General features: G+C 66.6%; 56 protein-coding genes and 1 tRNA gene (1 of these 57 only partly in view). 26 read left to right on the forward strand and 31 right to left on the reverse strand.

Going from position 1 to position 55563, the window contains the following annotated elements; translation table 11 throughout:
• Both FHR94_RS12900 and FHR94_RS12910 read left to right on the forward strand, forming a co-directional pair.
• Positions 1–1018, forward strand: a 1018-nt coding sequence (locus tag FHR94_RS12900) for a hypothetical protein (RefSeq protein WP_425485382.1), incomplete at its 5' end; no start/stop codon positions are given.
• A gap of 575 nt (positions 1019–1593) precedes the next feature.
• The gene (locus FHR94_RS12910; protein WP_183326137.1) at positions 1594–2163 is read left to right on the forward strand and encodes a YgjV family protein; all 570 of its coding nucleotides are present in this window, start codon (positions 1594–1596) and stop codon (positions 2161–2163) included.
• Between the two features lie 13 nt (positions 2164–2176).
• Here the strand turns inward: FHR94_RS12910 and nfsA are convergent, their stop codons facing one another.
• A complete protein-coding gene (nfsA, locus tag FHR94_RS12915) occupies positions 2177–2908 on the reverse strand; it encodes an oxygen-insensitive NADPH nitroreductase (RefSeq protein ID WP_183326138.1) in 732 nt (243 codons plus the stop codon).
• A 160-nt stretch (positions 2909–3068) separates the two neighbouring features.
• On the opposite strand from nfsA, the gene FHR94_RS12920 reads away from it, so the two are divergent.
• On the forward strand, positions 3069–3845 hold the full coding sequence (locus FHR94_RS12920) for a DUF1499 domain-containing protein (RefSeq protein WP_183326139.1): 777 nt from the start codon (positions 3069–3071) through the stop codon (positions 3843–3845).
• Between the two features lie 4 nt (positions 3846–3849).
• Here the strand turns inward: FHR94_RS12920 and FHR94_RS12925 are convergent, their stop codons facing one another.
• The gene (locus FHR94_RS12925) at positions 3850–4482 is read right to left on the reverse strand and encodes an SDR family oxidoreductase (protein WP_183326140.1); all 633 of its coding nucleotides are present in this window, start codon (positions 4480–4482) and stop codon (positions 3850–3852) included.
• Between the two features lie 112 nt (positions 4483–4594).
• Complete coding sequence (locus FHR94_RS12930; RefSeq protein WP_183326141.1) at positions 4595–5179, reverse strand: GNAT family N-acetyltransferase; 585 nt, start codon at positions 5177–5179, stop codon at positions 4595–4597.
• Between the two features lie 161 nt (positions 5180–5340).
• On the opposite strand from FHR94_RS12930, the gene FHR94_RS12935 reads away from it, so the two are divergent.
• The gene (locus FHR94_RS12935) at positions 5341–6447 is read left to right on the forward strand and encodes a Glu/Leu/Phe/Val family dehydrogenase (protein ID WP_183326142.1); all 1107 of its coding nucleotides are present in this window, start codon (positions 5341–5343) and stop codon (positions 6445–6447) included.
• Positions 6448–6535: 88 nt separating this feature from the next.
• Here FHR94_RS12935 and FHR94_RS12940 read toward each other — a convergent pair whose 3' ends face one another.
• The 3 genes from FHR94_RS12940 to FHR94_RS12950 form a co-directional block, all read right to left on the reverse strand.
• Complete coding sequence (locus FHR94_RS12940) at positions 6536–6985, reverse strand: hypothetical protein (RefSeq protein ID WP_183326143.1); 450 nt, start codon at positions 6983–6985, stop codon at positions 6536–6538.
• A 100-nt stretch (positions 6986–7085) separates the two neighbouring features.
• Positions 7086–8138, reverse strand: a complete 1053-nt coding sequence (locus tag FHR94_RS12945) for a proline racemase family protein (RefSeq protein WP_183326144.1) — start codon at positions 8136–8138, stop codon at positions 7086–7088.
• A complete protein-coding gene (locus tag FHR94_RS12950) occupies positions 8138–9304 on the reverse strand; it encodes an alcohol dehydrogenase catalytic domain-containing protein (RefSeq protein WP_183326145.1) in 1167 nt (388 codons plus the stop codon). Before FHR94_RS12950 ends, FHR94_RS12945 begins: the two co-directional genes overlap by 1 nt.
• 245 nt (positions 9305–9549) lie before the next feature.
• Between FHR94_RS12950 and FHR94_RS12955 the strand changes: the two genes are divergently transcribed.
• The 3 genes from FHR94_RS12955 (at position 9550) to FHR94_RS12965 (ending at position 11528) form a co-directional block, all read left to right on the forward strand.
• Positions 9550–9957 (forward strand): phasin family protein, encoded by a 408-nt coding sequence (locus FHR94_RS12955; protein WP_183326146.1) that lies wholly within the window; start codon positions 9550–9552, stop codon positions 9955–9957.
• A gap of 153 nt (positions 9958–10110) precedes the next feature.
• Positions 10111–10524 carry an alternative ribosome rescue aminoacyl-tRNA hydrolase ArfB gene (gene arfB, locus FHR94_RS12960; protein ID WP_183326147.1) on the forward strand — a complete coding sequence of 138 codons (414 nt, stop codon included), beginning with the start codon at positions 10111–10113 and terminating at the stop codon, positions 10522–10524.
• A complete protein-coding gene (locus tag FHR94_RS12965; RefSeq protein ID WP_183326148.1) occupies positions 10521–11528 on the forward strand; it encodes an ion transporter in 1008 nt (335 codons plus the stop codon). Before arfB ends, FHR94_RS12965 begins: the two co-directional genes overlap by 4 nt.
• Before the next feature lie 74 nt (positions 11529–11602).
• On the opposite strand, the gene FHR94_RS12970 is transcribed toward FHR94_RS12965, so the two are convergent.
• The 3 genes from FHR94_RS12970 to FHR94_RS12980 form a co-directional block, all read right to left on the reverse strand.
• Positions 11603–12838 (reverse strand): DUF3422 domain-containing protein, encoded by a 1236-nt coding sequence (locus tag FHR94_RS12970; protein ID WP_183326149.1) that lies wholly within the window; start codon positions 12836–12838, stop codon positions 11603–11605.
• 86 nt (positions 12839–12924) lie between these two features.
• Positions 12925–13893: a magnesium transporter CorA family protein gene (locus FHR94_RS12975; protein ID WP_183326150.1), complete on the reverse strand. Its 969-nt coding sequence runs from the start codon at positions 13891–13893 to the stop codon at positions 12925–12927.
• An 89-nt stretch (positions 13894–13982) separates the two neighbouring features.
• Positions 13983–14696: a DUF3581 family protein gene (locus FHR94_RS12980; protein WP_183326151.1), complete on the reverse strand. Its 714-nt coding sequence runs from the start codon at positions 14694–14696 to the stop codon at positions 13983–13985.
• 265 nt (positions 14697–14961) lie between these two features.
• Here FHR94_RS12980 and nhaD point away from each other — a divergent pair, with 265 nt between their 5' ends.
• The 5 genes from nhaD (at position 14962) to FHR94_RS13005 (ending at position 22241) form a co-directional block, all read left to right on the forward strand.
• Positions 14962–16446: a sodium:proton antiporter NhaD gene (nhaD, locus tag FHR94_RS12985; protein ID WP_183326152.1), complete on the forward strand. Its 1485-nt coding sequence runs from the start codon at positions 14962–14964 to the stop codon at positions 16444–16446.
• A gap of 369 nt (positions 16447–16815) precedes the next feature.
• Entirely contained in the window at positions 16816–17271 is a 456-nt protein-coding gene (locus FHR94_RS12990; protein ID WP_343064669.1) for a hypothetical protein, read from the forward strand.
• Positions 17240–18454, forward strand: a complete 1215-nt coding sequence (locus tag FHR94_RS12995; RefSeq protein WP_246389952.1) for a porin family protein — start codon at positions 17240–17242, stop codon at positions 18452–18454. Before FHR94_RS12990 ends, FHR94_RS12995 begins: the two co-directional genes overlap by 32 nt.
• A 48-nt stretch (positions 18455–18502) precedes the next feature.
• Positions 18503–21439, forward strand: coding sequence for a bifunctional diguanylate cyclase/phosphodiesterase (locus tag FHR94_RS13000; RefSeq protein ID WP_183326153.1), 2937 nt, complete (start codon positions 18503–18505; stop codon positions 21437–21439).
• Positions 21429–22241: a PEP-CTERM/exosortase system-associated acyltransferase gene (locus tag FHR94_RS13005; protein WP_183326154.1), complete on the forward strand. Its 813-nt coding sequence runs from the start codon at positions 21429–21431 to the stop codon at positions 22239–22241. Before FHR94_RS13000 ends, FHR94_RS13005 begins: the two co-directional genes overlap by 11 nt.
• Here the strand turns inward: FHR94_RS13005 and FHR94_RS13010 are convergent.
• From FHR94_RS13010 to FHR94_RS13040, 7 genes are all read right to left on the reverse strand, one after another.
• The gene (locus tag FHR94_RS13010) at positions 22175–23305 is read right to left on the reverse strand and encodes a DUF3541 domain-containing protein (protein ID WP_183326155.1); all 1131 of its coding nucleotides are present in this window, start codon (positions 23303–23305) and stop codon (positions 22175–22177) included. The two genes, FHR94_RS13005 and FHR94_RS13010, sit on opposite strands and share 67 nt — an antisense overlap.
• On the reverse strand, positions 23302–24048 hold the full coding sequence (locus FHR94_RS13015) for a TRIC cation channel family protein (RefSeq protein ID WP_183326156.1): 747 nt from the start codon (positions 24046–24048) through the stop codon (positions 23302–23304). The genes FHR94_RS13010 and FHR94_RS13015 overlap by 4 nt, the downstream gene beginning before the upstream one ends.
• 113 nt (positions 24049–24161) lie before the next feature.
• Positions 24162–25499 (reverse strand): N-succinylarginine dihydrolase, encoded by a 1338-nt coding sequence (gene astB / locus FHR94_RS13020; protein ID WP_183326248.1) that lies wholly within the window; start codon positions 25497–25499, stop codon positions 24162–24164.
• Positions 25500–25516: 17 nt separating this feature from the next.
• On the reverse strand, positions 25517–26986 hold the full coding sequence (gene astD, locus FHR94_RS13025; RefSeq protein WP_183326157.1) for a succinylglutamate-semialdehyde dehydrogenase: 1470 nt from the start codon (positions 26984–26986) through the stop codon (positions 25517–25519).
• Entirely contained in the window at positions 26986–28032 is a 1047-nt protein-coding gene (astA, locus tag FHR94_RS13030) for an arginine N-succinyltransferase (RefSeq protein WP_183326158.1), read from the reverse strand. The genes astD and astA overlap by 1 nt, the downstream gene beginning before the upstream one ends.
• A complete protein-coding gene (locus tag FHR94_RS13035) occupies positions 28032–29102 on the reverse strand; it encodes an arginine N-succinyltransferase (protein WP_183326159.1) in 1071 nt (356 codons plus the stop codon). Before FHR94_RS13035 ends, astA begins: the two co-directional genes overlap by 1 nt.
• Positions 29103–29152: 50 nt before the next feature.
• Positions 29153–30367, reverse strand: coding sequence for an aspartate aminotransferase family protein (locus FHR94_RS13040; protein ID WP_183326160.1), 1215 nt, complete (start codon positions 30365–30367; stop codon positions 29153–29155).
• A gap of 188 nt (positions 30368–30555) precedes the next feature.
• Here FHR94_RS13040 and FHR94_RS13045 point away from each other — a divergent pair, with 188 nt between their 5' ends.
• Entirely contained in the window at positions 30556–31173 is a 618-nt protein-coding gene (locus FHR94_RS13045; RefSeq protein ID WP_183326161.1) for a class I SAM-dependent methyltransferase, read from the forward strand.
• A gap of 6 nt (positions 31174–31179) precedes the next feature.
• Here FHR94_RS13045 and FHR94_RS13050 read toward each other — a convergent pair whose 3' ends face one another.
• The 3 genes from FHR94_RS13050 to fabV all read right to left on the reverse strand — a co-directional run bounded on the left by FHR94_RS13050 (position 31180) and on the right by fabV (position 33746).
• Positions 31180–32157 carry a GlxA family transcriptional regulator gene (locus FHR94_RS13050; RefSeq protein ID WP_183326162.1) on the reverse strand — a complete coding sequence of 326 codons (978 nt, stop codon included), beginning with the start codon at positions 32155–32157 and terminating at the stop codon, positions 31180–31182.
• A 112-nt stretch (positions 32158–32269) separates the two neighbouring features.
• Entirely contained in the window at positions 32270–32479 is a 210-nt protein-coding gene (locus FHR94_RS13055; RefSeq protein ID WP_183326163.1) for a hypothetical protein, read from the reverse strand.
• Between the two features lie 55 nt (positions 32480–32534).
• The gene (fabV, locus tag FHR94_RS13060; protein WP_183326164.1) at positions 32535–33746 is read right to left on the reverse strand and encodes an enoyl-ACP reductase FabV; all 1212 of its coding nucleotides are present in this window, start codon (positions 33744–33746) and stop codon (positions 32535–32537) included.
• Positions 33747–33908: 162 nt separating this feature from the next.
• Here fabV and FHR94_RS13065 point away from each other — a divergent pair, with 162 nt between their 5' ends.
• Positions 33909–34295, forward strand: coding sequence for a DUF7079 family protein (locus FHR94_RS13065; protein ID WP_183326165.1), 387 nt, complete (start codon positions 33909–33911; stop codon positions 34293–34295).
• A 3-nt stretch (positions 34296–34298) separates the two neighbouring features.
• On the opposite strand, the gene FHR94_RS13070 is transcribed toward FHR94_RS13065, so the two are convergent.
• The 5 genes from FHR94_RS13070 to FHR94_RS13090 are packed head-to-tail and all read right to left on the reverse strand — an operon-like array spanning position 34299 to position 39362.
• The gene (locus tag FHR94_RS13070; protein WP_183326166.1) at positions 34299–34784 is read right to left on the reverse strand and encodes a glutathione peroxidase; all 486 of its coding nucleotides are present in this window, start codon (positions 34782–34784) and stop codon (positions 34299–34301) included.
• Between the two features lie 60 nt (positions 34785–34844).
• A complete protein-coding gene (locus tag FHR94_RS13075) occupies positions 34845–36950 on the reverse strand; it encodes a transglutaminase TgpA family protein (RefSeq protein ID WP_183326167.1) in 2106 nt (701 codons plus the stop codon).
• A complete protein-coding gene (locus FHR94_RS19980; RefSeq protein ID WP_183326168.1) occupies positions 36947–37894 on the reverse strand; it encodes a DUF58 domain-containing protein in 948 nt (315 codons plus the stop codon). Before FHR94_RS19980 ends, FHR94_RS13075 begins: the two co-directional genes overlap by 4 nt.
• Positions 37891–38817 carry an AAA family ATPase gene (locus tag FHR94_RS13085; protein WP_183326169.1) on the reverse strand — a complete coding sequence of 309 codons (927 nt, stop codon included), beginning with the start codon at positions 38815–38817 and terminating at the stop codon, positions 37891–37893. The genes FHR94_RS19980 and FHR94_RS13085 overlap by 4 nt, the downstream gene beginning before the upstream one ends.
• Positions 38814–39362: an NUDIX hydrolase gene (locus tag FHR94_RS13090; protein WP_183326170.1), complete on the reverse strand. Its 549-nt coding sequence runs from the start codon at positions 39360–39362 to the stop codon at positions 38814–38816. The genes FHR94_RS13085 and FHR94_RS13090 overlap by 4 nt, the downstream gene beginning before the upstream one ends.
• A gap of 118 nt (positions 39363–39480) precedes the next feature.
• Here FHR94_RS13090 and FHR94_RS13095 point away from each other — a divergent pair, with 118 nt between their 5' ends.
• Complete coding sequence (locus FHR94_RS13095) at positions 39481–41133, forward strand: acyl-CoA dehydrogenase family protein (RefSeq protein WP_183326171.1); 1653 nt, start codon at positions 39481–39483, stop codon at positions 41131–41133.
• On the opposite strand, the gene FHR94_RS13100 is transcribed toward FHR94_RS13095, so the two are convergent.
• The 3 genes from FHR94_RS13100 to rnk all read right to left on the reverse strand — a co-directional run bounded on the left by FHR94_RS13100 (position 41073) and on the right by rnk (position 43469).
• Positions 41073–42272, reverse strand: a complete 1200-nt coding sequence (locus FHR94_RS13100; protein WP_183326172.1) for an EAL domain-containing protein — start codon at positions 42270–42272, stop codon at positions 41073–41075. The two genes, FHR94_RS13095 and FHR94_RS13100, sit on opposite strands and share 61 nt — an antisense overlap.
• A 141-nt stretch (positions 42273–42413) precedes the next feature.
• Positions 42414–43031, reverse strand: coding sequence for a LysE family translocator (locus FHR94_RS13105; RefSeq protein ID WP_183326173.1), 618 nt, complete (start codon positions 43029–43031; stop codon positions 42414–42416).
• A 24-nt stretch (positions 43032–43055) separates the two neighbouring features.
• The gene (gene rnk, locus FHR94_RS13110) at positions 43056–43469 is read right to left on the reverse strand and encodes a nucleoside diphosphate kinase regulator (RefSeq protein WP_183326174.1); all 414 of its coding nucleotides are present in this window, start codon (positions 43467–43469) and stop codon (positions 43056–43058) included.
• A gap of 201 nt (positions 43470–43670) precedes the next feature.
• Here rnk and FHR94_RS13115 point away from each other — a divergent pair, with 201 nt between their 5' ends.
• The 3 genes from FHR94_RS13115 (at position 43671) to FHR94_RS13125 (ending at position 44735) form a co-directional block, all read left to right on the forward strand.
• Positions 43671–43826, forward strand: coding sequence for a hypothetical protein (locus tag FHR94_RS13115; protein ID WP_183326175.1), 156 nt, complete (start codon positions 43671–43673; stop codon positions 43824–43826).
• On the forward strand, positions 43816–44430 hold the full coding sequence (locus tag FHR94_RS13120; RefSeq protein WP_183326176.1) for an exopolysaccharide biosynthesis protein: 615 nt from the start codon (positions 43816–43818) through the stop codon (positions 44428–44430). The genes FHR94_RS13115 and FHR94_RS13120 overlap by 11 nt, the downstream gene beginning before the upstream one ends.
• Before the next feature lie 80 nt (positions 44431–44510).
• Complete coding sequence (locus tag FHR94_RS13125) at positions 44511–44735, forward strand: hypothetical protein (RefSeq protein WP_183326177.1); 225 nt, start codon at positions 44511–44513, stop codon at positions 44733–44735.
• A 243-nt stretch (positions 44736–44978) separates the two neighbouring features.
• Here FHR94_RS13125 and FHR94_RS13130 read toward each other — a convergent pair whose 3' ends face one another.
• Positions 44979–45170: a hypothetical protein gene (locus FHR94_RS13130; RefSeq protein ID WP_183326178.1), complete on the reverse strand. Its 192-nt coding sequence runs from the start codon at positions 45168–45170 to the stop codon at positions 44979–44981.
• A 712-nt stretch (positions 45171–45882) separates the two neighbouring features.
• On the opposite strand from FHR94_RS13130, the gene FHR94_RS13135 reads away from it, so the two are divergent.
• The 7 genes from FHR94_RS13135 to secF all read left to right on the forward strand — a co-directional run bounded on the left by FHR94_RS13135 (position 45883) and on the right by secF (position 52083).
• Positions 45883–46248 carry a helix-turn-helix domain-containing protein gene (locus tag FHR94_RS13135; protein WP_183326179.1) on the forward strand — a complete coding sequence of 122 codons (366 nt, stop codon included), beginning with the start codon at positions 45883–45885 and terminating at the stop codon, positions 46246–46248.
• A tRNA-Leu gene (locus FHR94_RS13140) sits at positions 46239–46323 on the forward strand. The genes FHR94_RS13135 and FHR94_RS13140 overlap by 10 nt, the downstream gene beginning before the upstream one ends.
• 234 nt (positions 46324–46557) lie before the next feature.
• On the forward strand, positions 46558–47595 hold the full coding sequence (queA, locus tag FHR94_RS13145) for a tRNA preQ1(34) S-adenosylmethionine ribosyltransferase-isomerase QueA (RefSeq protein ID WP_183326180.1): 1038 nt from the start codon (positions 46558–46560) through the stop codon (positions 47593–47595).
• Positions 47596–47634: 39 nt separating this feature from the next.
• The gene (gene tgt, locus FHR94_RS13150; protein ID WP_183326181.1) at positions 47635–48753 is read left to right on the forward strand and encodes a tRNA guanosine(34) transglycosylase Tgt; all 1119 of its coding nucleotides are present in this window, start codon (positions 47635–47637) and stop codon (positions 48751–48753) included.
• 66 nt (positions 48754–48819) lie between these two features.
• Complete coding sequence (yajC, locus tag FHR94_RS13155) at positions 48820–49155, forward strand: preprotein translocase subunit YajC (RefSeq protein ID WP_183326182.1); 336 nt, start codon at positions 48820–48822, stop codon at positions 49153–49155.
• Between the two features lie 144 nt (positions 49156–49299).
• Positions 49300–51150 carry a protein translocase subunit SecD gene (gene secD, locus FHR94_RS13160; RefSeq protein ID WP_183326183.1) on the forward strand — a complete coding sequence of 617 codons (1851 nt, stop codon included), beginning with the start codon at positions 49300–49302 and terminating at the stop codon, positions 51148–51150.
• Between the two features lie 9 nt (positions 51151–51159).
• Positions 51160–52083, forward strand: coding sequence for a protein translocase subunit SecF (gene secF, locus FHR94_RS13165; RefSeq protein WP_183326184.1), 924 nt, complete (start codon positions 51160–51162; stop codon positions 52081–52083).
• A 100-nt stretch (positions 52084–52183) separates the two neighbouring features.
• Here secF and hmpA read toward each other — a convergent pair whose 3' ends face one another.
• The 3 genes from hmpA to FHR94_RS13180 all read right to left on the reverse strand — a co-directional run bounded on the left by hmpA (position 52184) and on the right by FHR94_RS13180 (position 54901).
• Positions 52184–53383: an NO-inducible flavohemoprotein gene (hmpA, locus tag FHR94_RS13170; RefSeq protein ID WP_183326185.1), complete on the reverse strand. Its 1200-nt coding sequence runs from the start codon at positions 53381–53383 to the stop codon at positions 52184–52186.
• Positions 53384–53530: 147 nt separating this feature from the next.
• Positions 53531–53872, reverse strand: coding sequence for a hypothetical protein (locus FHR94_RS13175; protein ID WP_183326186.1), 342 nt, complete (start codon positions 53870–53872; stop codon positions 53531–53533).
• 234 nt (positions 53873–54106) lie between these two features.
• Positions 54107–54901 carry an inositol monophosphatase family protein gene (locus tag FHR94_RS13180; protein ID WP_183326187.1) on the reverse strand — a complete coding sequence of 265 codons (795 nt, stop codon included), beginning with the start codon at positions 54899–54901 and terminating at the stop codon, positions 54107–54109.
• A gap of 181 nt (positions 54902–55082) precedes the next feature.
• Here FHR94_RS13180 and FHR94_RS13185 point away from each other — a divergent pair, with 181 nt between their 5' ends.
• On the forward strand, positions 55083–55563 hold the 5' portion of the coding sequence (locus tag FHR94_RS13185) for an RNA methyltransferase (RefSeq protein WP_183326188.1). The gene runs 278 nt beyond the window's last position; only the first 481 of its 759 coding nucleotides appear in the window; it begins with the start codon at positions 55083–55085; its stop codon lies off the right edge, out of view.

The following is a 55563-nucleotide window of genomic DNA, read 5'->3' on the forward strand; positions in this document are numbered from 1 at the left end:
CGCGATACGACAAATTGGCCAGCAGCTTCAGGGCCATGGTATGCCTGGCGTGCATAGACCGTTGCCTCCGGGCAGACTTTTCGGACAAAACCTAGTGCGCTACACGCCTTCCACCGGATTGTTCGACGTTTCCTGTTCAGCCGCCTGGGAGTTGGGGCGATTGTTGGCGCTGGCCAGCAAATCGGTCTCCGTCAGCCTGTACAAATGGAAACGCACCGTTACCCAACATTGGCTGAAACAGCGTCACCGGGGTTTCCATGACCACCCCTTGGGGGACACGGGGCGATCTTCGGAGCTCCCTCCGCCGCCCGATGAAGTGCTGGGATGGTTTTCGGGGCTGGGCCTGTTGGAACAGATTCCGTTTAACTACCTGGTCCCGGACGAGGCGCTGCTGCCGATGGAGTCGATCCGCTTCTTTCGGGTCGATTCGCTCTGGATGGAGTGTCTGTTCGACGGGGCCTTCAGCATTGGCCGGGTCATCGGGCAGGATCTCGAGGTCGAGAAACAACTGGAGCACCGGTTCTTCCGCTATCGCTATTCCACCACCGGGCTCAGCGGCGTGCTGATCCGTTCCGAATTGGTGGCTGGTTGGCCGGGCCTGCACGTCGATGCCCATGATTCGGCAGCTTCGCAGACCGGCAAGCCGCCCCTGCGGCGAGAGTTGTATTCCAGCAATGTCCTGTGCTGTTTGTTTGAAGGGGACTTGAAGGCCGTGGATATCTATTTGAAGCCCGAAACCCTGCACTTTGGTTTGGATGCTTCCATGAAAAAGGCGGGTGAGTTTGCCAGAAAGCTCCGCGCAGCGGACGGCAGCAGTGTCGGCAACAACGACAAAACCATCGATCCTGTTCCACGGCGCGAGAACGCTGGCCGGGTAATCGATATCGCTGGACTGTCCGTTAAGCTGAAGGAGGCGCAGAACCTGAATCGGTCGTTGACTTCCGACATGTTCGCCCTGGAAATGATCGAAGGGTCGGTGAAAGTGCGCTTCACGCCGGCTCCAGAGGTCAGCTCGTAGCCGCCGAAACGGCTTTCAGCGCTCTTTCACGGGCCGTCTACGCTTTACTCTCCGCCCAACCATAGCCCCAATCAATATTAAGTTAACTGAACACCCCGCCGTGTCAGGTTATTTGTCGCAGATGATGGCCTGAAGCTTGGCTTCCTGAGCGGGAGACAGCAGCCGGTCCTCGCCACTTCGATGGCCACGTTTGCCCAACTGTATGCCGTTCTCACCCTGTTGTTTCCTGCACGACCAGCACGACGCGTCGCGGCGACGGCCAGGAGCCCGCCTGGTACATCAGGTCATAACACCATTTCCGGGGTTGTTCGGGAGAGCCTCGCGCAGCAGCAAGGCACGCTGTCGCTGGTGGTGCGCTGGCCATCAAGCTCAACGCGGATGGACTCGTTGCAGATCGGGACCCAGGGAGATACGCTTTCACCCATAGCGGATGGTCCTCTGGAATCAGGTTCTTGTCGGAACACACTGATTTCTCAAGAGAATACCATCCGCTATCTTAATTTTCTGGCCTACCACATGAATAAGCCGGGTCAACCGCTATGCTGGGCGCTGACCTAAGAGGGGACAAGACGCCGATGCTAGAAAGCTATAGCGCCATGGCCGGGCAGTTCTTTGGTCTGGTCTCGCTGCTGCTCTGCCTGCTGGCCTTCGCCAGCAGGCAGGACGAGCGGCTGATGGTGCTGCTGATCGGCGCCAACGTGGCGTTCGCCCTGCAGTTTTTATGCTTCGCGAGTTGGACCGCCGCCGCGCTGACGGTGCTGGTGATCGTGCGTATCGCCCTGGCCCGCCGCTATCCGGGACACCCGGGCGTGATGGTCGGCGTGCTGGCCGCCAGCGGCCTGGCGGCACTGCTGACCTGGCAGGGCTGGGCGGACCTTCCCGCCGTCGTGGCGATGGTGCTGGGCACGGTGAGCATGTTTCTGCTGCGCGGCATTCCCATGCGAATCTTTCTGGGGCTGGCGGCACTGGCGTGGATGCTCAGTCATGCGCTGGTGGGCGCCGTGGGCGGAACCGTGGCCGAGGCACTGGTGGTCATCACCAATGCCATCACCATCTGGCGTCTCGCCCGCGCCAGGCGCCGCCATGCGGAGGTGTTCGAGCCGATGTCGCCCGCGGAGTCAGCCGACTCGCGCACCGGCCCCTGACGGGGCCTGCCGCTCACTTCATCTCGAAGCCACGCTCGATCAAAAACTCGCGCATATGGGCGCGCAGCTTGGTATCGAACAGCGGCGTAAGGCTCTGCGACCAGGTGGCATCTTTGTTACCGCCCTTGCGCTGGCCGTAGTAGGTACGCATGGCCGCGTCGTAGGCCTCCACCTGTTCGCGGTCGTCGCTGTAGGTGTCCTCCTTGAGGATCGCCTCGACCGGCAGGCGCGGCTTCACGTCGGGCTCGTGGGCCGGGTAGCCGAGGCACATGCCGAACACCGGGTAGACGTGACTGGGCAGGCCCAGCAGGTCGCTGACCGCCTGGGGGTTGTTGCGGATGCCGCCGATGTAGCAGATGCCCAGTCCCTCGGATTCGGCGGCGATGGCCACGTTCTGGGCCATCAGCGCGGTGTCCACGCTGGCCACCAGCAGCTGCTCGGTCATGCCGCGCACCACCCGGCCGCCGCTGTTCTCGGCGGCCTCGGTGGGACGTTTCATGTCGGCACAGAAGACCAGGAAGGCACCGCAGGTGGCCACATAGCCCTGCCCCCCGGCCAGCTCGGCGATCTTCTTGCGGTTGTCAGGGCTTTTGACGTGAATGATGCTGTAGGCCTGAACGTGGCTGGAGCTGGCCGCGGCCTGCCCGGCCTCGATCAAGGTCACGAGCAGCTCGCGGGAGACCGGCTGGTCGGTGAACTTGCGGATCGAGCGGTGGGACTTCAGCAGTTCGATGGTGGGGTTCATGGAACCTCGCGGTAAGTGGTATCGAGACGTGAGGGCCGTCGCCGCCCCTATCGTTAACTCGCTTATTGTCCTTGATCGCGCGCGCCATTGCACGGCCCTTGTCGGGGGGGAGCGCAGCAGGTTGCTAAGCTGTAGGAAGGCACCTCGATCGGGAGATATCATGTCGACCTTACGCCTGACCCCCGGACCACGCGGCGGCCGCTGGCCACTGATTCTCGTCGGACTCGGCGTGATACTGCTCGCCCTGGCGGCACTGCTGATGGGCGGTGCGGGCCCGGCCTATCGATGGGAGTGGGTGTCGCTGTCCACGTCGTTCTCGGTGCTGCGCCAGGGTGCGCACCTGGCCGTGGCAGCCGGTGGCGTGGGGCTTCTCGCCCTGATCGTCGCCGTATTCTGCCGCCGCTGGCGCCCGGCGCTAGCCGGCGCGCTGGTGATGGTCGCGGGGGTGGCTATGGTGGCGCAGCCCTGGCAGCTGATGCAGCGCGCCCAGGTCGTGCCGCCGATCCACGATATCACCACCGACACCCAGAACCCGCCCGCCTTTGAGGCGCTGGCCGCCGCTCGCGAGGCGGCCCCCAACGCGGTGGCCTACCCTGGGGAAGCCACCGCCCGCCAGCAACGGGCCGGCTATCCGCGGCTCGGGCCGATCACCCTCGAGATGCCGCTGGACCGGGCCATGGCGGCCGCGGAAGCCACGGCGCGGGAGATGGGCTGGGAGATCGCTGCCGTGACCGAGCGCAGGCTCGAGGCCACCGCCACCACCCGCTGGTTCGGCTTCAAGGACGACGTGGCGATTCGCCTGACCGAGACCGGCAACGGCGTGCGGGTGGACGTGCGCTCCGCCTCACGGGTCGGCAGAAGCGATCTGGGCACCAACGCCGCGCGCATCCAGGCCTACCTGGAGGCGCTGGCGGCCCGGGGGGAAGGGGCCCGGTAGCCGCTCAGCGCAGGGCCTCGGCGATGGGCCGCTCGCCGTCGAGCAGCACGAACTCGCGATCGACCACCTGCGTGGCCTTCACCAGGTGCAAGAGGGCGTGGGCCACGTTGGCGCGGGACGCCGTGTTCTCGCCGCCGGTCTCCTCGAGCGAGGTGGCCACCCGCTGGGTGGCCGGCTCGTCGGTGAGCCGACCCGGCTTGAGGATCACGTGAGGCACGCCGGCCGTGCGCAGGTAGGCATCGGCGGCATGCTTGGCCACCATGTAGGGGCGCAGTTTCTCCGGGGCCTCCATGGGGTTCTCGGCACGCATGGCGCTGACCAGCAGAAAGCGCTCGAGCCCCAACTCGCTGGCGATATCCACGGCGCGCATGGCGCCGTAGAGGTCGATGAGCAGAGTCTTGTCGGGACCGGTGTGGGGGCCGGAGCCGGCGGTGAACACCACCTGGTCGCAGCCCTCGTAGGCATGGCGGAAATCACCTTCCAGGTCGGCGATGACCGTGACGATGCCGTGTTCTTCGAACCAGGGCTGCTGGTCCTCGTGGCGGATCATGGCCTTGATCGGCTCGCCCGCTTCCCGGGCGAGCTCACAGAACTGTCGGCCGATCTGGCCGTTGGCACCGATCACCAGGGTGGGCATGATTCTCTCCTTACGTGCTGGATTCAGGAATTGGCTGTCCACTGGCAGAAGTTGGCGCCGAGGACAGATGCCTTCAAGGCTCGCCCGCCGATTATCGTCCTCTCCGGTCCGGTTATCCTTCCCCCAGACGGCGGGTCATTAGCACCCAATCCTCCCCGGTCTGACAGCCCGGCCAGGGCACCACCGGCAGGGCGTCGACCTCGCGGAAGCCTCGACGCTCTTGGAACACTCGGGCCACGCGGTTCTCCGACGCGACGATCAGGCTCATCTCGTCACAGCCCTCGGCGATCGCCGAAGCCTCGGCCTGAGACATCAGCAGGCTGGCCACGCCCTTGCCGCGCGACGTCTCGTAGGTGGCGAGCGCCCGAATGTACCAGCTGCCCGGCACCCGCGCCTCGAGACGCCTGAGCGGCTGTACCACGCTCGGACTGTCGGTCAGGTCAGCGAGAGGATAGGGATCGGGCAGGCGATAATCCACGATCATCCCCATCAGGCGGCCGCGATGGGAACAGATCTGCGCGTGGCGATAGCTGAAACCGCCCTCCTCGCGCCTGGCCCGTTGCTCGCCGACATCCAGAGGAGACTCGTTGCCCTTCGCCCTCTGGCTCCAGAGGTATTCCGGCAGCCCTTCCCCTGCCAGGCTGAACAGATACGCCAGCTCTCTGGCGTTGGCCTTCACGGCTTGTCGGATCTGCATACGTCCTCCCCCACAACGGCATGTCCCGTGTTCCTTCAGCGTAGTCGCGGGCCAGGCGAACGGGAGACGGCCAGAGATGATCCCGATCACCCCCCGACCGGCGGATCCGCTGCTAGCTTGAAGATACGAGCTTGGACTTGGCAGCGGCGGGAGCGACGACCATGGGCGATGCCTTCGAGATCAGCGACGAATTGGGGCCGGAGAAGGTCATGTATCTCCACGACCCGTCGACAGGCCTGCGCGCCATCCTGGTGGTGGACAACGTTGCCACCGGCCCGGCGATCGGCGGGACGCGCATGGCACCGGACGTGAGCCTGGCGGAGTGTGCGCGCCTCGCCCGTGCCATGACCTTCAAGAATGCGGCCGCCGGGCTGCCCCATGGCGGCGCCAAGGCGGTGATCTTCGCCGATCCCCGCCTGCCCACCGCCGACAAGGAACGCCTGATCCGCGCCTATGCGTATGCGATCCGGGAGATCACCGACTACATCCCCGGCCCGGACATGGGCACCGACGAGATCGCCATGGCCTGGGTGCACGATATGATCGGGCGCTCGGTGGGCCTGCCGCGGGAACTCGGCGGCATCCCGCTGGACGAGATCGGCGCCACTGGCTACGGGCTGGCGGTGGCCATCGAGACGGCCCAGTCACATGGTGGCCTCCCCCTCGACGGCGCGCGCATCGCCATCCAGGGCTTCGGCGCCGTGGGCAGGCACGCGGCGCGCTATCTCGCCCAGCGAGGCGCCGTGCTGGTGGCGGCCAGCGACTCCCGCGGCACCCTCGTGCAGGAGGATGGCCTGGATGTGGAGGCGCTGATCGACTGGAAGCGCCGCGGCCACCCACTGGCCGACTTCGAGGGCGGCGAGGCCCGTGACCGCGACGCCATCATCGATGTCGACTGCGACGTCTGGATTCCGGCGGCGCGCCCCGACGTCATCCACGAGGGCAACGTGGACCGGCTCAAGGCCAAGGTGGTGGCCGAGGGCGCCAATATCCCGGCGACCGAGGCGGCGGAGCGCCGCCTCGCCGAGCGCGGCGTGTTGGTGCTGCCCGACTTCATCGTCAACGCCGGCGGAGTGATCTGCGCCGCCGTCGAGTACGCCGGAGGCAGCCAACGCGAGGCCCTGTCCCGCATCGAGGAGAAGGTTCGCCACAACCTGGACGAGGTGCTGACTCGTGCCAAGGCCGAGGGGACGCTGCCACGCCAGGCGGCCGTCGACATGGCCCGAGAGCGGGTCTGTACCGCCATGCGCTTCCGGCGACCCTGGTGAGGCGGGCCATCGGCGCCGTGGGCGGGGAAGGGTATCGGCCGCTGGATGGCTCGGCCCGGAGGCCTCCGGGCCGACAAGGCACGCCGCACTATTCGAAGGTGTCACAGACCGCGGTCTGGGCGGAGGGATCGTGGGTCACGACCTGAGTGACGGGGTTACCGATGCCCTCCAGCGCGACGAGCCACTGGTGATCGACGCCCACCTCGTCACAGCTGCCTTCGCTGCCCCCACCGAAGTTGGAGTCGATCCAGTAGTGCACCTCGTAGCTGTTGCCCTCCTCGAGGGCAGCGGGGAACTCGAAGGAGAAGGTCGGGTCGTTCTCCGGTAACACCGTGCCGGTGGCGGTGTCCATGACCTCGCCGCTGGTCACGTTGACCAGCGCCACCTCGATCGTCTGCCCCCCATGGGGCCCAGCGAAGCTGGCATCGCCCTGGAAGATCAGGTCCTCGTTGGCCAGGGCGGTGGTCGCCAGCAGCGGCAGGGCTAGCAGACCGGCCAGCGTAGCGCCACGCCTGGTAGGAACGGTAGGGATTGTCATGCCATACACCTCCTGAAAGGTGACAGGTGAGTCTTGAACCCGGTCGGGCACCCCTCAGCATAGTGTCCACCGGGGTGGCCTGCTGTCCTGAACCTGCCGCTCACTCCTCCGCGGGAGGATGACCACTGGTGAGGATATGATGCAGGCCGGTGCACTCCACCATGGGGTCCTCGCAGTTGACCACCACCTCCGAGCGGGCCAGCACATAGCCCTTGCCGGTGATGGTGTTCTCCAGCACCTGGTGGCTGCCCTCCTGGCGGGTCCCGATGATCGTGCCGATGAAGCCGGTCTCGCGCAGGGAGACGGTCTCCAGCCTGTCACCGGCTTTCATGCGGCCCTCATGGTGCAGCAGCGCCAGGCGCGCCGAGGTGCCGGTGCCGGTGGTGCTGCGACAAATCACCCCGGGATGCACATAGGTGGTCGAGCGTGAGCGGAAGAAGTCATCGGCCACCTGCTCTACCGGCCCCATGAAGTGCAGGAAGGGCAAGGGCCCCACGTCGCCCAGGGTATAGTGGGAGAAGCCCTGCCCGGCCTGGATCGCCTCGACGATCTTGTGGGCGCAGTTCGCCAGGTCGCGTTCCTCGTCCCGGGTCAGGTGGAAGCCCAGATCAATGGCATCCACCAAGGCGTAGAAGCCACCGCTGTAGGCGACGCTATAGGTCACGTTGCCAAGCAGCGGCACATGCACCGTGGCCCGGTAAGTGTCGATGTAGCTGGGCAGCCCCCCGCAGGTGATCGCCTCCACCACGCCGTTCTCCACCCGGGCCTCGATGTGCACCAGCCCCGCGGGTGCCTCCAGAGTGAAGTGCTGCACGCCCTCCCGTTTGGGGATGATGCCGCTCTCCAGCAGCGCCGTGGCGGTACAGATGGTGTTGGAACCCGAGTAGATGGGATAGCCCATCACCTCCATGATGATATAGCCCGCCTGCGCCTCGACATCGGTGGCCGGCACGATCAGATCCACCGACATCTCGGGAATGCCATGGGGCTCGTTGAGCAGCAACCGGCGCAAGCCGTCGGCATCGTCACGCAGGTACTCCATCTGGGCCCGCACGGTGGCCCCGGGCAAGGTGTCGATGCCCCCCAGCACGATGCGACTCACGTCACCGCCGGCATGGGTGTCCATCAGCCGAAAGCTCAGCTCGTTGCGCATCAGGCTGTCTCCAGGGCGAAGGGGGCACCATGCTCGGACCACTGGGCATCGGGGACGACGACGATCTTGCCGAGGAAGTTGCTGCCACGATTGACGAAGTAGGTCTCGGCCCGGTGAAGGTCGGAGAGCTTGAAGGCCGCATGCAGCACCGGTTTTAGCTGACCACCGCGGATCCACTCGACCAACTGCTCGGCCTCCTCGCGGGTGCCGTGGGAGACCCCGAAGATCTGCACCTGGTAGAGGTAGATGCGCGTCCACAGGATCTCGGTGATGTTGCCGCCGCTGGCGCCGGCGATTGAAAGTCGCGGGTAGGTGGTACGGCGCTTCATGTCGAAGATCATGGCGTCGATAAAGCGATCGGTCATCTCGCCACCCACCAGGTCCATCACCGCATCGATGGGGGCATCGTCGGTCGCCGTGCGCACTCGCTCGACGAAGGTGGGAAGGTCACCGCGGTCGATCACCGCCTCGGCGCCCAGCGCCAGCAAGGCATCGGCCTTGTCGGGCTGGCTGACGGCATAGGGAATGGCCCCGACGATGCGGCACAGCTGGATCAGCGCGGTGCCCACGCCACCACTGGCGCCGCTGACCAGCACCCGCTCGCCGGCGGCAACGTTCGCCGAGGTCATCATGTGATAGGCGGTCTGGTAGGAGCACATGCCCATGGCGGCGAGTTCGGCGTCATGCAGGTCCGGGTTGGGCACATGGTGGAACTGGTCGGACGGCACGGCGATGTACTCGGCAAAGCCGCCATCGGCGCCGTGACCGTAGTAGTCGGGCGTCAGATTGAGGTCGCGACGTGCATCCGGATAGAGGTTGAAGTCGAGTAACCCCCGCTCGCCGATTCGCGTGTCAGGCACGCCCTCGCCCACGGCCACCACTCGGCCGGCCACATCGGCCCCCTGGATGCGCGGAAAGGTCAGGGTCGGCTCACCGCCCATGGCGAAGGAGGCCACCTCGCCCTTCTTCGTGGGATAGAGCCCCTCGCGGGCCTTGCGGTCGGTATTGTTCTTGGCGGTGGCGGTCACCTGCACCAGCACCTCGCCGGCGCCCGGCCTCGGGGTGGGCACATCCTGGTGATACTCCAGCTTGTCGATGCCGCCATGCCCGGTCAGCAGCATGGCTGCCATGGTCTCGGGGATATCCGGATACCGTTCGGAAACCATCTGCCACCTCCTCTTGCGGCTCACTGTCAGGGACGAAGATAGCAAACCCTGGCGTTGTCACGACAAGGAAATCGGCACGCTGGCGGCCGAACCGCAAGATCATGGCCTGCGGGCAGGCATGAATAATGTTGCACTGCACAAAAAGTCCTGCTATTGTGCAACGCAGCATAAGACGAAAGGCACCGCTGGCGCCGCCAGGGCCTTCGACATGCCACCATCCAGATAGCACCCGGGGAGGGTCAATCATGCAAAAGTTCGATACCAAACAGCTTACCGATCAGTTCGAATCCATGTTCTTCGGTCCGGCACGTGCCTATGCGTCGCTGTCCGTGGACTACACCGAAAAGCTGGTCAATGCACAGCTCGAAGCCGGCAAGGCCTACACCGACACCGGCCTGGCACAGCTTCGCAACCTGCTGAGCGTCAAGGACGCCGAAGGCCTGCGTAGCTACCTGGAAGGTCAGCAGAAGGTTGCCAAGGACCTGACCGAGCGCCTGAAGGACGATGCCCAGAAGGTCGCGGCCCTGCAGCAGGACTTCGTCCAGCAGAGCCAGAAGCTGACCGAAGAAAGCGTCAAGCAGGGTCAGGAACTGACCAAGAAGAACGTCGAGCAGGTGAGCGAGACCGCCACCAAGGCCGCCAAGCAGGCCTGATCCGAGGCCGGCGCCGCCGGCCTTCCGAGACGGCCTGAACCAGGGCCGCCGATCACCGATCGGCGGCCCTGGTTTTTTTGGTAGCCTCCTCGGCGCCGAGGGCACAGCGATATGCTATGGTGCCACGCATCCACGCTTGAGCACGAGGTCGACATGCTGACCATCTCCAATACCGTGGAACTGGGCGATTGGGAAATCGACATCAGCCAGATCCGCGCCCAGGGGGCCGGTGGCCAAAACGTCAACAAGGTGGCCAGCGCCGTGCACCTGCGCTTCGACATCCCTCGCTCCAGCCTGCCGCCCTTCTACAAGGAGCGCCTGATGCGCCTGACCGATCAGCGCATCAGCAAGGAGGGGGTGGTGATCATCAAGGCACAGCGCTACCGCACCCTGGAGCAGAACAAGGAAGACGCCCTGGAACGCCTGCGGGAGCTGATCCGCCAGGCGGTAAAACAACACAAGGTGCGCAAGTCCACCCGTCCCACCCGGAGCGCCAAGCGACGCCGGGTGGACAACAAAACCCGCAAGGGACGGACCAAGGCGTTGCGCGGTAAGGTGACGCCGTGAACCGGCCATCCCCCGCCTCGCGACCGCGCCATCTGGCCCTGGAACGGCTGCACCTCGCCTGGGACCTGCTGATCCTCTGTCTGGTGGTGGTCAACCTGGCCCTGCTGCTGTTCGACAGCCTGTTCCTGCTGCCCCCGCTGAATGCCGCCTTCGAGGCCTTGTCGCCGACCCTGCACGGTGCCTACGATCGCTATATCCATGCCCACTTCATCGCCATCGACTTGGCCTTCGTCAGCGTCTTCCTGCTCGATGTGCTGCTGGGCTGGGCGGTGGCCATTGCCGAGCACCGCTATCATCGCTGGTTCTTCTACCCCTTCGTGCACTGGTACGACGTGCTCGGCTGCATTCCCCTGGGCGGCTTCCGGCTGCTGCGCATCCTGCGTGCCATCTCGTTGCTGCATCGCCTGCAGCGCATGGGACTGATCGATGTCCGCCGCTGGCGGCTGTATGCCATCTTCGCCAAGTACTACGACATCCTGCTGGAGGAACTCTCCGACCGCATCGCCATCCGGCTGCTCGACAACGTCCAGGATCAAGTGCGTTCCAGCGACTCGCTCTCCCGACGACTCATCGATGATGTGGTCATGCCTCGCAAGCAGCAGCTGATCAGTGAGGTGACCCGCCGTCTGGAGGACATGGCCGGCAGCGCCTATGCCAGCAACCGCGCCGACCTGATGCGCTACGTGAGTGCCCTGGTCGGTCGCACCCTGGCCGAGAGCCCCGAGATACGCCGCCTGAAGCGGCTACCCATGGGCAGCCAAGTGGCGAAAGGCCTGGACGAGGCGCTCCGTGATCTGGCTTGCCGACTGGTCGACGAGGCCGTGGAGGGCATGCGTGCCCTCGAGTTCACCGCCCTCATGGAGCACCTGACCGAGAGCGGCTTCGATGCCTGGGTGCGGGTCGACAAGCACACCGACCGGGTGACCGAACAGGTGCTGGTCGACATGCTCGAGATGCTCAAGGAACAGGTCGCGGTCAAGCAGTGGCGGGATCGCTACGAGTGACATATCGCGCCCGCCGGCCGTCGCCATGGGAGTGCCGTCGCTGCTCGACCCGCGACTGGCCGGATCGGCCTGGGTCAGTGGCGTTTGACCCGCCAGATTCGCCAGGCCAGGAGGCCGATGATCAGCACGGCCAGCGGGCCGAACACCGCCGTGGCCAGCCACGGCTCCAGCGGCATGCCGAGCGCCTCCAGGCTTCCCAGGGCCAGCTTGATCAGGCTGAAGAGGTAGTAGCTGATGACGATGATCGACAGGCCCTCGACGGCCTTCTGGATCTTCAGCTGGCTGCTGGTGCGCTCGTTGAGACTCTTGAGCATGGTCGCGTTCTGTTCCTCGATCTCCACCTGGGCGCGGGTCCGCAACAGATCGTTGAGGCGGGCGACACTGTGGGCAAGACGCTCCTGGCGACGATCGATGGCCGCACAGTAGCGCACCGTGGGCAGGAAACGACGCATCAGGAAGGTACCGAGCCGCTGGCAGTCGCCCACCCGGGTCTCGCGCAGTTCCTCGATCCGGGCGAAGACGATCTTGGCGTAGGCCTCGGTGGCGCCGAAGCGGTGCCGGCTGCGGGCCCCGCTGCGCTCGAGCCGCGCCGAGAGCGAGGCGATGGCCGCCAGCAGCGGGCGCGGCCCCTCGGGATGATCCTCGGCGTTGCGATCGGAGAGCTCGCCGAGCTCCGCCTCGAAGCCCGCCAGCTCACCGCCCAGGACCTTGGCCTGGGGCAGCGCCAGCGATGCCATCATGCGATAGGTCTCGATCTCCAGCAGCCGCCGGGCCATGCGTCCCAGGCGGAAGTCGTTGAGAGCCCGATTGACGATTAGCAGCCGGTTGATCCCCCGCTCGTCCAGGCGGAAGTCGCTCCATACCGTGGCGTCGCCGTCGCCGATGCGCGAGCCGGCGGGATCACGGAAGCCGTAGGGGGCGGTGTCGCCGGCCCACTTCGCCTCGGTCTCGACCAGAATCAGGGAGGCGTTGATCAGGGCCTCCCGGTGGGTCTCGGCGATCTCGGCCAGCCGTGGCGGAGGCGCGGGCCAGGTCTCGTCGCTGTCCCGCCGGGGCACCATCAGGGTAAGGGTGAAGAACTCCGTGTGACGCTCCCACTTCAGCACCTGGCCGTCCTCGAGGGTGAGGATGCCCTGCACGGCATCGGGGCCCAGGGAGGTGCCGGCCAGCTCGCAGAGACGCTGGACGATGCCGTCGCAGACGCCGTTGGTGTCGAGGAAGGCATAATGGTGAAGGTGAGCCGGCCCCGCGAAGTAGATCGAGGGCCGGGCATGGAGCTCGTTGTGCAGCTGTTCTCGCTGAGGGTGCATGTCGGTGTGCCTGGTGAAGAGAAGGAGGCCTTCGAGACTAAAGTCTGACCCTTGTCAGGCCAATCGTGAGCCGTCAACGGTATCGCCTACAGCCACTTCTTGCGCCGGAACAGCCACAGCAGGCCAAGGCCGATGGTGAGCATCACCGCCAGCACGAGGAAGTAGCCATGGCGATAGGCGAGCTCGGGCATGTGGGCGAAGTTCATGCCGTAGATGCCGGCGATGAAGGTCAGCGGCACGAAGATGGCGGTGATCACGGTGAGCACCCGCATGGTGCGGTTGAGCTGGTGCGAGGAGAGTGAGATGTAGCCGTCCACCAGGTCACCGCAGATCGCGTAGTACATCTGGGTGAGGCTGTGCAAGCGCTCGAAACGCTCGTGCACGTCGTTGATGGCGTGCAGGGTGTCCTCGTCTGCTCGGGGGAGGTGCGCGTAGTCGTAGGCGGTCAGCTCCTGGGTGATCCCGACATGGTAGTTGAAGATCCGGCGCATCTTGACCAGCCGCGAACGAAAGGCGATGACCCGACGCATCAGGGCATCGCTGCCGTCCTCCATCAGCGCATCTTCCAGGTCGCTGAGCGCGTTCTCGAACTCCAGCAGGCTATCCAGGTAGTAGCCGGCGGAGGCGTACATGACCCGCAGCGCCACGTGTTCGGGCGAGCGCTTGAGCAGGGTGCTACCTTCGTGCTCCCTGAGACGATCGATACTCATCGCCAGCCCCGGGTGCAGGCTGATCAGGAAGCATTCGCCGAGGAGGAAGGCGATCTGCTGGGGCACGTAGTTGAGCTCGGCATCGAAGGAGGAGATGCCGCGATAAAGGATCAGGGTGTGATCCTCGAACTCCTCGATCTTCGGCGGATGGCGTTCCCGCTGGGCATCGTCGATGGCCAGGGGATGGCAATCGAAGGCCTCGAGCATTGCTCGCTCCTCGGCCATGGACTCGCCCTGTAGATCGATCCAGATGTGGCTCTGCGGCGCCTCGCGCCAGCGCACGAACAGCTCCTGGCCGCCATGCGTGACCCGGCCATCGGCCTCCACCAGCAGGGTACGTATCATCGTGGGGTCATCCTTTTCCGAGGGCGTGGCCGCATGATGCGACAAGCGGGCGGCACCCGTTCAGCCTCACCGGCCCGCCAGGCTCGGGATCAGCTTTCGGCCTCATGAGCTGCACGCAGGCGATAGAACTCGGCGACCACGTCCTCCATCGCCTCGGGGTCGTAGTCGCACAGACCACTGACCACCAGCTTCTTGGAGCCGATGCCGATCTCCTCTCCCTCCGCGGTGATGCGAAACTCCAGCAGCACCTCGCCACGCTTCCCGGCCACCTCGAGCGAGGAGTCGGCCAGCTCCAGTCGGGGAGCCACGCCGTCCAAGCGCGTCAGGGAAAAACCCATGCTGTCGTAGATGACCAAGGGGCGACGCGGATTGAACATCACCCGCTGTTCTTCCATCAACGGCTTGAGATAGTGGGGGAAGTTCTTGCCGGAGAAGGCGACGTAGCAGCGGGTGAAGGCCTCCACCACGGCCTCGTCGCGGGTCATCTCACCGCGACGCTGGACCTCGAGGTAGCACTTGCCGTGATCGTCACGGACCCGGATGAGGCCGTCCTCCTCCTCCCGGAAGGCCAGCGGCGTGCCGTCCCCCACCATGCTCAGGAAACGGAAGCTCATGTGCTGCGACAGGCCGAAGCGGGCCAGCACCAAGGCGAACAGCAGATCGCCGGGAACACAGAAGCGGCGGGCGTCCGGATTGTGGATGGGATTGAAATCACCGGCGACACGCTTGGCGAAACGGCTGGCCTGATCCGCGGAAACACGGATCCAGGTCCCCGTGCGCGTGTGAAATTCATCGAGAAACATGCGTCGTGTGCCTGCCCTGAGTCGTTGCTGATCCTTAAGCCCGGAATGAGCCGGAAGGGGCAGATGATGCCATAAAAACTTCCCGGGTGGGGTTTCCCTCACCCCCTGGATGTCCGGGGTCAACCCCCGTCACCCGAGGCACTCTCCTACGAAAGGGGCATGCCAGAGAGAGGCACCCGCCATACGGCAGTGCAGCATAGCGTGGTAGAATCCGTTGGCTTTCCAACCCTTTCCCTCCACCTCCTATTTCAGGATGACTCCAGCCATGCTGACCACCTGTCGATCCACCTGCCCGCCACGGCATGCTGCCCGATGGCCGGGCATCGTCGTGCTTTTCACCCTGACATTGCTCTTCAGCGGCACCGCCCATGCGGTAACCGGCGAGCTCGACCTGACTGGCTCCTTCGTGGGCCTGTTGGCCGTTGCCGTCTTCGTGCTGGCCTATGCCCTGGTCATGGCCGAAGAGAAGATCCACATGCGCAAGTCCAAGCCGGTACTGGTCGCCGCCGGCATCATCTGGGCCCTGATCGGCTGGGTCTACGTCAAGTCGGGCATGCCGGCCGAGTCGGAGCACGCCTTCCGTGTGACCCTGCTCGAGTTCACGGAACTGATGCTATTCTTGCTGGTGGCGATGACCTACATCAACGCCATGGACGAGCGTCGGGTGTTCGATGCCCTGCGCTCATGGATGGTCCGCAAGGGCTTCAGCTACCGGCAGCTCTTCTGGATCACCGGCCTGCTAGCCTTCGTGATCTCGCCAATCGCCGACAACCTGACCACCGCCCTGCTGATGTGCGCCGTGATCACCAAGGTGGCCGAAGGCGACAAGCGCTTCATCAACCTGGCCTGCATTAACATCGTGGTAGCGGCCAACGCCGGCGGTGCCTTCAGCCCCTTCGGCGATATCACCACGCTGATGGTCTGGCAGGCCGGTCTGATCGAGTTCCAGGAGTTCTTCGAGCTGTTCGTTCCCTCTCTGGTCAACTTCCTGATCCCGGCCGTGTTGATGAGCGCCTTCATCAAGAACCGTTATCCCGACAGCGTGGAGGAGGATGTCTACCTCAAGCGCGGCGCCCGGCGCATCATCGGGCTGTTCCTGCTGACCGTGGCCACCGCCGTGGCCTGCCACGTCCTGCTGCACCTGCCGCCGGTGCTGGGCATGATGACGGGCCTTGGCTATCTGCAGTTCTTCGGCTACTACCTGCGCCAGAGCCTGCCGCGCTCGCTGGAGCGCAAGCGGAGCCGCTACACCCAGCGCGGCGACTGGAAGAAGCTCGAGCAGCTCGGCAGCGTGGTGCCCTTCGACGTCTTCAATCGTGTGGCACGGGCCGAGTGGGACACCCTGCTGTTCTTCTACGGCGTGGTGATGTGCGTCGGCGGCCTCGGGTTCATGGGCTATCTCGGCATGCTCTCCGAGTTGCTGTATACCGGCTGGAACGCCACTTGGGCCAACATCGCCCTCGGGGTGATCTCGGCCGTCGTGGACAACATCCCGGTGATGTTCGCCGTGCTGACCATGGAGCCCGACATGTCCCACGGTCACTGGCTGCTGATCACCCTGACGGCCGGCGTGGGAGGCAGCCTGCTGTCGATCGGCTCCGCGGCCGGGGTCGCGCTGATGGGCCAGGCCCGTGGCAACTATACCTTCATGGGCCACCTGCGCTGGAGCCCGGTGATCGCCCTGGGCTATGCTGCCAGCGTGGCGACCCACCTGTGGCTCAATGCCGGCAGCTTCGCTCTGCACGGCTGAGGTCCCTTGCCCGGCGGCCGATGGCCGCCGGGCCTCCCGCCTGCGTTCCCCCCGCCTGTAAATTGCCTCGAAGTGATGTAGCTTATAAGAATGACTTGTGCCGTTATGGCACAATGGCAATCTTGATGTACACCTGGTCACGGCAATACGCATCGAGAGCATAACAATATCATGCCCGCTTCGGGCCGCAGGGAGGCTACGTCATCGACTCATACACGCCTGATGTGCAGCGACCTTCTGCACCGTGCATGAACCTGACGTTCACCGGACAACGGGGGCACACGCTCCGATGTGCCTGCTTGTCATGAACCGCTCCAGCTCTCCGAGGGGGGGTGGCGACCTCTTGTGTGACGCGTGGAGGTATGACGCATGGCATGGCTGAAGGCTAGCCGACATGGGTGCTGGATGCTGCTGGCGATGCTCTATGCCGTGCTGGGCAGTGCAACGATGAGTCTGGCGCAGGAGCCGGATGTGCTGCTGGTGGCCAATGATGGCGTGGAGACCCACCACCTGACCCGGGATACCACCCGAGCCATCTTCGCCATGCGCCAGCGGACCTGGCCCGACGGGCAGGCCGTGCGCGTGTTCGTATTGAACAATGACCACCCGGTGCATGGCCGCTTCGTCAAGGAACGCCTGTCGGTCTATCCCCACCAGTTGCAGCTGGCCTGGGATCGCGTCGTGTTTTCCGGCATGGGCCAGGCCCCTAACCGGGTACGAGACCAGCAGGAGATGCTCGAGCGCATCGCCGAGACCCCCGGCGCCCTGGGATATCTGGAAAGGGAGTACCTGGATGATCGCGTCCAAGTCATATCGATGGACTGATACCCGCCTCGGTATCATGACCATCCTGCTGCTGGCCGTCGTGGGCGGTTCAGCCAGGGCCGAGGATAACGTGCTCGACTCGCTGCAGCTGCACGGCTTCTTGAGCCAGGCACTGATCCTCACCGACGACAATGACTTCTTCGGGCCCAGCAGCCGCGATGACGGCAGCTTCAAGTTCACCGAGATCGGTGCCAACGTCTCCCTGCGCCCCCATGAGGACGTGCTGGTGGCCGCGCAGGTGCTGAGCCGACGGGCGGGGGGTGACGGCAGCGAAGCCAGCCCGGAACTCGACTACGGCCTGATCGACTACCAGATCCAGTCGAGCCAACGGCGCAATTTCGGTATCCAGGTCGGCCGCTTCAAGAACCCGTTCGGCTTCTACAACCAGACCCGGGATGTGGCCTTCACCCGTCCCAGCATCCTACTGCCACAATCGATCTATTTCGATCGTACCCGTTCACTGGGTCTGGCCGGCGACGGCATCAGCCTGTATCACGAAGAACGCCTGCAGGCCGGTACGGTTCGGACACAGGTTGGCTTTGGCCGTACGCGTATCGAGGAAGACGTAGACAGAACCCTCGGACTCGACCGGTTCCCGGGCTCCCTGGAAGCCGACACCTCGGCTATCGGCCAGGTTCGTTATGAGCATGACGGTGGGCGTATCATTACAGCGCTCAGTGCCGCCAGCGCGAATGCCGACTATGACTCGCCAGGCGCCATTCCCGGCGATGGTGACTTTCACTTCCAACCCTGGGTTCTGTCTTTCCAGTATAACCAGGAGAAATGGAGCCTGACGGCGGAGTATGCCTTGCGCACACTGGAGCTTAAGGGTTTCAACAGCTTCCCCGATAAGGACAAGACGGGGGAAAGCTGGTACGTGCAATACACTCGACGCTTCCTCGATGATTGGCAGTGGCTGGTGCGCTATGACAGCTTGGTCAATGATCGTAATGACCGCGATGGTGAGGCATTCGAGGCCAGTGGCGCAGGGCCCGCTCACTCCCAGTTTGCAAAGGACGTCACCCTGGGCCTGCAGTGGACCCCGCATCCCAGATTGATGCTGGCCGGCGAATACCATAATGTCGACGGCACCGGCTGGCTTCCGACCCAGGATAACCCGGACCCGACGGAAACCAGCCGATACTGGAACATGGTGCTGTTCCAGCTCTCCCTGCGCTTCTGACACTCCTCTTTCCCCGACTCGTTCACCCTGGCCCAGGGAATCGCAGAGATGACCTCTTCACCACTCGCCGGGCATCGCCCCCGCTTCAGCCTGACCTGGCGTGTCATGACGCTCAGCAGCCTACTGCTGCTCGCGCTGGTCTCGCTGTTCACCTGGCTCGGCCACGAGAACCTGACGCGCCAGTTCCAGGAGAGCCGGACCCAGCACCACATGCGTCAGCAGCAGGCGATTCAGCTCGCCCTCAGGCGCTCGCTGGACAACCTGCGCCAGCTGGCCGGGCTGGTGGCGGCCTCACCACGGCTCGGCCCGGCGCTGGAAACCGACGAGCCGGTCCTCATCAAGGCCGCCCTGGCCTCCCAGTGGCCCACGCTGCAGCTGGAGACGGGTATCGATGAGATCCTGGTCTTCGATGCTGCCGGCGTCGGGATGGGCACCTGGGGAGAACAGATCCAGAGTCACCGCCCTCTGCAGGCCTGGGTGGATGAGGTCATGGACACGGAACGGCCATTAACCGCCCTGCGCTGCTCGACGGACTGCCGGCAGTACGCCGCCGTTCCGGTGCTGGTAGAAGGCAAGAGCGTCGGCCTGGTGATCCTCTCGCGCTCGCTGGCCGACGTGATCCGCCAGGCGCGCGCCGTATCCAACAGCGAGGTGGCGCTGCTGGTCACCAGCGGTATGCCGGCTCAAGGTCTTCCGGCCGAGCGTTACCTGCAGGACTGGAATGGCCACCTGGTGGCCCTGACCCAGCAGGAGGAGAGCCTGCCCGTACTAAAGCAGGCCTCGCCGATGAGCTCCGTTCACGGCCTGACGCAAGCCCCCCTCTACCTGAGCCATGAAGGCCGTCAACTGGAAATCGCCGCGGTGCGCATGGAGGAGGACGCGGACCAGCGCAGCACCGGCCACTTCCTGCTGGTCTCGGATATCACGGCCCAGCTCCGTGCCATCAATCAGGACACCCGCACCTTGCTCGTCGTGGGCCTGATCGGATGGCTCGCCGCTGAGCTGCTGCTGCTCGTCATCCTGCTGCGCCCCATGGCGCGACTAAGACGGATTGCCGGCGTGCTGCCGACCCTGGCGCGCGGCGGCTTCGCGGAGGTCAGATCGGCGATCCCCAGTGTCGAAAGGCGCCTGCCGGACGAAATCGATGTACTCGAGCACACGACGCTGGCGCTGTCCCGGCAGCTGGAGGAACTGGAAGGTGAAGTCCAGGCCCGCGGGGATCAGCTGGCGGAGCGTGTCGACGAGCTCGCCCGGGAGCGGGATTTCGTCGGCAGACTGCTGGATACCGCGCGGGTCTTCATCATCGCCCAAGATGCCCGGGGCCGGATCACGCTGGTCAATGACTACACCCTGACGGTACTGGAACTCGACGAACAGCTGCTGATCGGTCGCCATTTCAACGATATCTTCGAGGCCCCCGATGCCTCGCCCGTCGGTCCGCTCGAGACGGGCCCCCTGCAGGAGGAGCGCACCCTGCTGACCCAGGACTTCCGGCAGCACACCATCGCTTGGTACCACGCCCCGTTACCCGCCGGCAAGGATGGTCGCCAGGAGCGCATCTCGGTGGGCCTGGACATCACCGAGCGCAAGGCCGCGGAGGCTCGTCTGACTTGGCTGGCCGAGCGGGACCCGCTCACCGCCCTCTACAACCGCCGCTTCTTCCAGGATGCCGTGCTGCAGGCCCTGCAGCGAAGCCCCCGCGGCGCCGTGCTGATGCTCGACCTGGACCAGTTCCGGGATGTCAACGAGCTCAGCGGCCATCAGGCCGGCGATCGGCTCCTGCGCGATGTGGCCGAGACACTGTCGCGCAATCTGGCGCATGAGGGCGTGATTGCGCGCCTGGGAGGCGACGAATTTGCCGTGCTGCTGGAGGGAGCCGATGGCGACCGGGCCGTGAAGGTAGCGCAGCTGTGCAACCAGTTGCTCGACGGACTCGGCTTCATGGCGGAAGGCCGGCGACACCGGGCCATCGCCAGCATCGGCATCGCGCTGTTCCCGATGCACGGTAACAATCCGGTCGACCTGATGGCCAGTGCCGATGTTGCCATGTACAAGGCCAAGGAGAGTGGCCTGCAGCGCTGGCACCTGCTGTCCACCCTGGAGAGTGCCAAGGACGAACTGCAGGAACGGGTCTACTGGGTCGAGCGCCTGCGGCGCGCCTTGCAGGACGACGACTTTATGCTGATGGTACAACCCATCGTGCGCCTGGAAGACCGGGACGTGAAGCACTATGAGGTCCTGATCAGGATGCGCGAGGCCGATGGTCACCTGGTGTCGCCCGCCAACTTCATCCCCGTGGCTGAGCGCAATGGCATGATCGTCCAGCTCGACCGCTGGGTGCTGCACCATAGCCTGCTCGCCCTGCGGCAATTGCAGGAACAGGGGATAAGCCTGGCGGTGAACCTCTCGGGCCAGTCACTCCATGACAAGGGACTGGAGCAGTTCCTCGCCGACGAGCTGACCACCAGTGGCGCCGATCCTCACCACCTGATCCTGGAGATCACCGAGACGGCAGCCGTCACCGACTTCTCCACGGCACGTGGCGTACTTCAGGCCATTCGGGATCTGGGTTGTCGTACCGCCCTGGACGACTTCGGCGTGGGATTCAGCAGTTTCCACTACCTTGGCCAGCTGCCGGTGGACTACATCAAGATCGACGGCTCCTTCATCCGCAGCCTGAAGCTCAGCACGGATAGTCGTGTGATCGTACGTGCCATTGCGGATATTGCCGCCGGCTTCGGCAAGCAGGCGATCGCCGAATTTGTTGACCAGGAATCCTTGATTCCCATCCTGCATGAGTATGGCATCACCTATGGACAAGGCTTCCACCTTGGTCGACCAAAAAGCCTGCTTGAGACATTCGGTGAAGACGTGCCCTTCCGTTCAGATGAAAAATGCTGCAAGAAAGGCTCCATTGCAGGACCAGCCGGGGGCTTGGTTACCGCCAAGGCAATTTCGTCCCAAGGAAAGTTTCATGACAACTGAGCAGGAAAAGCACAGAAAAAAAGCCATCAGCCAAGCTCTTCTCAAACGATTCGAGCAGGACTACGAGTTTATTCTCGCCACGAAAGATGAGGATAGAAAGAAGGTCTACGCACTTCGCCATGAGGTTTTTCTTCGCGAACTGCATTACGACATGCGCGAAGATAAATCCCACCACCTAGAGCAGGATGAGTACGATAACTCGTCGATACACTGCCTGATAAAACACCGAGCGAGTGGTTTATCGGCTGGCTGCATGCGCCTGGTTATTCCCACTCCTGACGAAGACTCTCCCCTGAAGCGACTTCCTGTCGAGATCCACGGACGAAAGCATTTCGATCATCCAGATATTCACCCACGCGACCTCCCCAGCTTACAACTATGCGAAGTCTCACGTCTTGCCATTGCGCGTCCCTTTCGCGCCACCCATAATAAGGAAAGACCTTTACCCTATGACGGCGACGGCTATCGCTTTTCCCTGGCAGAAGCGAAAACTTTTCCGCTGATCTCTATCGGCTTGTTTCTTTGTACTTACTCGCTGGTCGGGCTTACTGGCCGAAGGCACGTCTTCGCCATGATGGAGCCACGCCTTCCCAGGCTGCTTGCCCTCTCAGGCTTCCATTTCACCAAAGTCAGCCAAACAATCGAGTACCACGGCACTCGGAATGCCTATTATATCGATCACCGCAAGGCGGAGCAGGAGATGCACCAGGACCTGATGCCTCTTTACCTCCATATTCAAAAGGCCCTGGCACCACAGTTGGATGCCGCCTTGCCTCCCCTGGCCGCCACACTCCTCTCTTGAAAGGACAGTTCCAGCAGAGGACCAGGATGCAGCCGCTCCGGCCAGTCGAGCAGCATGATCGCCAGCACGTTACGATGCTCCCCGGTGGCCAGGTCCGTGCCACCGTCCTCGGCCGGCACCATCCCGGCCCCTGGATCATAGGCCATCAGCAGGGCGTCGCGTAGCCGCCTCACCACCGGGTGCGCCTCCTGTCCCGCCAGCAGGAAGCTGATCCCCACCTCCGTGTAGATATCTTCCTTCGTCTCGGCCAGGATGCGTGGCAGGTCGGCGGCGAAGTCATCGAGTATCCAGTCGAACATCTCGTCACTGACCGGCTTCTGGTAGTAATCGCTGGCCGCGATCACGAAGTGAGTCATGCCGTAGATCTTGTTGCGGTACGAGGCCCGGCTCAGGTGAGCATCGCGTTCGGGGGGATAGTGCCGCTGGAAGGCGTCGATCACCGTCTCCCGCAGATCGGCCACCCCCAGGTCGTGCAGGTAGTAGACCAGGTTGGCCACCTGGGCCGCATAGACCTCCATCACGTCTGGATCGACGAGAAAGGCATGGAAGTCGACGGTGCCGAGATAGTCTAGCGCCCGCCGGTAGCCCGACAGGTGAGTGTCATCGAGCAGACCATGATAGTGCGCCTGGGTCAGCTCGAAGGCGAGATGCTTGGCATAGGCGATCTCGCCCCACTCGGCCAGCATTCGCTTGCGTCGCTGCTGCTTGGGCGTGCGCTCGGGATAGGCCGCGACGATCTGCCGTGCCCGTCGCTCGGGATAGCCAGGCGTGGCCAGATGCCCGATCTCCACGCACAGGCTGTCGACGAGCCGGCGACCGAAGGCCCGGTTGAGCGGCAGGTAGCGCGCCTCCCCGGTAATACGATAGAGCCGCTGGGCGTAGTGGCGCTGCTTGGCGGCCGGCAGGGTCGGCAAGGCTTCCTCGTAACGTTCCCGAATGGCCCCGGCCACCTCGACGTACCGTGATGACGAATCGGGAAGCGTGGCCGCACAGCCGGCCAGCCAGATGGCCACCAGACTGGCCAGCCAGCGAACTCCTGGTCGACGAGGACATGCTAGGCTCACGGTTTTTTCCCCTTGCGCCGTGAGCGCTCCGGCGGAACCAGTCTGACCCGCGCCTTGGGTCGCAGCGGGGCGCTGCGACTCGCCTTCTCCGATCCCGGGTCCGGAGTCGGCATGGAGGGTCGTTGAATCACCACCCAGGCGAATACCGGCAGCGACAGCCGCCAGTGGATGGCGGCAAGACGCAGTCCCAGGGTAGTGAACAGCGCCAGGGCGATGGTCGGCATGAAGGGCACCCCGAGCGCCTCCAGGATCACGAAGACGGTGCCTCCGGCGATGGCGGCCGTGGCGTAGATCTCCTGGCGCAGCACCATGGGCATGCGCCGCGCCAGCACGTCACGTACCATGCCGCCGGCTACCCCGGTCAGAAGCCCCATCAGTACCGCCACGATGCCGGACGAGCCCAGCAGCAGGGCCTTGTGGGTGCCGATCACGGTGAATAACGCCAGGCCGAAGGCATCGGCCACCGGCAGGAAACCCCGCGAGAGGCGGTGGATGTAATGGAACCCCAGGATCGACAGGCCGACGGTGCCCACTATCACCCACAGGTAGGTCGGATCCGTTACCCAGAACACCGGCTGCACCCCCAGCACCAGGTCGCGCAGGGTCCCGCCGCCAATACCAGTCACCGCGGCCAGCACCAGCATGCCGAACGGATCCATGCGCGAGCGGCAGGCGAGTACCACCCCGGAGAGGGCGAAGACGATCACTCCTGCCATATCCAGCCAATAGACCAGGTCCGTCACTCCCCTCCTCCCCTTTGCGTGTTGCCGCCATCATAGCAGGAGAAGAGGAATCGCCCTCATCGCAACCTGATGCAGGGCGACCCGCACCGCGCCGGTTATGCACGCGTCGCCGCTCAGGCCAGCTGGAAGGGATAGACATCGCCCAGCTTGAGGATGCGGGTCAGCTCATCCAGGGCGGTGAGCGTCTCGTGGGCCAACTGAGGATCGGCCAAGTCGGCCGGGGCCAGGCGGTCGCGATAGTGACGCTCGATCCAGGTGGTGAGATCAAAGTGCAGGGCATCGTCCAGCAGCACCCGGCCGGCGATCGCGGCCCGCTCCTCTCCGGAGAGCGCCACGCGAAGCCGCAGGCAGGCTGGCCCGCCGCCGTTGCGCATGGACTGCTTGACGTCCTTGACCACCACCTCGGCGATAGGGTTGCTGCCCGCCAGCAGGTGACCCTGCAGGCAGCGCCACACCGCCTCGCGCTCCTGGCACTCCCCGGGCACCACCAGGGTCATGGTGCCGTCCGGGTTGCTGAGCAGCTGGGAGTTGAACAGATACGAGGCCACGGCGTCGTCCAGGCTCACCGCCTCCGCCGGCACCCGTACCGGGATCAGCGGGGTGGCCATCTTGGCGCGCAGCGCGTCCAGGGTGCCCTGCTCGTCGCGGAAGGCCATCTCGTGGTAGAGCAGCACCGGGCCGTTGCCCACCGCGATGACGTCGTTGTGGAAGACCCCGGCGTCGATGGCGTCGGGATGCTGCTGGGCGAACACCGTCTGAGCCGCGCAGAGACCATGCTGGCGGGCCACCGCCTGGCTGGCTTCCAGGGTCTGGCGGGCGGGGAAGCGGCGGGGCTCAACGCCGTCGCCGCCGAAGGCCTGGCGGCCGTAGACGTAGAGATGCACCCCCGCCTCGCCATGGTCGCCGCACAGCCGGGTGTGGTTGGCCGCGCCCTCGTCGGAGAAGGCGGGAGTGGATGGCAGCACCGGATGGTGGGCGAAGTGACGCTCGTCGCGGAAGATCGCCGCCAGCACCCGGGCGGTGGTTTCCGGTTCCAGGTAGCGGTGGAAGCTCGACTGCAGGTTGGCCGGGGTGACGTGCACCCGGCGGTCGGGGGCATCCACGCTCGGCGTCACGGTGGCGGCATTGGCCGTCCACATGCTCGAGGCCGAGCACACCGCACGCAGCACCTGGGGCGCCTCCTCGGCGGCCCGGGACAGTACCCGGGCGTCGCTGCCGGTGAAGCCCAGGGCGCGCAGGGCGCCCAGGTCCGGCCGCTGCTGGGGCGGCAGCACCCCCTGGGCGTAGCCGGCATCCATCAGCGACTTCATCTTCTCGAGGCCCTGCAGGGCGGCCTCCCGGGGGTTGGCCACCAGGCCCTCGTGGGTCATGGAGGCCACGTTGCCGTGGGCCAGGCCCGAGTAGTTGTGGGTCGGGCCCACCAGGCCGTCGAAGTTGACCTCGCACACCATCGGGTTCGGTTCCTGGCTCACAGCGTCACCCCCGGCGGCAGCTTGTCGGGCAGGTGCAGGTCCTCGCTCTCCATGGAGGCCACCGGATAGGCGCAGTAGTCGGCGGCATAGTAGGCACTGGGGCGATGGTTGCCGCTCTCCCCCACCCCGCCGAAGGGCGCGTCACCGGAGGCGCCGGTGGTCTGGCGGTTCCAGTTGACGATGCCGGCGCGGATACGCAGCAGGAAGTCCTCCCAGTCGGCCTGCTCGCCGCCGATCAGACCGGCGGACAGGCCGTAGCGGGTGTCGTTGGCCAGGCGCAGCGCCTCGTCCCAGTCGCGGTAGCGATGGACCTTGAGCAGCGGACCGAAGTGCTCCTCGTCGGGAATCGCCAGGCCGGTGACATCGATCAGCGCGGGCGTGAGCAGACTGGTGCCCTCCGCCAGGCACTCCATGCGCGACAGCACGACGCCGCCCCGGGCCTCGAGGTCGTCCTGAACCGCGAGCAGGCCGTCGGCGGCCGCCACGCTCACCAAGCCGCCGTAGAAGGGGGCCGGGTCGCTGAACTGGCCGGCCACGTGCAGACGTGAGATGGCATCACTCAAGGCATCGAGCAGGTGGTCGCCCACCTGCCCCTCCGGCACGATCAGCCGACGCGCACAGGTGCAGCGCTGACCGCCGGAGAGGAACGCCGACTGCAGGATGGTCAGCACCGTGGCGTCCTGGTCGGGCACGTCCCGGACCACCAGCGGGTTGTTGCCGCCGAGCTCCAGGGCCAGGATCTTGTCGAGCTGCCCGGCGAACTGGCGATGCAGCATCCCCCCGACCCGGGCACTGCCGGTGAACAACAGGCCATCGATGCCGGAATGAGCGGACAGCGCCTGGCCCACCGGGGCCGCGCCCTGCACCAGGTTGACCACCCCCTCGGGCAAGCCGGCCTCGCGCCAGCACTGCAGGGTCAGGTCGGCGGTCAGCGGGGTCTGCTCGCTGGGCTTGAAGACCACGCTGTTGCCGGCCAGCAGCGCCGGCACGATGTGCCCGTTGGGCAGGTGGCCCGGGAAGTTGTAGGGGCCGAACACCGCCATCACCCCGTGGGGGCGGTGGCGTAGCACCGCCCGGGTCTCGCCCAGGTCGCGCTCGCGCTCGCCGGTGCGCTCCCGATAGGCGCGGATGGAAATCGCCACCTTGCCGATCATCGCCCCCACCTCGGTGCGCGCCTCCCACAGCGGCTTGCCGGTCTCGCCGGCGATCGCCGTGGCCAGGGCCTCGCGGTGGCGCTCCAGCACCTCGCGGAAGCGCTCGACCAGCGCCTGGCGCTCGGCGAAGGGCTGGCGCGCCCAGGCCGTGGAGGCCGCCCGGGCCGCCTCCACGGCGGCGCCCACCTGGGCCTCGGAGGCGGCATGGCCCTGCCACAGCGTGTCGCCCGAGACCGGGTCCTGCTTGGCGAAAGCCTCGGCCTCGCCGTCTTGCCATTGGCTGCCGATCAGCAGCCGTTGCGTCGCCTTCATCACGCCTCCTTCTCGGTATCCAGAATACGCAGGGTGTCACCGGCGCCGACCTCGAGGCACGCGGCCTCCGCCTCGTCGAGCGTCAGCACGCCGTTCGCATCGGGGCCGCGCCCCACCCAGGTGGCGCGGAAATCGACCATCGCGGTGGTGGCGGCCAGCCAGCGCGGGCGCGGGGCCTGCGCCGGCTCGCCGGCCTTGACCTCCACCCGGCAGCGCTGCGACAGCCTCACCCCGCGTACGTCATCGATGTAGGCCTCCACGGTGGGGCCGCCGTCGAAGATGTCGACATAGCCTTCCCAGCGCAGGCCCTGCTGCTTGAGCATGGCCAGCGCCGGCCGCGTATGCTCGTGGACCTGGCCGATGCAGGCGCGGGCCGCCTCGGAGAGGAAGGGGGTATAGATCGGGAACTTGGGCATCAGCTCGCCGATGAAGCTCTTTTGCCCCAGCCCGGTCAGTCGGTCGGCCTCATCGAAGTCGAGAGGAAAGAAGTGGCTGCCCAGGCATTCCCAGAAGGGGCTCTTGCCCCGTGCGTCGAAGACGCCGCGCATCTCGGCGAGCACCTTGTCGGGAAAGCGGTCGCGGAACTCGGCCATGAACAGCCAGCGCACCATCGACAGCAGCCCCCCGTTGCGCTGGTGACGCCGGTCGCCGCCGCGATACTCGGGGCGCAGGAACAGCGAGGCCACCTCGGCGTCGCCGGTATGGTCGGAACTCAGGAACAGGGTATCGATGGTGCGGTGCAGGTCGAGCTGCACCGAGGAGTGAGCCAGGGTCCCCAGCCGATAATGGTAGAAGGGCACCTCGCGGCCCACCTGGCCCTCGATGGCGCAGCAACCGGCCAGCCGGCCGGTGGCATCGTCCTCGAGCACGAAGAAGTACAGGCGCTGGTCTACGGGGGTACGCTCCTCGAAGGCGCTCACCGCCGTCTCGATCTTCTGAGCCAGGAAGTCGCGATTGTCGGGCAGCGAAGTGAAGCCCACCCCGGTCTCCCGGGCCAGGGCCTGCAGCTCGTCCAGGTCGCCCTCGGCGATCGGTCGGATGCGCATCACAGCTCTCCCTCGTCGTAGCCCGGGTCATGCTCGTCGCCCGGCAGTGTCAGCGGTGCGGCCAGCACGGCACGTCCCTCTTCCACGCCCAGCCGCTCGGCGTGCTCCGGCGAGAGCATCAGCTGGCCGGTGGGCGACAGCGCATAGCGCGCCACCATGCAGCGGAAGTCGTGGAGCCGCTGGTTGGCCACCAGGGCCGGCTCGGCATCCGGCAAGGCATGGGTGGGGCGGATACGCACGGGGTGCCAGGCGGCGCGCCGGAAGCTCTGCAGGCGATCGCGTTCGCCCTTGATCACCGGGCCGGCATCGAAGATGTCGACGTGGCGCGAGCGCAGGAAACCCTCGGCGAGCATCTCGGCGATGGCATCTTCATGGTCGGGATGCTCACGGCCGATAGCGGCCCGGGCCATGGGCGTGAGCAGCGCTAGGTAGAGCGGGAACTGCGGCATCACCTCGGCGATAAAGCTCTTCGAGCGCACCCCCGCGATGTAGTTGATCTCCTGGTAGTCACGCACGAAGAAGTGGCGCCCCACGCTGTCCCAGAACGGTGACTGGTGATCGTCGTCCAGGTAGCCGGGCAGGGCCATGGCGAGGATCTCGGCGAAGCGTTCCGGGTACTGGGCGATGAACATCAGCCGCGCCCGGCGCAGTAAGCTCTCCGCACTGGTCCCCCGATAGCGCGGATCGAGCGAGTAGGCGCATAGCAGGCTCGCCTCCGAGACCTCGTGGGACAGCGACAGGGTCGGCACCTCGCGTCGCACATCGAGTTGCTGCGAAGCGTGGATCAGGGTCTCCTGACGATAGGTATAATAGGCTTCCCGGGCACCGGCCTGGGCACGGATGGTGGCCGTGCCGACCACCTCGCCGCGCTCCAGGTCCTCGAGCACGAAGGTATAGTGCTCGTCACCGGGAAACTCTACCTCGGCCTCGAAGGCGCGCTGGGAGCGCGCGATGCGCTCCTCGAGGCGGTCCCGGTGGGCCGGTAGATTGGTCAGTCGCGGCGTGGCGCTGCCGGCCAGCCGCTCCAGGGCCGGCAGGTCCGCCGGTCGGGTGGGTCGCACGACCAGCATGGCAGGGTCTCCGGAGGTGGCACGGGGGTCCGGCATCGCGGGGCCAGGGCTCACGAATCGGCCACTAGCCGCGCCACCGCCCGCTCGAGGCGCGCCATGCCCTCGACGATATCGGCCTCGGGGATCACCAGCGACGGCGCCATGCGCAGCACGTCGGGGCCGGCGATCAGCGCCATCAGGCCCTCCTCGATGGCCAGCGGCAGAATGTCCTTGGCACGCCCCTGATAGTCGTCGCTCATCTCGGCGCCGATCAGCAGGCCCATGCCGCGAATCTCCTTGAACACGCCGTGCTGGCGATTGATCGCCTCGAGATGCTCGCGAAAGAGGTCGTGGCGCCGCTTCACGCCCTCGAGGACGTCGGGAGTGTCGATGAACTCCACCGCCGCCAGGGCCACGGCGGAGGCCAGGGCATTGCCGCCATAGGTGGAGCCGTGGGTGCCGATGCCCAGCGCCGGGGCGATGCGGTCGGTGGTGAGCATGGCGCCCACCGGGAAACCGCCGCCCAGGGACTTGGCGCTGGTCAGGATGTCCGGCGTCACGCCGTATTCCATATAGGCATAAAGGGAGCCGCTGCGGCCCACGCCGGTCTGCACCTCATCGAAGATCAGCAGGACGTCGTGCTGGTCACACAGCTCGCGCAGGCCTTGGAGGAAGGCGGGCTCGGCGGGGAGGATGCCGCCCTCCCCCTGCAGCGGCTCGACCATCACCGCGCAGGTGTCGTCGTCGATCAGCTCGCGCACGCTGTCGAGGTCATTGAACTCGCCATGGACGATGCCGCCGGGCACCGGCCCGAAGCCCTGGGCGTACTTGGGCTGACCGCCGACACTGACGGTGAAGAAGGTGCGGCCATGGAAGGACTGGGCGAAGGAGACGATGCGATGCTTGTGTTCACCATGCTGGTCATGGGCCCAGCGCCGCGCCAGCTTGAGCGCCGCTTCATTGGCCTCGCCGCCGGAAGAGCACAGATAGACCTTGTCGGCGAAGGTCCGCTCCACCAGCGAGCGGGCCAGTTTGAGAGCCGGCTCGTTGGTGTAGACGTTGGAAAGGTGCCAGAGCTTGTCGGCCTGCGCGGTGAGCGCCTCGACCAACACCGGGTGGCAATGACCCAGGGAGTTCACCGCGATGCCGCCGGCGAAATCGATATACTCGCGACCTGCCTGGTCCCACAGGCGGCTGCCCTTGCCGCGCACGGGGATCACCTGCTGGGGGGCGTAGTTGGGCACCATGTACTGGTCGAAGTCCGCGCGGGTCGGGGTCTGGGTCATGTTGCTCTCCGTTGTCGCGAGCCAAGGCTCGTCAGGATGGATCCAAGTTCATTGGAGTATAGGGACCCCCCACGCGGGGAGCTTTCAGCAATGGGACGGTGACTTGTGAAAACGCAACGGCGTGACATGGCTCCCCGCCTGCGTGCGTTTTCGGGTAGGCTTGAGCCCCTCAAGTGAGGAGTCCTGTCATGTTCAATACCACGGCCTGGAACCGGATCCGCTACGGCCTCTATGCGCCGGTCTACGACCTGGTGGCCGCGCGCGCCTTCCGTCGCGCGCGACGCGAGGCACTGGCCCAGGTCGCCTGGCGTCCCGATATGCGAGTGCTGCTGGTGGGCGCCGGTACCGGGCTCGACCTGGCCTTTCTGCCGCGGGATGTCGAGGTGCACGCCACCGACCTCGCCCCGGCCATGGTGCGCCGGCTCGAGCGCCGTGCCGCGGGGCTCGGCCGGGACGTTCGGGCCACGGTCATGGACGCCGAGGCCCTGCACTTCCCCGACGGCCACTTCGACGTGGTGGTGATGCACCTGATCCTGGCGGTGATGCCCGACCCGGCCCACGGCCTGGCCGAGGTCCGCCGGGTACTGAAGCCCGATGGCCAGCTGTGCGTGATGGACAAGTTCCAGGCCGATGATCGCCCCGCCGGGCTGGCGCGGCGCGTTCTGAACGGCATCACCTCGGCCATCGCCACCGATATCACCCGCCAGGCCCGCCCGCTGCTCGAGGCGGGCGGCTTTGTCATAGAGCAGGATACCCCGGTGCTGGCGGGCTCGCTGTTCCGGGCCCTGCTGGCCCGTCCCAGCTAAGCGACGTCAGGCCAGCCGCTCCTCCCGGGGGGGAATCCCGAAGTGGTTACGATAGGCGGTGGAGAAGTGTGCCGCCGAGGAGAAGCCGGTGAGCAGCGCGATCTCCCCCGCCGGCCGGTCACTCTCGCGCAGCAGGCGCCGCGCCCGCTGCAGACGCAGGTCGAGGTAATAGCGACTGGGAACGGCCTGCAGGTACTTCTTGCAGAGGCGCTCGAGTTGGCGTCGGGAGATCCCCAGGTGCGCGGCCAGTTCGTGGGTGGTGAGCGGCTCCTCGATATTCGCCTCCATCAGCGCCACCGCCTCGCGAAGGCTTGGCGGCGCATGACCGAGTCGGGTGCGCAGCGATACCTGCGGGGGCTCGTCGCCCATGCGGATCCGCTCCAGCACGAAGTGCTCGGAGATACGTTCGGCCAGCCCCGTGCCATGCTGGCTGCCGACCAGGGTCATCATCATGTCCATGGCAGCCGTGCCGCCGCCACAGGTCAAGCGGTCACGGTCGATCTCGAACAACTGCCGGGAGAGCCGGACCCGCGGGTAGGCTGCGGCGAAGGCCTCGAAACGCGACCAGGAGAGCGTGGCCCGGTAGCCATCCAGCACCCCCGCCCGAGCCAACACCTCGGGACCGCCACCAATACCCCCGAGCACCACACGGGCGGCGGCCAGCCGGCGTAGCCAATCGAGTAGCGACGCGGGCACGCGGCCGGTCAGTGGCCCCGGAGCACAGATCAGCAGCAGGTCCAGCGTCTCGTCCGTCTCGCCGGCGCAGGCGTGGGGTACCAGGGCCTGTTGCGAGCCGCTGATGACCGGCCGCTCTTCCAGGCCGAAGACGGTCAATCGATAGAGGGGCCGCGCCTGCAGGCGATTGGCGACGGCCAGCGGCTCGGTGGCGCAGGCCTGGGCCAACAGCGAGAAGCCGGGCAACACCACGATCCCCACGTGCCGCATGACCGGCATGGCCGAGGTGGCAAAGGGGGCGTCGGACATTGCGGGCTCTCGTGACGGATCGGCTCTCCATTCTATCCGAAGGCGATCGCCACGACAGCCACGCGCTTTGTCCCCAAGCCGCCTGCCAGGCCAACCGTGGGGCCCTCACGAGCTAGCCGACGATCCCCATCACCAGCAGGGCGATCACCAACACGACCACCGCCGCGATCAGCACAATCAGCAGCCAGGACATGCCCCCGGAGGACTGCCGGGCCTCGGGCTGGTCCTCGTCCGGCTCGGGGTGCTCGTAATCCTCGGGCTTGTGCACGCTCTTGAGGTGCGCGAGTTCCTCTTCCGGGGTCTTGCTTTCCCTGGTATCCATCCAGACCTCCTTGAGCTCAGTAGAGAATCAGGGCAGGGCGCCGGCAAGCCGGGCCCTATACCGTTACGACATCGAACTGCACCACGGGATCCACATCGGCCTCGTAATCGACGTCGTCGCGCTCGAAGCCGAACAGCTTGAGGAACTCGTGCTTGTACCCAGCATAGTCGGTGATCTCGAAGAGGTTGTCGGTAGTCACCTGGGGCCAGAGCTCCTTGCAGGCCTGCTGGACGTCGTCACGCAACTCCCAGTCATCCAGGCGCAGGCGGCCGGCCTCATCGGTTTCGAGCCTGCCACCCTGCCCTTCACCGGCATAGAGGCGCTCGGCGAACAGCCGGTTGAGCTGCTCGATGGTCCCCTCGTGAAGCCCCTTCTCCTTCATCACCCGGTAGACCATGGCGATGTAGAGCGGCATGACCGGGATGGCGGCGCTGGCCTGGGTGACCACCGACTTGAGCACCGCCACGTTGGCGCCGCCGCCCTTCGCGGCCAGACGCCGGTCGATCTCGCCGGCGGCACGGTCCAGGTCTTCCTTGGCCTTGCCCAGCGCCCCGTGCCAGTAGATCGGCCAGGTGATCTCGGTGCCGATGTAGCTGAAGGCGACACTACGGGCGCCGGGGGCGAGCACACCGGCACGGTCCAGAGCATCGATCCACAGCTCCCAGTCCTCACCGCCCATCACCGCCTTGGTGTCCTCGATTTCCTGCTCGGTGGCGGGTTCCACCTCGGCCTCGATGATGGCGTCCTTGTTGGTGTCGATGGCGGTGGCGCGGTAGGGCTCGCCGATCGGCTTGAGGACCGAGCGCTTCACTTCGCCGCTGTCGGGCAGCCGGCGCACCGGCGAGGCCAACGAGTAGACCACCAGATCGACCTGGATCAGGTCCTGCTGAATCAGCTCGATGGCCTTCTCGCGGACCTCGTGAGAAAAGGCATCACCGTTGATCGACCTGCTGTAGAACCCTTCGGCCTTGGCGAACCGATCGAAGGCGGCGCTGTTGTACCAGCCGGCGGTGCCCGGCTTCTTCTCGGTACCCGGCTTCTCGAAGAATACCCCCAGGGTGTCGGCGCCGTAACCGAAGGCGGCGGTGACGCGTGCCGCCAGGCCATAGCCGCTGGAGGCGCCAATCACCAGCACCTTCTTCGGTCCCTTCTCCGTGTCGAACTGACGGGCGCGGGTCGTCTCGATCTGCTCGAGCACGTTCCGCTCGCAGCCGACGGGATGGGTGGTGGTGCAGATGAAACCGCGTACCTTGGGCTTGATGATCACGACAGACCTCTTCATTGGACGGGGCGCGCGTGAGGTGACGCCGCCCGGGATGTACAGGGTTCGGTGGCGACATTCTAGCGGCCCGCGCCCGGACTGTCCGCCCTTGAGCGAGAACGATGGCTGGGGCAGGATGCTCGACACGCCCCCTTGCAGGAGACCCCCATGGACGCGCAGACCCTGGTCGACGAGCGCGGCGAGCTCTGGCTGGCCCTGGCGCCACTGTGGCTGGAACGGGAGCCGCGGGAGACCGACTACGCCCGCATGGTCGAAGTGATCCAGCGCCATGACCTGACGGTCCACGAGCTGGAATGGGTGTTTCGACTGGAGCTGGCCCCGGTGCTGGCCCGCCAGCAGATGTCGGTGGTCGGCGAGTGGCGGGCCTTCGACGACTACAAGCTGATGCGCCAGCTGGTCGCCCACAACCTGCGCCTCACGGGATGGCGACGCAAGAGCTGGGCCCTGTTTTCCGGCCTCACCACCATGATGACGCGTCATCGCTGGCACGAGCTGATGGGACGCGTGCTGGTGGCCCGCGGCGAGACCCTGTGAGGCTCAGGTCTCGTCCAGGGCCTGCTCCAGTGCCTCGCGCAGCGCCGCCTCGCCGTCTCGCGGCGAGAAGCGCCGGATCACCCGGCCGTCGCGTCCTACCAGGAACTTGGTGAAGTTCCACTTGATCATGCCGGTGCCCAGCACGCCGGGGGCCTTGTGTTTGAGCTCCACGAACAGCGGGTGCGCCTGGGGACCATTGACCTTCACCTTCTCCATCAGCGGAAAGGTCACCCCGTACTCCCGGCTGCAGAAGGTACAGAAGTCCCGCGCCGACTCCGGCGACTGACGGGCAAACTGATTGCAGGGAAAGCCCAGCACCATGAAGCCTCGCTCGCGATAGCGACGATAGAGTCGCTCGAGATCACGCAGCTGGGGGGTAAAGCCGCACTGGCTGGCGACGTTGACGATCAGCAGGACCTGGCCGCGCAGGGCGCGGAGATTGAAGGGTTCGCCGCCGTGGGTGCGGCAGTCGTGGTCGTGGATGGTCATGGAACGGACTCGCGGACTTGACCTTCACGATGCCACGCCGCAACGATCAGCGCCAGTCCCTTACCGGCCAACCGGACGACGCGGCAAATGGCGACGGACCTCGCCCACCGAGCGCCGAAGGTGCCGTTGCCGTTCACGGCGCTCTGCGTCTTCGACAGGGGCATAGGCCAGGCGTTCCAGGTCCCGGGCACACGCCTCCAGCGCCTGCCCTGCGCGTCCCGCCTGCGGGACGATGCGCCGAAGGTGGGCAGCGGGCGATTCCCCCGGGCGCGCGCCCAGCCCGCGGCGGGCCAGCCAGGCCTGGAGCTCCCGGATCAGCATTCGCTCGTCACCTCGGACACGCAGGTAACGCCTGCCCCGACGGGCCAGCCGCGTCCCGCCGAGGGCCAGGACCAGCGCCCCGAGCAGCCCGAGGAACGGTGACAGCGCCCCCTGGCCGGGCAGCCGAGCCGCCAGGAGGTCGAGCAGGCCCTCCAGTCGCCGGACCAGCTCGGCCACCAGCGTCCGCCGAGCCTCGTCCTGGTAGCCGACCACGCCGCGCTGCCAACGATACTCCAGCCGCTCCCAGCCCAGCCGCAGCTGATTGGCCCAGCCGAGTTCGCGCCATCGCAGGGGGGAGAAGGGGGCATCGGCCAGGAAGGCCTCGCTGCCGGCGACCGCCTGGGGTCCCTGCTCGATGCGCTCCGGGGCAATCGCCGCGGTGGGATCCAGGCGGCGCCAGGCACCGTGTCGCCAGACCTCGACCCAGGCGTGGGCATCGTAGTCGCGCACGGTGAAGTGACCCTCGGGATGGCGCTCGCCGCCCAGGAAACCGGCCACGACTCGCGCGGGAATGCCCGCCAACCGTGCCAGCATCGCGGTGGCCGAGGCGTAGTGGGTGCAGTAGCCAGCCCGGCTGTCGAAGAGGAAAGCGTCCATGCGATCCGTGCCGGTCAGCCGCGGCGGCGACAGGGTGTAGCGGTACGGCGCCTGCCCGAAACGGGCCAGCACGGCACGCAGGTAGCGTTCCGGGTCGGCCCCGCTCTCGCGCCACAGGCGCCGGGCCAGCGCGCGGGTGCGGGGATTGCCGTCGCGGGGCAGCAGGGTGTGCCAGGTCAGGGGGACGGCACCGGGATACGTCGGCGATATGCCACTGCTGGTCAACACCAGCAGGGCGCGGCTCTCCAGTGGCGCTCGCCCTTCCAGGGTGGCGTCCGACAAGAAGCGCTGGGGCTCATCCACGGTCAACGGCGTTCCCAGGGAGGGCCGCCAGGGCCGACTGTCGGGCTCGAGCAGCAGCTCGGCCTCGAAGCGGGATTGCGCCTCGCCGGCCCAGGGCGAGCGCCGACCCGACCGAGCGACGCGCGCCGGCGGGACGCCAAGGGTGGCGGCCTGCTCCTCGGGGGTGACCCGGGACCAGCGGATGCCATCGAAGTGGGACAGGGTATAGACTCGCCAGTAGCGCTGCGCGGGGGAGGGCACCGGCCCCAGGAAGCGCGCCCGGAAGGCGCGGGCATCGCTGCGCGAGAGCTCGGCGACATCTCCCGGGGCAATCGTGTCGGTCAGGCCAGTGGCGGCACGATCCAACTGCGGCATGGCCCATAGCGGCCCCAGCCGGGGCATCCCCAGAAACAGCAGGGCCATCAGGGGGGCCGAGAGCCCCAGCAACCAGGCCGTCTCGCCCCAGGCCTGGCGGAGGGTGGCGGCCCCCGCGAGCCAGATCAGCGACTGCACCAGCCAGGCCACCGCCACCAATGCGCCCGCCGCCATCAGCAGGCCTTGGTCATGAAGGAAAGCCACCGCCACCGCGACCAGGCCGATCATCACCAGCACCCGGGCATCTCGGCGATCGTGGGTTTCCAGCAGCTTGAGCAGGTAGACCCCGAGCAGCAGGCCGATCAGGCCTTCCATGCTGCCCAGGGTCCCGTACTGTGCCCTTAACCCCACCACCAGGCCGCCGACCGCCGCCAGTCGCAACAGCAGGCTCGCCCGGGGCAGGTGGCGACGCCGCTGCACGACCCGATAGCCGGCCACGCCCAAGGCTAGCCCCGCCAGCCAGGCCGGCAGGTACGCCAGGTGGAGGGCCAGCACCAGGCACTGGCCAATGAACAGGCGTCGCAGCATGGCCCCGTCGAGCCGGCGATTGTCGGTCAGCACGGTGGAGCAAGTGCCGCTGTGACGCCTCATGGTCCGCCCCCTTCGGGAGGCACCGCCTCGAAGCGCGCCAGGGCATCCAGCGCCGCCCGCCGGTGGGCCGCGCCCACCCCCGGCGCCAAGACTACGCCGGGCAGACGCAGGCCGAAGCGCTCCCCCGCCCGATGCAGGGCCAGCACGCGACCACACAGCCGCGACAGTCGCTGCTCGGGGTCACCGACGTCGGCATCGTAGTCCAGCCACAGCGCCCCACGCGGCGGGGCGTCGAATACCTTGGTGGTGAGCACCCCCGTGCGGCTCCACGACTTCCAGGCCAGTCGCGTCGGACGGTCGCCCGGCATGAAGGGACGCAGGCCGGCGAAGTCGCGGGGCTCGAGCCCCGGGGTGTGGCCATGCCGTGACGGCGCGTCCTCCTCCAGGGGCCGGGGCCACACCAGCCACCCCGTGTCGGGCTCGATCCAGGCCACCACGCGGACCAGCCCCAGCGGCCAGGTGGAGTCGAGACGCAGACGTGGTGCCGTCATCCAACCACGGCGGGGTGTCGGCAGGGCCAGTTCGACCTCGCCGCGTCCGCCGCGGACGTCCACCCGGGCGACGCTATCGGCCGCCTGCAGCATCAGAGCCGAGCGATCGCGGCGGGCCTCAAGGATCACCCCCAGGCGGGCTCGCCCGCCGGCGAACACCTCCCGGGGCAGGCGCAACCGTAGGCGCAGCCCGAGCAGGTTGCGCCAGGCACGCAACAGCCCTACCACCCCCACGGCGAACAGCCAGAAGGCCAAGCCATGGGCCAAACTGTTTTGATAGTTGGTGCCGACTAGCAGCAGCAAGAACACCAGGACCACCCACCCCATCCCGAACCGGGTGGGCAGCAGGAACAGTCGGCGCTGGCGTAGCGGCGCCTCCAGCGGGGAGACTCGCCGCCGACGCCAGCGCTCGGCCAGCCGATCCCGCCAACCATGACCGGCGACGGGGCTCACGGCATCACCGGGACCCGAGTGAGCAGGTCCCGTGCCATCGCCTCCCCCTCCTCGCGACGTTCATGACCGAGCCGGTGGCCGACCACCGGCACCCAGACCGCCTGCACGTCCTCGGGCAGCACATGATCCCGCCCCTCCAGCAGCGCCCAGCCCCGGGCCGCCCGCAGCAGTGCCAGCGCCCCCCGGGGCGAGAGGCCCCAGGCCAGGTCAGGATGTTCGCGGCTGGCGGCGGCCAGCGTCTGCACATAGTCGAGCAGCGCCTCGGCGACATGCAGCCGCTCCAGCCGGGCCTGCCAGGCACGCAGGGTGGCGGCATCCAGCAGGACCGGCAAAGCCTCGAGGGTCACGCGACCGGCCCGGCCGCGCAGGATCTCACGCTCGGCGGCCGGATCGGGATAGCCCAGCGAGAGCCGCATCAAGAAGCGGTCGAGCTGTGACTCCGGCAGGGGAAAGGTCCCGGCCTGCTCCCGGGGGTTCTGGGTGGCGATGACGAAGAAGGGATCCGGCAGCGGACGGGTCTCCCCTTCCACGCTGACCCGCCCTTCCTCCATGGCCTCGAGCAGCGCGCTTTGCGTCCGGGGCGTGGCCCGATTGATCTCGTCGGCCAGCACCAGGCCATGGAAGATCGGGCCGGGCTGGAAGCGGAAGCTCGCTGCGCGGGGATCGAAGATCGACACCCCCAGCACGTCGGCGGGCAGCAGGTCGCTGGTGAACTGCAGGCGCTGCATGTCAAGCCCGGTGACCCGCGCCAGGGCCTGGGCCAGGGTGGTCTTGCCGAGCCCCGGCAGGTCCTCGATCAGCAGGTGACCCCGCGCCAGCAGGCAACACAGGGCCAGACGGACCTCACGGGACTTGCCGAGTACCACCCCCTCCAGGGCGGTGAGCACCGTCTCCAGGTCACTGAGGCGCGCCGGATGGTTCATGCCCGGGCCTCGAGCCGGCCGGCCTCGAGCAGCATCTCCACCGCCTGGCGCGTGTCCGGCGTGACCCCGTCCAGGGCCAGGGCCTCGCTTGGCGCCCGCCAGAAGGCCTCGGCGACCTCCTCGGCCTGCAGCCGCAGGGGACCGTCATGGTCGACCAGGAAGGCGCTGCCGAAGATGTGGTGACCGCCTTGGGCGTGGACGAACTCCAGCACATGGCGCAGCGGCACGCCGGTGATGCCGAGCTCCTCGCCCAGTTCGCGGCGGGCCGCCACATGCACGGCCTCGCCGGCGCCCACCACGCCACCGGCCGCCAGGTCCAGCCCCCCCGGGAAGACCTCCTTGGTCAGGGTGCGGCGCTGCACGCAGAGCTCACCGGCGGCGTTGCGCACGACGATATAGGTGGCCCGATGCCAGAAGCGAAAGCGCCGCATGGCCACCCGGGGAGCGCTGCCGCAGGGGCGGTTGCGGGCATCCACCACCTGGATACGCTCATCGGCGATCACGGGGGTCGGTGCCGCCTCGGCGGCGGGCGTCTCGGGGGTCATGGCGATCTCCAGGAAATGGCACCAGCCTACCCAGTGACGGCCGGGGCGTCACGTCCGGGCGTTGACCCGCCCAACACCGGCGACCATGCTCAGAGGAGGCAGGCCACCCGGAGGTCCCATGAGCGATCACGCCCCCCGCCACTGCCTGGCCACCCATGAGGTGACCAACCAGCCCGACGCGCCCGGCGAACGCGACCTGCTCGAGGACGACCTTCCGCTGCGGGAGGCCCTGGCCCGGGAGGCGCCGGAGTGGGTCGCCCGCCGGCTCGCTCCGCTGGGCCGAGAGGTGGGCAGCGAGCGGGTACAGGCTCTGGGCGAAGCCGCCAACCGCTATCCGCCGGAGCTGCGCCTGTTCGACCGCCACGGCCGACGCCTGGACGAGGTGTGCTACCACCCCGCCTACCACGAGCTGATGCACCTGGCCATCGACCATGGCTGGCACGCCGTGGCCTGGCAGGAGGAGGGGCGCGGCGGCCACCAGGCGCATGTGGCCGCCCTCTACCTGCTGACCCAGTCGGAGCCCGGCGTCTGCTGCCCGATCACCATGACCCATGCGGCCATGCCGGTGCTGCGCCAGTCGCCGTCCCTGGCCTCCCGCTGGGGACCGGGACTGCTGGCCTGGGACTATGACCGCCGGGTGATCCCCCCGACCGACAAGACCGGCCTCACCTTCGGCATGGCGATGACCGAGAAGCAGGGCGGCAGCGACGTGCGCCGCAACACCACCCAGGCCGAGGCCGTCCAGGACGGCTGGCGACTGATCGGCCACAAGTGGTTCTGCAGCGCCCCCATGTCGGATGCCTTCCTGACCCTGGCCCGCACCGACGCGGGGCTCACCTGTTTCCTGGTGCCCCGCTTCACTCCGGACGGCGAGCGCAATGCCATCGAACTGCAGCGGCTCAAGGAGAAATGCGGCAACCGCGCCAACGCCTCGGCGGAGATCGAGTACCGCCACGCCTGGGCCGAGCCGGTGGGCGAGCCGGGGCGCGGCATCGCCACCATCCTGGCCATGGTGCAGCAGACCCGGCTGGACGCCGCCACCGCCCCGGTGGGCATGATGCGCCAGGCACTGGCCGAGGCCTGGCAGCATGTGCGCAGTCGACACGCCTTCGGCCGCGCCCTGGCCGAGCAGCCGCTGATGCGCGTGCTGCTCGCCGACATGGCGCTGGAGGTGGAGGCCGGGGTGGCGCTGACGCTGCGCACCGCCCGGGCCTTCGATGGTGCCGCCCGCGGTGAGCCCGGTGAGCGGGCCCTGGCCAGGTTGCTGCCGGCGCTGGCCAAGTACTGGCACAACAAGCGTGGCCCGGGCTTCATGGCCGAGGCCATGGAGTGCCTCGGGGGAATCGGCTACGTGGAGGAAGCTCCGCTGGCTCGCCTCTACCGGGAGGCCCCCGTCAATTCGATCTGGGAGGGGTCGGGCAACGTGATCTGTCTCGATGTGCTGCGGGTGCTGTCGCACCACCCCGAAGCGCTGGAGGCCGTGCGCCAGGAGCTTGCCGTGGCACAGGGCGCCTCCGCGGCGCTGGATCATGCCGTGAGCGCGCTGGAACGCCAGCTGCTGGCACCCCCGGAGACCCTCGAGCTCCGGGCACGCTGGCTGACCCAGCGGCTGGCCCAGTGCCTCCAGGGGGCCCTGCTGCTGCGACACGCCCCGACAGCGGTGGCCGAGACCTTCTGTCGTTCACGGCTCGGTGACGAGACGAGCCCGGTCTACGGCGTGCTGCCCGGCGACGCGCCGCTGGCCGCGCTGCTGGCGCGCATCGGCGACTGACGGCCAGCCAGATCAGGAATCGCCGCCGCCACCACGGGCCGCGCCAGGCCGAAGCCCTGCACGTGAGTGCACCCGAAGTGCGCCAGGGGCGCCAGCACGTCAAGGGCCTCGACTCCCTCGGCCACCACCCGGATACCGAGTCGCCGGCCGAGCAGGGCCACCGCCTCGACGATGGCGGCATCCTGAGCGTCCTCGTGCAGCCGGCTGACGAAGCTGCGGTCCACCTTGAGTTCACTGATCGGCAGCAGCTGCAATCGGGCCAGCGAGGAGAAGCCCACGCCGAAGTCATCCACCGATACTTCGAGACCATTGAGGTGCAGCCGGGCCGCCACCTCGCCGCCCAGCAGCTCATCCTGCATCGAGGCCGTCTCGGTGATCTCCAGCACCACGGGCATATCGCCGATGCGATCACGTCCCTCGCGGATCATCGCCAGCAGGTCGGGACACATCAGGTCGTCGGGCGTGACGTTTACGGACAATGAGAGCCTGAGGCCGGCCTGGTACCAGCCGGCGGCATCCGCCATGGCCAGCTGCAGCACGCGGCGGGTCAGGGTGCGGCCCTGCTCGGCCGTCAGCAGCGGCAGGAAAGCCCCAGGCTCCAGCAGGCCCATCGCCGGGTGCGCCCAGCGCACCAGGGCCTCGACGCCGCTGAGGCGACCGGTGGCGATCTCGAACTGGGGCTGGTAGTGAAGGATGAGCTCCCGGCGCGCGAGGGCACCATCGAGCTCCTCGCTGCGCCAGGGCATCGGGCGCTCCCCAGGCGGCGGCGCAGACGACCGGGCCAGAGCATCGAGCTGGCGGCGCAGCTCCTCCAGGCGCAGCGGCTTATCCAGCGCGGCCAGCATCTCCAATCCCAGGCGCCGGCCCAGCCGCTCGGCGATTCGGGTGATCTTGCGCTCCACTCCGCTGAGCAGCAGCACCCGGCCGCGGTAATGGCACCCGGCTAGGCAGCGAAGCATGGCGATACCGTCCTGACCACCGACCTCCAGGCCCACAATCACCAGTCGCGGTCGACGCGTCCGCACCGCATCCACCAGCTGAGCGGCATGGCGACAGTGGTGCATCTCCATACCGAGAAGATGTAGCTGCAATGACAGGGTAGCGGCCGCCTCGGGGTCTTCCTCGACGACCACTGACACAGGGCGATCCTGCATTGATCGGTCATTCATGCGCAGCCGCTCATCCGCAAGCACCTCAGGCCGGGCGGGGTCCTGAGCGTAGCACCTTCGCCGGGAGTGCGCAGGCCGTCGGCGGCCCTTCTCCTGGCGTCCCGGTCGCCCCTATGCCAGCGGACCAGCCGCGACCCGCAGTGCCAGGGCCAGCAACAGCACGCCGGTGGCCCGGTTGATCCAGTGGGCTCGGGCACGCAGCCAGGGCAGCACCCGCGAATGCGAGAGGCTGACGGCCACCAGCACATACCAGCCGCCATCGATGATCATCGCCGTGAGCACGATGAGCGCCCGGGCCCCGAGGCTCATCTCGGGGGTCACGAACTGGCTGAGCAGGGCGATGAAGAACAGGATCAGCTTGGGATTGCCGAGCGCCACCAGCATGCCCTCACGGGCTGCCTGGCCAGGGGTGGTGGTAACGGTCGCGGCATTCAGCGCTCCCACCCGTCCAGCCCGCAGTGCCTGGAGCCCCAGCCAGGCCAGGTAGGCGGCTCCGGCCCAGGTGATCGCCTGGAACAGCATTGGAAAGCGCACGATCAGCGCGCCCAGCCCCCAGACCGTCAACAGGGCGTAGAGCCCTACGCCGAGTGCGTGTGACAGGCCGGCCACCACACCGGGCGCACGGCCACCGCCCAGGGTATGGCGCAACACCAGGGCCAGACTGGGCCCCGGCGACATGGCGCCCAGGGTGCAGACCGCGGCCAGCGACAGCCACAGCGAGATCGGCATGGGTGCTCCTCCGGTATCAGGACCTCAACGATGGAACTGGCCTTCCCGCTCGGGCTGCCAGAGCAGGGCATCGAGGCGCAGCCGCGTCTTGCCGCCGCCTGGCAGGGGCCAATCGATGGTGTCGCCGATGCGCAGGCCGAGCAACGCCGCCCCCACCGGCGCCATCACCGAGATGGCGTCTTCCGTGGAGGCCAAGGCATGCGGGTAGACGAGGGTGCGAGTGATCTGGCGGCCACGCCCCAGATCGGTAAACTGCACTCGGCTGTTCATGCTGACCACGTCCTCGGGCATCTCTTCCGGATCGAGCACTTCGCCACGCTCCAGCTCCGCCTCGAGCGCCTCGGCCACTGCTAGATCCTGGTCGTCGGCGGCATCGATGAGCCGCTGCAGGCGCTCGGCATCGAGCCGATTGATGATAAGGGGGGGACGCATCGTCATGGGACCTCCTGGGCCGTCAGCGCCGACGGGGCGTAGGGCGCGCAAATCAACGACAGCCGTCCTTCGCCCGCTGGCGGACGAAGGACGGCATGAACTTTATTTAACGTTACGCCATCCGCCGGAAAGTGGACAGCCCCGGATGGCTGCAGTGTCGGCAGGCGCCGGTCTACACTGGTCGCCACACCTTGACCCGGAGCTTCCATGACCACCCGGACCCTCGCCCTGGCCCTGTTGCTGCTCGGCCTTTTGCTGCTGATCGTCGGCTGGGTGACCACCCATCCTGTCGGCTTCGTGGGGCCGGCCCTGCTGCTGCTCGGCGGCGTGCTGATCGGGACGCGAGGTCGTCATGGCCGATAAGACCACTGAAGCGCCGAATTCATCTGGCCCGGCCAGCCTGGAAGAGCTGCTGGACCGCGTCGAAAGGGCCGGACGCCACACGCAGACCGTGAGCCTGGCCGCGATCCTCGACAGCATGGGTCGTCGCTCCTATGCCCCTTTCCTGCTGGTGGCCGGGCTGATCACCCTGACCCCCCTGCTCGGCGATATTCCCGGCGTTCCCACGCTCATGGCCTGCCTAGTGCTGCTCTCGGCCGGCCAACTACTGGCCGGGCGGAAACATATCTGGCTGCCAGGCTGGCTGCTGCGACGCCGGATCTCGCGCGAGCGCTTCACCCGCGTCCTGCGCTGGTTACGACGGCCGGCCTGCTGGGTTGACCGCCTGCTCAAGCAACGGCTCACCTGGCTCACCCGACCGCCGGCCCATGTGCCGGTGGCGCTGACCTGCCTGCTGATCGCCCTGGCGATGCCGCCCATGGAGGTGGTGCCCTTCTCCGCCAACGGTGCGGGCCTTGTCCTGACCCTCTTCGGCCTGGCGCTGCTCGCCCGGGACGGGCTGATGGCTCTGCTGGGTTATGTCCTGACCGGGATCACGCTCGCCGCGGTGATCGCCGGCCTGATGTGACAATTTCCTGACGGCAGTGAGCGAGTGCAGGAAAGAGAATCCACGCTACCCTTTGCAGGAGAGTATTCCGGAGGGCCGCAATGATGTCCAAGTACCTGGTTGTCACCGACGACGAGACGACACCAAGAGCCATCGGCGAAGCACTGGAAGTCGCCAACATTAAAGGCCAGGCCCAGACAATGGATCTGGAGCGCCTCGCCCAACTGGCGGCAGCGTTAATCGCGGAATACCCTCCCGGCGAGCAGGCGCCGGCACGTGCGCGGCTTCATCACATGATCGATGAGCATACGAGCCCGCGTGGATGATCTCCCTCCGCGGCGATTGCGCTTGGCGCTGCGGGCCGAGGATGTTGCGCAAGGATTTCAAGACGAAGGCCATGACTCGCGGTTGAGCCATGGACGAGAAATGTTACCGCTTCATATCCCGGTATTCTTGCCTCGGCGGGGAGTGGCCATTTCAGGAGACGCCAGCGCAGCACTCGCCTCGGGCGAGTGCTGCGCGTCTGCTGGTCCTGCATTTACCGGGCAGCCACGGGCGAGAGTTCAGTGTCAACGCCACCAGGGATCGGTCAGCAAGGGCTTTGTCGGTGCCGCTGATGTCGCCGGAGCCTGAATGGATGCCGTCTGTTTTTCATGAAGACGTTTCATGCGCTCTTCCAGATACACCGAATCTTCCGCCATGACGGGGGGCATGGCGAGTAGTGCGATGATCAGAGCCGAACCGCATACCGTGAGTTTCATGGGGTTTGCCTCGTTGGGGTATCGAGGAAGCACGTCGATCGGCAGCAGGTCCCTGATTCCGAATGACGTCCCGATACCGGGATGAGCCATCCGGCGCTATAACCCGCAGGAACACGGCAACATGTCATCGTTTGTGAGCTTGATGGTGCCTCGAGACGACAGTCAAGGGCCCGGAGGCTCCAATCCCTGAGACGGTGCTGCACGTTGCGGGTATCGCCGTACCATCAGCCTTGGGCATCTCGATGTAGAGCAACGTAGTCGCATACGCACGACAAGCCTGACCGCAGGGGCAAGTTCGATGTCGGTGCGCTGGGTCTCATGATCGCCGTCAGGGAGCGTCTGGCTTAGGCTAATTTATTGTAGTTCACGGTGGGCGAAGACGGATCGCCGCAGAAAGTGACTTTTCTGCAAGAGGAACATGAACCAGGTGCAGGGAAGGAACTGGCGTGTCGGCACAATCGCTCGTAAGCGACTGTCTGATCCTATCCAGCAATTATGGACACCGATTTACGCGATCATTCGGGCTTCGAAAGCCTCTGGGCTAATCATCCCAACCGCACTTGACGCCTCACCATGCATGACTATACCCACTAATGATTACCCTGGCGAATTACCTGTAAACCAGACCACTTGAGCCTAACACAGGCAACCAAAGGCAGGTGACGACATGGAAGACACACAAGCGCCCCAGGTCCCGGCTAACGTGCCCCTCATGACCATCGAGCGTTTCGCCGAGCTCTCCGGCCTCGAACAAGGGGTGGTCTACGGCCACATCCGCAACGGCCACCTGCCCGCCGTGAAGGTCGGCAAATACCGCATGTTCAATATCGCCCTGCTGCAACGGCAGTGCCTTCATCAGGGGGACTGGGCAAAATCAGACCGTGAAACCGGCTATATCAGCTGCGATCCGCGCACCGACACCATGACCGTTCTTTTCCGTCAAGGTTGCCAGTGCGGCCTTTGCGCACGGTCTCCCTTCCCGAGAGGCCACCCTACCGCTCACGGGATAGCTCCAGCCCTTGCCACGCCGCCGCGGTACAGGCAGAATACCGGGCGCTGCTGGAGCGTGCGCCAGTGATGGAATCGGTAGACATGAGGGATTCAAAATCCCTTGCCTTCGGGCGTGTGAGTTCGAGTCTCACCTGGCGCACCAACCCGCCACCTGCAGCAACGCCTGCCCCACGGCCTCACTCTTCGCGGTAGCGGCTGGCCACAGGTGCAAGGCAGCCACCCCGTCTGCTTCGCTCTTCAGCTCAACTGGCTCGTGGCATCTCGTTCGATCGCCTTCCCGCCTGACGAAAGCGCCTGGTGATGGGAGCCACCCATCGCTGACTTTGAGCGTTCGAGACGCTATCCTACAGGCCATTTTTTGACCGAACCGGATCCCATGCAGCGCGCCGATTTCCACTACGAGCTCCCCGAGGCGCTGATCGCCCGCTACCCCTCCGAACAACGCAGCGACTGCCGCCTGCTGTGCGTCGACGGCGAGAGCGGCCGGCTTGCGCACCGCCGCTTCCCCGACCTGCTCGAGATGCTCACGCCGGGCGATCTGCTGGTGTTCAACGACACCCGGGTGATCCCCGCCCGCCTGCATGGCCACAAGGCCAGCGGCGGGCGCGTGGAGATGCTGCTGGAGCGTCCCCTGGATGCCCATCGCGGCCTGGCCCACCTGCGTGCCAGCAAGTCGCCCCGGCCCGGCACCGAGCTCGTCTTCGAGGGCGGCATCCGCGCCGTGGTCGAGGGTCGGCGCGAGGCACTGTTCGAGCTGCGCTTCCTCGGCGAGACGCCGCTGATCGCGCTGCTCGAGGAGCACGGCCATATGCCGCTGCCGCCCTATATCACCCGGGAGGATGAGCTGGCCGACCGCGAACGCTACCAGACCGTCTATGCCCGCCGCGACGGCGCCGTGGCCGCGCCCACCGCTGGGCTGCACTTCGACGAGCCATTGCTCGGGCGGCTTGCCGAGAAGGGCGTGGAGAGCGCCTTCGTCACCCTGCACGTGGGCGCCGGCACCTTCCAGCCGGTGCGCGCCGACGACATTCGCGAGCATCAGATGCACAGTGAATGGATCGAGGTCTCCGAGGCGGCCTGCGACCAGGTACGCGCGGCCCGGGCCCGGGGCAACAAGGTGATCGCCGTGGGCACCACCAGCGTGCGCTGCCTGGAGTCGGCGTGCCTTAACAGCACCGACGGCACGATCGCGCCCTACCGCGGCGAGACCGATATCTTCATCTACCCGGGCTATGAATGGCGCGTCGTCGATGCGCTGGTCACCAACTTCCACCTCCCGGAATCGACCCTGCTGATGCTGGTGGCGTCCTTCGCAGGCTTCGAGGCGGTGATGGCCGCCTACCGGGAGGCGGTCTGCGAGGGCTATGCGTTCTTTAGCTACGGCGACGCTATGTTCCTGACCCGAGCCCGCTGACCGATGTTTTCGAGATCTCCGATGCGAAACGAGTGCTTCATGACCTTCGAGCACCTGGCCAGCGACGGCCGGGCACGCCGCGGACGCCTGACCTTCCCCCGCGGCACCGTGGAGACACCGGCCTTCATGCCGGTGGGCACCTACGGCACCGTCAAGGGCATGACGCCCGCCGCGGTGGAGGAGATCGGCGCCGAGATCATCCTCGGCAACACCTTTCATCTGTGGCTGCGCCCGGGCACCGAGGTGGTCGAGGCCCATGGCGACTTGCACGACTTCGCCCAGTGGGACAAGCCGATTCTCACCGATTCGGGCGGTTTCCAGGTATTCTCGCTGGGCGAGATGCGCAAGATCACCGAGGAAGGGGTGCACTTCCGCTCGCCGGTGGACGGCGCCAAGGTGTTCATGGGCCCCGAGGAGTCGATGGCCGTGCAGCGCGCGCTAGGCTCGGATGTCGTGATGATCTTCGACGAGTGCACGCCCTACCCGGCCAGCGTCGAGGAGGCCCGACGCTCCATGGAGATGTCGCTGCGCTGGGCCAGGCGCTCCCGCGACGCCCACGGTGACTCGCCCTCGGCGCTGTTCGGCATCATCCAGGGCGGCATGTACCCGGACCTGCGCGAGGCTTCGCTTGCGGGCCTCGAGGCCATCGGCTTCGACGGCTACGCCATCGGTGGCCTTTCGGTGGGCGAGCCCAAGGCGGCGATGATCGAGGTGCTCGACTACCTGCCCGAGTGGATGCCTGCGGACAAGCCGCGCTACCTGATGGGGGTGGGCAAGCCAGAAGACCTGGTGGAGGGCGTGCGCCGCGGGGTCGACATGTTCGACTGCGTGATGCCCACCCGCAACGCCAGAAACGGCCATCTGTTCACCGCCGAGGGCACGGTCAAGATCCGCAACGCCAAGCACCGCCATGATACCGCCCCGCTGGAGGTGGACTGCGACTGCTACACCTGCCGGCACTTCTCGCGCAGCTACCTCCATCACCTGGACCGCTGCAACGAGATGCTCGGCTCGATGCTCAACACCATCCACAACCTGCGCCATTACCAGCGCCTGATGGCCGGTTTGCGCGGTGCAATCGAAGCGGGTACATTGGCCAACTTCGTGGAAGGCTTCTACGCGCAGCGCCGCCTGCCGGTTCCTCCCGCACCGATTTGACCCGCGGCCGGCCCGTCAGGCCGACCGGCAACCATTCCCTTTTCACCACCCAGGAGAGCGTCATACATGCTGGACTTCTTCATCTCCCCGGCCATGGCCCAGGACGCCGGCGCCGCCGGTGGCGGCATCGCCCAGATCGTCATGCTGGTCGGCTTCGTGGCCATCTTCTACTTCCTGCTGTGGCGCCCCCAGGCCAAGCGGGCCAAGCAGCATAAGCAGCTGGTCGCCGGCCTCTCCAAGGGTGACGAGATCGTCATCGGCGGCGGCATGCTGGGGCGTGTCACCAAGGTGAGCGACGAGAGCGAGTTTTTGACCATGGAGATCGCCGAGGGCACCGAGGTCAACGTGCAGAAGAACGCCGTGGCTGCCGTGCTGCCCAAGGGCACGCTCAAGTCCATCTGACCGGGCCGCGCCTTCGCCACCGCCCTCGCCGGGGCGGTGCGTGGGCCGCCCCGCGGCCATCGGAGCGGGCGCCGGCCGGCCTGCCCCGCGGCCGCGCCCCGATCCGCCAGCCTCCATTGCCAGCAACCTGAGGGCAGGGCCCCCATGCTCAACCGTTATCCCCTGTGGAAGTATCTGCTGATACTCCTCGTCCTTCTCGTCGGCCTGATCTACTCCCTTCCCAACCTGTTCCCTGCCGATCCGGCCGTGCAGATCAGTAGCGACCGGGGTGGCGTCACCGTCGACGAACGCCAGGTGGAGCGCATCCGTACCCGGCTCGATGAGGCCGGCATCGAGGTCCAGGCCGTCGAGCGCGAGCCCGCCAGCGTCCTAATCCGCCTCGAGAGCACCGATGATCAGGCACGGGCCCGCGACCTGATCAGCGATATGCTGGGTGGCGACTACACCGTGGCGCTCAATCTCGCCGAGTCTACGCCGGAGTGGCTGCAGTCGCTCTCCGCCTCGCCCATGACCCTGGGCCTCGACCTGCGCGGCGGCGTGCACTTCCTGCTCGAGGTCGACATGGAAGCCGCCCTGGCCCAGCGCCTCGAGGTCAATGCCAGCGCCATGCGCGAGATGCTGCGCGACGAGCGGATCCGCTATCGCAATACCGAGATCGGCACACGCTCCATCCGCATGGACTTCATGAACGCCGAGGACCGCGATGCGGCGCGCCGGCTGATCAGCCGGGAGTACCCCGGGTTCGACTTCCAGAACCGCGATGCCGGCCGGGGCGCCGCGCTGCGCATGACCCTCACCGACCAGCAGGTCGAGGAGATCCAGGACTACGCCATCAACCAGAACCTCACCACCCTGCGCAACCGGGTCAACGAGTTGGGGGTGGCGGAGCCGCTGGTCCAGCGCCAGGGCCCGGCGCGCATCGTGGTGGAGCTGCCCGGCGTGCAGGACACCGCCGCCGCCAAGCGCATCGTCGGCGCCACCGCCAACCTGGAGTTCCGTCTCGAGGCTCGCCCCGACACGCCGGAGGCCGAGACCCAGACCTTCCCGTTCCGCAACGAGCCCTCGCGCAGCGCCACCCTGATGCGCGACGTGATCATCACCGGCGACAGCGTCTCCAGCGCCAGCCGCAGCTTCGACGAGAACGGCCGGCCCCAGGTCAACATCGACCTGGACGGCACCGGCGGCACCCTGATGAACCGCGCCACCCGCACCAACATCGGCCGCAACATGGCGGTGCTCTACATCGAGCACAAGACCCGCGAACGCACGGTGATGGAAGACGGTGAGGCCGTCACCGTCCGTGACCCCTACACCGAGCGCGGCATCATCAGCCTGGCCACCATCCAGAGCGCGCTGGGCAACAGCTTCCGCATCACCGGCCTCGACTCGCCCACCGAGGCCGCCGAGCTGGCGCTGCTGCTGCGCTCAGGCTCCCTGGCGGCACCGATCTACTTCGCCCAGGAGCGCACCATCGGGCCGAGCCTCGGTGCGGAGAACATCGAGCGCGGCGTGCTCTCGGTGCAAATCGGCCTGCTGCTGGTGGTGGCCTTCATGCTGGTGCGCTACAAGGTGTTCGGCGTCTTCGCCACCCTCGCCCTGGCGCTCAACCTGACCCTGCTGGTGGCGGTCATGTCGATGCTCGGGGCCACCCTGACGCTGCCGGGGATCGCCGGCATCGTGCTCACCCTGGGGATGGCGGTGGACGCCAACGTGCTGATCTTCGAGCGCATCCGCGAGGAGCTACGCACGGGGCTGTCGGTTCAGCAGGCCATCCACGCCGGCTATGAGCGCGCCTTCACCTCCATCGTCGACGCCAACATCACCACCCTGCTGGTGGCGCTGATCCTGTTCTCGATCGGCACCGGGCCGGTCAAGGGCTTCGCCGTGACCCTGTCGCTGGGCATCCTGAGCTCGCTGTTCACCGCCTTGATGGTGACCCGAGCGATGGTGAACCTTACCTACGGCGGCAAGCCGGTCAAGACGCTCCGGATATAAGAGGTGGTCATGAAAACCCTCATCAATCGACAGTTCGACTTCATGGGCAACCGCCGCATCGCCTTCGCGATCTCCGCGGCGCTGCTGGTGGTGTCGATCGCCGCCCTGGTGGTCAACGGGCTCAACCTGGGCCTGGACTTCACCGGCGGCACCCTGGTGGAGGTCCGCTACGCCACGGCCCCCGCCCTGGACAGCATCCGCCAGACCCTGGAGGCCGCCGGCTTCCAGGATGTCTCGGTGCAGACCTTCGGCGCCGCCACCGAGGTGCTGATCCGCCTGCAGCAGGCCTTCGACCCCGATGTCGGCGAGCAGGTGGTGGCGCTGCTGCGCCAGGGCGGCGAAAGCGTCGACCTGGTGCGCGCCGAGTTCGTCGGCGCCCAGGTGGGTGACCAGCTGCGCGACCAAAGCGGCCTGGGCATGTTGGTCGCCCTGGGCATCGTGATGCTCTACGTGGCCGCCCGCTTCCAGTACAAGTTCGCCCTGGGCGCCCTGCTGGCCCTGCTGCACGACGTGATCATCGTGGTCGGCACCTTCGCGCTGTTCGGCTTCGAGTTCGATCTCACCGTGCTGGCCGCCGTGCTGGCGGTGATCGGCTACTCGCTCAATGACACCATCGTGGTCTACGACCGCATCCGCGAGAACATCCGCAAGTCGCGCATCGACGACATGCCGATCATCTTCAATGAGGCGATCAACCAGACCTTGTCGCGGACCCTGGCGACCTCCGGCACCACGCTGCTGGTGCTGCTGGCCCTGGTCACCCTGGGCGGTGACATGATCCACTTCTTCGCCGTGGCGCTGATCATCGGCGTGGTGATCGGGACCTTCTCGTCCATCTACGTGGCCGCGGCCCTGCTGCTACCGCTCAAGCTGCAGCGCGAGGACCTGATCCCGGCCAAGAAGGAAGACCCGGAGGCCGAGGAGCTGCCCTAGGCCGGCGCCTCTGCCTGCGCTGCGCCGCCAGCAGACGGCGCTGATGCGAAGACGCCACCCGGCATGCCGGGTGGCGTCTTCGTTTCATGCCTGACTCTTGTCAGGGAGCCTCGCTGAAGCGGATACGCGGTCCGAAGATCTCGTAATGGAGCTGGTCGTCGCCATAGCCCATCCGCTTGAGCAGGATGTTCAGCCCCGCCATGAAGGCCGTGGGGCCGCAGAAATAGACATCGCCGCGACCCTCGAAGGGCAGCCACTTCTCGAGGATGGCCGAGTCAAGGTAGCCGAGATGGTCGGCCCCCTCCCCCTGCTCGTAGGCAACATAATACTTGAAGCCCTTCTGCGCACTCAGCGCGCGAAGCTCATCGTGCATGACATGGTGCGAGCGGTCGCGGCAGCAGTGGATGAACACCAGGTGCTCGAGATCCCAGCCTTGCTTTACCGCATTGAGCAACATGCTGACCAGCGGCGTGATGCCGATCCCCCCGCCGATCAGCACCGGCCTTTCGAAACGCCTCTCGACGACAAAATCACCGGTGGGCGGCCGCAGCCAGACCCTGTCACCGACACTGGCACCGTGCAGGAAGTTAGAGACCTGGCCGGGGAGCGAAGTGCCGGCGGCCTCCGCCTTGACGGTAATGCGATAGTAAGGCTCCCCGGGGGCACTGGATAGCGAGTACTGGCGGATCTCGTCGAACGGTGAGGACGGCGGCCGGGTCTTGACCCCCACATACTGACCGGGACGGAAGTCGGCGATCGGCTGGCCGTCTTCCGGTCGCAGGTAGAAGGACTTGACCTCGTCGGTCTCGCGCTCGGTCCTGTCGATGAGGAAGGCGCGATCACCGCGCCAGCCACCGGGTGTGGCCTCGTTCGCCTGATAGACCCCCTCCTCGGTCTGGATGAAGATCGCCGCCAGGGCCTCGTAGGCCTCTGCCCACGCCGTCAGCACGGGATCATCATCGTGCAGCTTGAGGTGGTCGCGAATCGCTTCCAGCAGATACTGGCCGACGATGGGGTAGTGCTCCGGGGCTACCTGCAGGCTGGCATGCTTGTGGGCGATGCGCTTGACCACCGGCCCCAGGGCCTCCAACTGGTCGATATGGCTGGCATAGGCGAAGACCGAATCGGCCAAGGCACGCGCCTGCTCCCCCTTCGCCTGGTTGGCCATGTTGAAGATGTGCTTGAGCTCGGGGTGGTGGCTGAACAGCTTATCGTAGAACAGGCGGGTGATCCTTTCCCCTTCATCCTCGAGTAGCGGGGCGGTGCTCTTGACCGTATCGATGGTGGACTGGGACAGCATGCAACCCTCCGGTTTGACGTGCGGGCCTTAAGTGGTATTCATAATACCTTTTTCTGGCCGGATCAAGCAGGAGGCAACATTCCTCCTGCTTGATGGCCCGGTCGCGTGGGACCGGCGGCACCCGGGGCGGGGCGGTTGAGAGTTGGCCTAGGCGACGCTCTGGGCGTCGGGAGAGAAGACTTCGCGAGCGTGGTGATAGAGCACGCCGGTATAACCGTTGCGCTGCATCAGCTTGAGGATCTTGGCGGGATTCTCGTCATCGAGGGCGCGGCGCAGCTTGTCCCGCTGCTCGGCATCGAGGGCCTCGTGCCAGGGGGGCGGCTCGCCATTCGCGCTGGCCTCCTCGGCCCGGCGAATCAGGTCCATCTCGACCCGGCCGCCGTAGCGATACAGGAGGTCATAGCCCTCCTGAAGATGCACGGCGGGGACATCGCAGGGTTTCTCCAGGCTTTCCAGCACATTGTGGTAATAATAGCTGAGCGGTTGCATCATCACTCCTCTCGCGAGTGGGGTTCATGGCCCGGCGAGGCCGGGGCGCATGAAACCGGGTGGCTGCAGGTCACTCCCTCCCCAAACCTATACCAACACACCGAGACAGAACAGTCCCGTCGACGCCGGGTCATCCGCCCCGAGCAGGCCCTGAATGCAAGACGCCCCCGCGGCCAGGCCGCGGGGGCGTCTTGCGTGGCCATTCCGGCTCCACCGGACCGCCGAGCCTCGAGGCTAGAAGTGCGGCTTGAGCTGCTTGACCAACGCCTTGTAGAGGCGGGGGCCGGCGGCCATCAGCTGGCTTTCGGGCGTTACCGAAGGCTGGCCGTCGGGGGTGCCCATCAGCGCGCCGGACTCCTTGAGCAGCAGGGTCCCGACGTGCATGTCCTGCTCCTCCAGGCCCAGCACGAAGGCTGCCTCGACCCGCCCAGCAGCCAACTCGGCCAGGTCCAGCAGGCCACTACCCGAGGCGCGCTGCACCTCGATCTGCGGTGCGAGCTGCTCGACCAGGGTCAGGTAGGCGGGCAGCAGGCGGGCACGCAGCCAGGTCTCCGGCAGGCTCATGGCGATGCGGCTGCCGGCAATCGCCGTGCTCCTCGGCACGCGGATGCGCTTGCCGTTGAGCTGGGCACCGCGGCCACGGCTGGCCAGGTATTCATCATCGCTGAAGGGGCAGATCACCACCGCATGCTCCGGGCGGCCCTTGACCAGGCAGACCAGCGACAGCGCGAAGCTGGGCGAGGCGACGCACAGGTTGGAGTACCCATGGAAGGGTTCAATGCGCCACAGCACGTCGCTACCCTCGCCTTCCCCGCTGCGATGGGGGGTATAGCGACCGACGACGCCATGCTGAGGGTAGCCGCGAGATAGCTGACGGGTGATCAGCGTCTCGGCGTTGCGGGCGGCGTCCTCGAGCAGGCGGTCGAGGTTGTGTTCTTCATGGGCGTTCTCGATGCGCTCGCGGATACGCAGGAACTGTTCGCCGGCGCTGCGCGCGGCGCGCAGCGCAAATTGGACCATCGGATGCATGATCGGGCCTTGGGGAGTCGGTGGTGTTAAAGAACGGGGCTTTCGCTCGGAACGATGGCGCGAATCCTAGCAGAGCCCGGCCCGTAGCGCCACGGCCCTTGCCCCTCGGCGCTCGGCGCTCGGCGCTCGCAACATGCTAGACTCCCATTCCTGCCGTTCCACCAGCCTCACAGGAAGTTTCATGCTCGACCGCATCCGCATCGTCCTGATCGGCACCAGCCACCCCGGCAACATCGGCGGCACGGCCCGCGCCATGCACAACATGGGCCTCTCGGACCTGGCCCTGGTGGCCCCGCGCTGCAAGGCGATCACCGCCGACAGCGTCTCCCGGGCTTCGGGCGCCGACCGCCTGGTGCACGACGCTCGAGTGGTGGCCTCCCTCGAGCAGGCGGTGGCGGACTGCACCCTGGTGGTGGGCGCCAGTGCCCGCTCGCGCACCCTGCCCTGGCCGATGATCACGCCTCGCCAGCTCGGCAGCCAGCTTCCCGAGGAGCTGGCCGACCCCGAGGCCCACGTGGCCCTGGTCTTCGGCCGCGAGGACAGCGGACTGACCAATGCCGAACTGCAACGTTGCCATGCCCACGTGCATATCCCCACCAACCCGGACTTCAGCTCGCTGAACCTGGCCGCCGCCGTGCAGGTGCTGGCTTACGAGTGTCGGC

Origin of the sequence: Halomonas cerina, assembly GCF_014192215.1 — a bacterium.
Classification (GTDB): domain Bacteria; phylum Pseudomonadota; class Gammaproteobacteria; order Pseudomonadales; family Halomonadaceae; genus Halomonas; species Halomonas cerina.

Coding starts and splice junctions, on each gene's coding strand:
- FHR94_RS12910 (WP_183326137.1), top strand. CDS start 1,594: ATGCTAGAAAGCTATAGCGCCATGGCCGGGCAGTTCTTTGGTCTGGTC.
- nfsA (WP_183326138.1), bottom strand. CDS start 2,908: ATGAACCCCACCATCGAACTGCTGAAGTCCCACCGCTCGATCCGCAAG.
- FHR94_RS12920 (WP_183326139.1), top strand. CDS start 3,069: ATGTCGACCTTACGCCTGACCCCCGGACCACGCGGCGGCCGCTGGCCA.
- FHR94_RS12925 (WP_183326140.1), bottom strand. CDS start 4,482: ATGCCCACCCTGGTGATCGGTGCCAACGGCCAGATCGGCCGACAGTTC.
- FHR94_RS12930 (WP_183326141.1), bottom strand. CDS start 5,179: ATGCAGATCCGACAAGCCGTGAAGGCCAACGCCAGAGAGCTGGCGTAT.
- FHR94_RS12935 (WP_183326142.1), top strand. CDS start 5,341: ATGGGCGATGCCTTCGAGATCAGCGACGAATTGGGGCCGGAGAAGGTC.
- FHR94_RS12940 (WP_183326143.1), bottom strand. CDS start 6,985: ATGACAATCCCTACCGTTCCTACCAGGCGTGGCGCTACGCTGGCCGGT.
- FHR94_RS12945 (WP_183326144.1), bottom strand. CDS start 8,138: ATGCGCAACGAGCTGAGCTTTCGGCTGATGGACACCCATGCCGGCGGT.
- FHR94_RS12950 (WP_183326145.1), bottom strand. CDS start 9,304: ATGGTTTCCGAACGGTATCCGGATATCCCCGAGACCATGGCAGCCATG.
- FHR94_RS12955 (WP_183326146.1), top strand. CDS start 9,550: ATGCAAAAGTTCGATACCAAACAGCTTACCGATCAGTTCGAATCCATG.
- arfB (WP_183326147.1), top strand. CDS start 10,111: ATGCTGACCATCTCCAATACCGTGGAACTGGGCGATTGGGAAATCGAC.
- FHR94_RS12970 (WP_183326149.1), bottom strand. CDS start 12,838: ATGCACCCTCAGCGAGAACAGCTGCACAACGAGCTCCATGCCCGGCCC.
- FHR94_RS12975 (WP_183326150.1), bottom strand. CDS start 13,893: ATGATACGTACCCTGCTGGTGGAGGCCGATGGCCGGGTCACGCATGGC.
- FHR94_RS12980 (WP_183326151.1), bottom strand. CDS start 14,696: ATGTTTCTCGATGAATTTCACACGCGCACGGGGACCTGGATCCGTGTT.
- nhaD (WP_183326152.1), top strand. CDS start 14,962: ATGCTGACCACCTGTCGATCCACCTGCCCGCCACGGCATGCTGCCCGA.
- FHR94_RS12990 (WP_343064669.1), top strand. CDS start 16,816: ATGGCATGGCTGAAGGCTAGCCGACATGGGTGCTGGATGCTGCTGGCG.
- FHR94_RS12995 (WP_246389952.1), top strand. CDS start 17,240: ATGATCGCGTCCAAGTCATATCGATGGACTGATACCCGCCTCGGTATC.
- FHR94_RS13000 (WP_183326153.1), top strand. CDS start 18,503: ATGACCTCTTCACCACTCGCCGGGCATCGCCCCCGCTTCAGCCTGACC.
- FHR94_RS13005 (WP_183326154.1), top strand. CDS start 21,429: ATGACAACTGAGCAGGAAAAGCACAGAAAAAAAGCCATCAGCCAAGCT.
- astB (WP_183326248.1), bottom strand. CDS start 25,499: ATGGTGTGCGAGGTCAACTTCGACGGCCTGGTGGGCCCGACCCACAAC.
- astD (WP_183326157.1), bottom strand. CDS start 26,986: ATGAAGGCGACGCAACGGCTGCTGATCGGCAGCCAATGGCAAGACGGC.
- astA (WP_183326158.1), bottom strand. CDS start 28,032: ATGCGCATCCGACCGATCGCCGAGGGCGACCTGGACGAGCTGCAGGCC.
- FHR94_RS13035 (WP_183326159.1), bottom strand. CDS start 29,102: ATGCTGGTCGTGCGACCCACCCGACCGGCGGACCTGCCGGCCCTGGAG.
- FHR94_RS13040 (WP_183326160.1), bottom strand. CDS start 30,367: ATGACCCAGACCCCGACCCGCGCGGACTTCGACCAGTACATGGTGCCC.
- FHR94_RS13045 (WP_183326161.1), top strand. CDS start 30,556: ATGTTCAATACCACGGCCTGGAACCGGATCCGCTACGGCCTCTATGCG.
- FHR94_RS13050 (WP_183326162.1), bottom strand. CDS start 32,157: ATGTCCGACGCCCCCTTTGCCACCTCGGCCATGCCGGTCATGCGGCAC.
- FHR94_RS13055 (WP_183326163.1), bottom strand. CDS start 32,479: ATGGATACCAGGGAAAGCAAGACCCCGGAAGAGGAACTCGCGCACCTC.
- FHR94_RS13065 (WP_183326165.1), top strand. CDS start 33,909: ATGGACGCGCAGACCCTGGTCGACGAGCGCGGCGAGCTCTGGCTGGCC.
- FHR94_RS13070 (WP_183326166.1), bottom strand. CDS start 34,784: ATGACCATCCACGACCACGACTGCCGCACCCACGGCGGCGAACCCTTC.
- FHR94_RS13075 (WP_183326167.1), bottom strand. CDS start 36,950: ATGAGGCGTCACAGCGGCACTTGCTCCACCGTGCTGACCGACAATCGC.
- FHR94_RS13085 (WP_183326169.1), bottom strand. CDS start 38,817: ATGAACCATCCGGCGCGCCTCAGTGACCTGGAGACGGTGCTCACCGCC.
- FHR94_RS13090 (WP_183326170.1), bottom strand. CDS start 39,362: ATGACCCCCGAGACGCCCGCCGCCGAGGCGGCACCGACCCCCGTGATC.
- FHR94_RS13095 (WP_183326171.1), top strand. CDS start 39,481: ATGAGCGATCACGCCCCCCGCCACTGCCTGGCCACCCATGAGGTGACC.
- FHR94_RS13105 (WP_183326173.1), bottom strand. CDS start 43,031: ATGCCGATCTCGCTGTGGCTGTCGCTGGCCGCGGTCTGCACCCTGGGC.
- rnk (WP_183326174.1), bottom strand. CDS start 43,469: ATGACGATGCGTCCCCCCCTTATCATCAATCGGCTCGATGCCGAGCGC.
- FHR94_RS13115 (WP_183326175.1), top strand. CDS start 43,671: ATGACCACCCGGACCCTCGCCCTGGCCCTGTTGCTGCTCGGCCTTTTG.
- FHR94_RS13120 (WP_183326176.1), top strand. CDS start 43,816: ATGGCCGATAAGACCACTGAAGCGCCGAATTCATCTGGCCCGGCCAGC.
- FHR94_RS13125 (WP_183326177.1), top strand. CDS start 44,511: ATGATGTCCAAGTACCTGGTTGTCACCGACGACGAGACGACACCAAGA.
- FHR94_RS13130 (WP_183326178.1), bottom strand. CDS start 45,170: ATGAAACTCACGGTATGCGGTTCGGCTCTGATCATCGCACTACTCGCC.
- FHR94_RS13135 (WP_183326179.1), top strand. CDS start 45,883: ATGACCATCGAGCGTTTCGCCGAGCTCTCCGGCCTCGAACAAGGGGTG.
- queA (WP_183326180.1), top strand. CDS start 46,558: ATGCAGCGCGCCGATTTCCACTACGAGCTCCCCGAGGCGCTGATCGCC.
- tgt (WP_183326181.1), top strand. CDS start 47,635: ATGACCTTCGAGCACCTGGCCAGCGACGGCCGGGCACGCCGCGGACGC.
- yajC (WP_183326182.1), top strand. CDS start 48,820: ATGCTGGACTTCTTCATCTCCCCGGCCATGGCCCAGGACGCCGGCGCC.
- secD (WP_183326183.1), top strand. CDS start 49,300: ATGCTCAACCGTTATCCCCTGTGGAAGTATCTGCTGATACTCCTCGTC.
- secF (WP_183326184.1), top strand. CDS start 51,160: ATGAAAACCCTCATCAATCGACAGTTCGACTTCATGGGCAACCGCCGC.
- hmpA (WP_183326185.1), bottom strand. CDS start 53,383: ATGCTGTCCCAGTCCACCATCGATACGGTCAAGAGCACCGCCCCGCTA.
- FHR94_RS13175 (WP_183326186.1), bottom strand. CDS start 53,872: ATGCAACCGCTCAGCTATTATTACCACAATGTGCTGGAAAGCCTGGAG.
- FHR94_RS13180 (WP_183326187.1), bottom strand. CDS start 54,901: ATGCATCCGATGGTCCAATTTGCGCTGCGCGCCGCGCGCAGCGCCGGC.